At 71.8% G+C, this 57671-nt stretch carries 44 protein-coding genes (2 of these 44 cut by a window edge); 21 read left to right on the top strand and 23 right to left on the bottom strand.

Annotated features, from left to right (window positions below; genetic code table 11):
• A protein-coding gene (locus ABT170_RS01435) for a carboxymuconolactone decarboxylase family protein (protein WP_351863358.1) crosses the window boundary here: on the bottom strand, window positions 1-486 show its 5' portion. 12 nt of this gene lie to the left of the window's left edge; the window shows 486 of its 498 coding nt (coding positions 1-486); it begins with the start codon at window positions 484-486; the stop codon falls past the left edge of the window.
• 47 nt (window positions 487-533) lie between these two features.
• Here ABT170_RS01435 and pdxR point away from each other — a divergent pair, with 47 nt between their 5' ends.
• Complete coding sequence (pdxR, locus tag ABT170_RS01430; protein ID WP_351863357.1) at window positions 534-2078, top strand: MocR-like pyridoxine biosynthesis transcription factor PdxR; 1545 nt, start codon at window positions 534-536, stop codon at window positions 2076-2078.
• Between the two features lie 83 nt (window positions 2079-2161).
• On the opposite strand, the gene ABT170_RS01425 is transcribed toward pdxR, so the two are convergent.
• The gene (locus ABT170_RS01425; protein WP_351863355.1) at window positions 2162-3070 is read right to left on the bottom strand and encodes a Gfo/Idh/MocA family protein; all 909 of its coding nucleotides are present in this window, start codon (window positions 3068-3070) and stop codon (window positions 2162-2164) included.
• 199 nt (window positions 3071-3269) lie between these two features.
• Here ABT170_RS01425 and ABT170_RS01420 point away from each other — a divergent pair, with 199 nt between their 5' ends.
• The 5 genes from ABT170_RS01420 to ABT170_RS01400 all read left to right on the top strand — a co-directional run bounded on the left by ABT170_RS01420 (window position 3270) and on the right by ABT170_RS01400 (window position 9168).
• Window positions 3270-4835 (top strand): hypothetical protein, encoded by a 1566-nt coding sequence (locus ABT170_RS01420; protein ID WP_329943240.1) that lies wholly within the window; start codon window positions 3270-3272, stop codon window positions 4833-4835.
• Entirely contained in the window at window positions 4832-5950 is a 1119-nt protein-coding gene (locus ABT170_RS01415) for an ARPP-2 domain-containing protein (protein ID WP_329943241.1), read from the top strand. Before ABT170_RS01420 ends, ABT170_RS01415 begins: the two co-directional genes overlap by 4 nt.
• A gap of 127 nt (window positions 5951-6077) precedes the next feature.
• On the top strand, window positions 6078-7112 hold the full coding sequence (gene glnII / locus ABT170_RS01410) for a glutamine synthetase (protein ID WP_329943242.1): 1035 nt from the start codon (window positions 6078-6080) through the stop codon (window positions 7110-7112).
• A 137-nt stretch (window positions 7113-7249) separates the two neighbouring features.
• Entirely contained in the window at window positions 7250-8158 is a 909-nt protein-coding gene (locus ABT170_RS01405; protein ID WP_351863352.1) for a DUF6891 domain-containing protein, read from the top strand.
• A 350-nt stretch (window positions 8159-8508) separates the two neighbouring features.
• A complete protein-coding gene (locus ABT170_RS01400; protein WP_351863350.1) occupies window positions 8509-9168 on the top strand; it encodes a winged helix-turn-helix domain-containing protein in 660 nt (219 codons plus the stop codon).
• A gap of 140 nt (window positions 9169-9308) precedes the next feature.
• Here ABT170_RS01400 and ABT170_RS01395 read toward each other — a convergent pair whose 3' ends face one another.
• Entirely contained in the window at window positions 9309-11465 is a 2157-nt protein-coding gene (locus ABT170_RS01395; protein WP_351863348.1) for an MMPL family transporter, read from the bottom strand.
• 233 nt (window positions 11466-11698) lie between these two features.
• Between ABT170_RS01395 and ABT170_RS01390 the strand changes: the two genes are divergently transcribed.
• Window positions 11699-12967 carry a sensor histidine kinase gene (locus tag ABT170_RS01390; protein ID WP_329943246.1) on the top strand — a complete coding sequence of 423 codons (1269 nt, stop codon included), beginning with the start codon at window positions 11699-11701 and terminating at the stop codon, window positions 12965-12967.
• On the top strand, window positions 12952-13605 hold the full coding sequence (locus ABT170_RS01385; RefSeq protein WP_329943247.1) for a response regulator transcription factor: 654 nt from the start codon (window positions 12952-12954) through the stop codon (window positions 13603-13605). Before ABT170_RS01390 ends, ABT170_RS01385 begins: the two co-directional genes overlap by 16 nt.
• A gap of 30 nt (window positions 13606-13635) precedes the next feature.
• On the opposite strand, the gene ABT170_RS01380 is transcribed toward ABT170_RS01385, so the two are convergent.
• On the bottom strand, window positions 13636-14385 hold the full coding sequence (locus tag ABT170_RS01380; RefSeq protein ID WP_329943248.1) for a class I SAM-dependent methyltransferase: 750 nt from the start codon (window positions 14383-14385) through the stop codon (window positions 13636-13638).
• A 169-nt stretch (window positions 14386-14554) separates the two neighbouring features.
• Here ABT170_RS01380 and ABT170_RS01375 point away from each other — a divergent pair, with 169 nt between their 5' ends.
• The 3 genes from ABT170_RS01375 (at window position 14555) to ABT170_RS01365 (ending at window position 17345) form a co-directional block, all read left to right on the top strand.
• Entirely contained in the window at window positions 14555-15460 is a 906-nt protein-coding gene (locus ABT170_RS01375; protein WP_329943249.1) for a metal-dependent hydrolase, read from the top strand.
• 3 nt (window positions 15461-15463) lie between these two features.
• The gene (locus ABT170_RS01370) at window positions 15464-16540 is read left to right on the top strand and encodes a PDR/VanB family oxidoreductase (protein WP_329943250.1); all 1077 of its coding nucleotides are present in this window, start codon (window positions 15464-15466) and stop codon (window positions 16538-16540) included.
• Window positions 16541-16622: 82 nt separating this feature from the next.
• A complete protein-coding gene (locus tag ABT170_RS01365) occupies window positions 16623-17345 on the top strand; it encodes a TetR/AcrR family transcriptional regulator (protein WP_266930100.1) in 723 nt (240 codons plus the stop codon).
• A 42-nt stretch (window positions 17346-17387) separates the two neighbouring features.
• Here ABT170_RS01365 and ABT170_RS01360 read toward each other — a convergent pair whose 3' ends face one another.
• From ABT170_RS01360 to ABT170_RS01320, 9 genes are all read right to left on the bottom strand, one after another.
• Window positions 17388-17738: a 5-carboxymethyl-2-hydroxymuconate Delta-isomerase gene (locus tag ABT170_RS01360; protein ID WP_351863344.1), complete on the bottom strand. Its 351-nt coding sequence runs from the start codon at window positions 17736-17738 to the stop codon at window positions 17388-17390.
• Between the two features lie 132 nt (window positions 17739-17870).
• Window positions 17871-19901, bottom strand: coding sequence for an ATP-binding protein (locus ABT170_RS01355; RefSeq protein WP_329943252.1), 2031 nt, complete (start codon window positions 19899-19901; stop codon window positions 17871-17873).
• Between the two features lie 221 nt (window positions 19902-20122).
• On the bottom strand, window positions 20123-25438 hold the full coding sequence (gene pulA / locus ABT170_RS01350; RefSeq protein WP_351863341.1) for a pullulanase-type alpha-1,6-glucosidase: 5316 nt from the start codon (window positions 25436-25438) through the stop codon (window positions 20123-20125).
• Between the two features lie 207 nt (window positions 25439-25645).
• On the bottom strand, window positions 25646-27373 hold the full coding sequence (locus ABT170_RS01345; RefSeq protein ID WP_351863339.1) for a carbohydrate-binding module family 20 domain-containing protein: 1728 nt from the start codon (window positions 27371-27373) through the stop codon (window positions 25646-25648).
• Window positions 27374-27820: 447 nt separating this feature from the next.
• Window positions 27821-28882 (bottom strand): LacI family DNA-binding transcriptional regulator, encoded by a 1062-nt coding sequence (locus tag ABT170_RS01340; protein ID WP_329943255.1) that lies wholly within the window; start codon window positions 28880-28882, stop codon window positions 27821-27823.
• The gene (locus ABT170_RS01335; RefSeq protein ID WP_329943256.1) at window positions 28867-30543 is read right to left on the bottom strand and encodes a glycoside hydrolase family 13 protein; all 1677 of its coding nucleotides are present in this window, start codon (window positions 30541-30543) and stop codon (window positions 28867-28869) included. The genes ABT170_RS01340 and ABT170_RS01335 overlap by 16 nt, the downstream gene beginning before the upstream one ends.
• Window positions 30544-30649: 106 nt before the next feature.
• Window positions 30650-31528, bottom strand: a complete 879-nt coding sequence (locus tag ABT170_RS01330; RefSeq protein WP_329943257.1) for a sugar ABC transporter permease — start codon at window positions 31526-31528, stop codon at window positions 30650-30652.
• Complete coding sequence (locus ABT170_RS01325; RefSeq protein ID WP_329943258.1) at window positions 31525-32541, bottom strand: carbohydrate ABC transporter permease; 1017 nt, start codon at window positions 32539-32541, stop codon at window positions 31525-31527. Before ABT170_RS01325 ends, ABT170_RS01330 begins: the two co-directional genes overlap by 4 nt.
• A 19-nt stretch (window positions 32542-32560) precedes the next feature.
• On the bottom strand, window positions 32561-33832 hold the full coding sequence (locus ABT170_RS01320; protein ID WP_329943259.1) for an extracellular solute-binding protein: 1272 nt from the start codon (window positions 33830-33832) through the stop codon (window positions 32561-32563).
• Between the two features lie 370 nt (window positions 33833-34202).
• On the opposite strand from ABT170_RS01320, the gene ABT170_RS01315 reads away from it, so the two are divergent.
• Both ABT170_RS01315 and ABT170_RS01310 read left to right on the top strand, forming a co-directional pair.
• Entirely contained in the window at window positions 34203-35246 is a 1044-nt protein-coding gene (locus ABT170_RS01315) for a LacI family DNA-binding transcriptional regulator (protein WP_329943260.1), read from the top strand.
• A gap of 91 nt (window positions 35247-35337) precedes the next feature.
• Complete coding sequence (locus tag ABT170_RS01310; RefSeq protein WP_502970456.1) at window positions 35338-36252, top strand: phosphatase PAP2 family protein; 915 nt, start codon at window positions 35338-35340, stop codon at window positions 36250-36252.
• Window positions 36253-36301: 49 nt separating this feature from the next.
• Here the strand turns inward: ABT170_RS01310 and ABT170_RS01305 are convergent, their stop codons facing one another.
• Window positions 36302-39295, bottom strand: a complete 2994-nt coding sequence (locus ABT170_RS01305) for a bifunctional [glutamine synthetase] adenylyltransferase/[glutamine synthetase]-adenylyl-L-tyrosine phosphorylase (protein WP_329943262.1) — start codon at window positions 39293-39295, stop codon at window positions 36302-36304.
• Window positions 39296-39447: 152 nt separating this feature from the next.
• Between ABT170_RS01305 and ABT170_RS01300 the strand changes: the two genes are divergently transcribed.
• Window positions 39448-39963, top strand: coding sequence for a pyridoxamine 5'-phosphate oxidase family protein (locus tag ABT170_RS01300; RefSeq protein ID WP_329943263.1), 516 nt, complete (start codon window positions 39448-39450; stop codon window positions 39961-39963).
• Here the strand turns inward: ABT170_RS01300 and ABT170_RS01295 are convergent.
• Together ABT170_RS01295 and ABT170_RS01290 are read right to left on the bottom strand one after the other, a co-directional pair.
• Window positions 39935-40756 carry a putative protein N(5)-glutamine methyltransferase gene (locus ABT170_RS01295; protein ID WP_351863334.1) on the bottom strand — a complete coding sequence of 274 codons (822 nt, stop codon included), beginning with the start codon at window positions 40754-40756 and terminating at the stop codon, window positions 39935-39937. The genes ABT170_RS01300 and ABT170_RS01295 overlap by 29 nt on opposite strands.
• 280 nt (window positions 40757-41036) lie before the next feature.
• Window positions 41037-42536, bottom strand: coding sequence for an MDR family MFS transporter (locus ABT170_RS01290; RefSeq protein ID WP_266930980.1), 1500 nt, complete (start codon window positions 42534-42536; stop codon window positions 41037-41039).
• 148 nt (window positions 42537-42684) lie between these two features.
• Between ABT170_RS01290 and ABT170_RS01285 the strand changes: the two genes are divergently transcribed.
• The gene (locus ABT170_RS01285; protein WP_329943265.1) at window positions 42685-43275 is read left to right on the top strand and encodes an acyl-CoA-like ligand-binding transcription factor; all 591 of its coding nucleotides are present in this window, start codon (window positions 42685-42687) and stop codon (window positions 43273-43275) included.
• Between the two features lie 102 nt (window positions 43276-43377).
• Here the strand turns inward: ABT170_RS01285 and ABT170_RS01280 are convergent, their stop codons facing one another.
• From ABT170_RS01280 to glnA2, 3 genes are all read right to left on the bottom strand, one after another.
• Window positions 43378-44226, bottom strand: a complete 849-nt coding sequence (locus tag ABT170_RS01280; RefSeq protein WP_329943266.1) for a DUF5677 domain-containing protein — start codon at window positions 44224-44226, stop codon at window positions 43378-43380.
• A gap of 209 nt (window positions 44227-44435) precedes the next feature.
• Window positions 44436-45104: a histone deacetylase gene (locus ABT170_RS01275; protein ID WP_329943267.1), complete on the bottom strand. Its 669-nt coding sequence runs from the start codon at window positions 45102-45104 to the stop codon at window positions 44436-44438.
• Window positions 45105-45295: 191 nt separating this feature from the next.
• On the bottom strand, window positions 45296-46657 hold the full coding sequence (glnA2, locus tag ABT170_RS01270; protein ID WP_073725027.1) for a gamma-glutamylpolyamine synthetase GlnA2: 1362 nt from the start codon (window positions 46655-46657) through the stop codon (window positions 45296-45298).
• A 243-nt stretch (window positions 46658-46900) separates the two neighbouring features.
• Between glnA2 and ABT170_RS01265 the strand changes: the two genes are divergently transcribed.
• From ABT170_RS01265 to ABT170_RS01240, 6 genes are all read left to right on the top strand, one after another.
• Window positions 46901-47581 (top strand): thioredoxin-like domain-containing protein, encoded by a 681-nt coding sequence (locus ABT170_RS01265; RefSeq protein WP_351863330.1) that lies wholly within the window; start codon window positions 46901-46903, stop codon window positions 47579-47581.
• An 83-nt stretch (window positions 47582-47664) separates the two neighbouring features.
• Window positions 47665-48345 (top strand): DUF305 domain-containing protein, encoded by a 681-nt coding sequence (locus tag ABT170_RS01260; protein ID WP_329943464.1) that lies wholly within the window; start codon window positions 47665-47667, stop codon window positions 48343-48345.
• A 127-nt stretch (window positions 48346-48472) separates the two neighbouring features.
• The gene (locus tag ABT170_RS01255) at window positions 48473-48898 is read left to right on the top strand and encodes a CBS domain-containing protein (protein WP_329943269.1); all 426 of its coding nucleotides are present in this window, start codon (window positions 48473-48475) and stop codon (window positions 48896-48898) included.
• Between the two features lie 176 nt (window positions 48899-49074).
• A complete protein-coding gene (locus tag ABT170_RS01250; RefSeq protein ID WP_351863327.1) occupies window positions 49075-49563 on the top strand; it encodes a hypothetical protein in 489 nt (162 codons plus the stop codon).
• 65 nt (window positions 49564-49628) lie between these two features.
• On the top strand, window positions 49629-51227 hold the full coding sequence (locus ABT170_RS01245) for a multicopper oxidase family protein (RefSeq protein ID WP_351863325.1): 1599 nt from the start codon (window positions 49629-49631) through the stop codon (window positions 51225-51227).
• Between the two features lie 125 nt (window positions 51228-51352).
• Entirely contained in the window at window positions 51353-53107 is a 1755-nt protein-coding gene (locus ABT170_RS01240) for an NAD+ synthase (protein WP_329943272.1), read from the top strand.
• A 125-nt stretch (window positions 53108-53232) separates the two neighbouring features.
• On the opposite strand, the gene ABT170_RS01235 is transcribed toward ABT170_RS01240, so the two are convergent.
• The 4 genes from ABT170_RS01235 to ABT170_RS01220 form a co-directional block, all read right to left on the bottom strand.
• Window positions 53233-54453, bottom strand: a complete 1221-nt coding sequence (locus ABT170_RS01235; RefSeq protein WP_351863323.1) for an MFS transporter — start codon at window positions 54451-54453, stop codon at window positions 53233-53235.
• Window positions 54454-54587: 134 nt separating this feature from the next.
• The gene (locus ABT170_RS01230; protein ID WP_443034298.1) at window positions 54588-55505 is read right to left on the bottom strand and encodes an endonuclease/exonuclease/phosphatase family protein; all 918 of its coding nucleotides are present in this window, start codon (window positions 55503-55505) and stop codon (window positions 54588-54590) included.
• Window positions 55506-55803: 298 nt separating this feature from the next.
• The gene (locus ABT170_RS01225; RefSeq protein WP_443034299.1) at window positions 55804-56493 is read right to left on the bottom strand and encodes a TetR/AcrR family transcriptional regulator; all 690 of its coding nucleotides are present in this window, start codon (window positions 56491-56493) and stop codon (window positions 55804-55806) included.
• 218 nt (window positions 56494-56711) lie between these two features.
• A protein-coding gene (locus ABT170_RS01220; RefSeq protein ID WP_329943276.1) for an MFS transporter crosses the window boundary here: on the bottom strand, window positions 56712-57671 show its 3' portion. 678 nt of this gene lie beyond the right edge of the window; 960 of the gene's 1638 nt are visible here — the last part of the coding sequence; its start codon lies off the right edge, out of view; its stop codon occupies window positions 56712-56714.

Genomic DNA, 57671 nt, shown 5'->3' with positions numbered 1-57671 from the left:
CGTGCCGGCGCGCTTGGCCGTGGCCAGAGCGATCCGGTTCCAGGTGTTGATGGTGAGGATCAGGGCGAGCAACCGGGCCAGTTCCTGCTCGCCGAAGTGCGCCGCGGCCCGCTCGTAGACCTCGTCGGAGACCCCCGCGTCCGCGACCCGGGTGACCGCGTCGGTGAGGGCGAGGGCCGCCCGCTCCCTCTCCGTGAAGAAGTGTTCCGCCTCCCGCCACACCGCCACCATGTGCAGCCGCTCCTCGCTCTCCCCCGCCCCGCGGGCATCGGTGGTGTGCATATGGAGGCAGTACGCGCACCGGTTGAGGTGCGAGGAGCGGATCTGCACCAGCTCCACCAGCGCGGGGTCCAGTCCCTCACGGGCCGCCGCGTCCAGTCCGATCACGGCCCGGAAGGCCTTCGGCGCGGCCTTCGCGAAATTGAGCCGGACGGTGGTGGCGGGGGCGGCGGTGCGGTCGTTCGTCTTGATCTCCGTCGTTGTCATGGGTACGAATCTAGGAGGACGGGCGACCGGATACGGGGTGCATTCCGATGGTGGGTTCATGGGTCAATTCCGCTGAGATCCTCGGCAGCGATCTGCCGCTGGAGCTGTCCGGCACGGGCAACCGGCGGGCCGTCCTGATGCGGGCGCTGCGCGAGGCGATCCGCGCCGGGCGCCTCCCCCCGGGCACCCGGCTGCCGCCCTACCGTTCGCTCGCCGCCGACCTGGGGCTGGCCCGCAACACGGTCGCCGACGCCTACGCGGAGCTGGTCGCCGAGGGGTGGCTGGCCGCCCGGCAGGGCTCGGGCACCCGGGTCGCCGAGCGGGCCGTACCGCGCACTCCGGCACAGCGCCCGCGCACCCCCCGGCGCCCCGCCCGGCCGCTCCTGGATCTGGTCCAGGGCAAGCCGGACCCGTCGGTCTTCCCCCGCACCGCGTGGCTGGCCTCGGCGCGCCGCGCGCTCACCCGGGCACCGCACGACGCCTTCGGGCCCGGCGATCCGCAGGGGCGGCCCGAACTGCGGCAGGCGCTGGCCGGCTATCTGGCCAGGGTGCGCGGGGTCCGGGCCTCCCCCGGGCAGATCGTCCTCTGCTCGGGAGCCGCCCATGGGCTGCGTCTGCTGGCGGAAGTGCTCGGCGGACCGTGGGCGGTGGAGGAGTACGGCCTGCCGTTCCACCGCACACTCCTCGCCGCGCACGGCGTCGGCACCCGGCCGCTGACCGTCGACGAACACGGCGCCCGGGTGGCCGAGCTGGGACGGACGGACCGGGCCGTACTGCTCACCCCGGCACATCAGTTCCCGACCGGCGGGCCGCTGCGTCCCGAACGGCGTGCCGCCGTGGTCGACTGGGCGCGGACGACGGGCTCCCTGGTCGTGGAGGACGACTACGACGGCGAGTTCCGCTACGACCGGCAGCCGGTGGGCGCCGTTCAAGGACTGGACCCCGAGCACGTGGTGCTGGTGGGCTCGGTGAGCAAGAGCCTCTCCACCACCCTGCGGATCGGCTGGCTGGTGCTGCCCGAACGCCTGGTGGAGCCGGTACTCGCGGCCAAGGGTGAGCGCGAGCAGTGGTCCAGCGCCACGGAACAGCTCACGCTCGCGGACTTCATCGAGTCGGGGGCGTACGACCGGCAGGTGCGCCGGATGCGCCAGCGCCACCGGCGCCGCCGCGACCAGCTCGTGGCGGCGCTGGAGCTGCGGGCGCCACAGGTCCGGGTCACCGGGATCTCGGCCGGTCTGCACGCGGTGCTGGAACTGCCTCCCGGCACCGAGCACTCGGTGGTGCGGGCCGCCGCCTGGCAGGGGCTGGCCGTGGAGGGCCTCGGCGACTATCTGCACCCGGCCGCCGCGGCGCCCCGGGCCGGAGGCCGGGACGAGCGGGTCGGAGGGAACGGGCAGAACGGGCAGAACGGGCGGCTCAGGCGGGACGGGCTCGTCGTGGGATACGCGACACCGGCCGAACACGCCTATCCGGAGGCCCTGGAGGCACTGTGCCGCGCGCTGCCCCCCGCGCCAGGTCCCGGACCGGCGCACGCGCCCGCATCCGTACCCGCGGCTCCCCGCGAGCCCGGCCCGGCGCACGCGCCCGCGTGAAGCTCCCGGCGCCGCTCGCCCTGGCGGTAAGCGGTACCGACCGGCGTCCGCGCCCGCGCGAACTCCCGCCGTACGCCCCCTGCCTACGCCCCCAGTCCCGCCTCCGCCCGCGCGAGCACCTCGGTGAGCCGGAGCCCGAACCGTACGTCGCAGGGGTGCGGCACTCCCGTGCGTACGGCGCCGGCCAGCGCGTCCACCGCGGCCCGGAACGAGCCCACCGGGTCCTCCCACCTCGGCAGGGCGGCCGTCCCGCGCTCGCCCCTCAGCTCGATGTCGGTACCGACCGCGCCCCGCGGTGCGCCCAGTCCGAGCGTCACGGTGCTGGACGCGCCCGAGGTGTGCCGGAGCACCAGGTGGGTGGTGTCGGCGGGGCCGCGGGCCGAGGTCACCTCGGTCACCTCGCCCAGGACCGGGATCAGGACCGAGAGGACGTGCGGGCCGACGTCCCAGAGTCCGCCCTTCTCCCTGCGCCACGGGGACGCGGCGTACTCGCTGGTGGAGTCCGGGGCGTAGAGCGCGCCCAGCCACTGGGCGCGGGCGGTGAACCAGCCGTCGGCCGCCGCCTGTTCGGCGATCCAGGCGGAGGTGGCGGTGGCGAAGCGCAGGGTGCAGAAGACCACGGAGGCCACCCGGGCCTCCGCCGCCGCCTCCGCGACGGCGCGCGCCGCCTCCACGGTGGTCGCGACCGGTTTGTCCATCAGCAGGTGGCACCCGGCCGCCGCCGCCCGTGCGGCCAGCGGGGCCTGCACGTCCGGCGGCAGGGCGAAGGCGACGGCGTCACTCACGGCGAACAGCGCGTCGACGCCCGCGTCGTCCGTGTACGCCCGGGTCCCGTGGGCGGTCGCGAGCTCCTCCGCCGCTCCGGGACGGCGCCCCCAGACGCCGCTCAGCTCGACACCGGGATGGGTGGCGAGGGCGGGGGCCTGGGTGTCGCGGGCCCAGGGACCCGTACCGAGCAGGCCGATGCGCAGGGGGGCGGTGGATGTCGTCATACGGGCCAGTGTGCCCGGTCCGTGAATGAGGTGGCGGTGGGCGGCGGTCGGCGGATACGTTTCTCCGGCCGGCCGCGGGACTCCGGCCGCGACTTCCGGGACTTGCCTCTGAAGCACTGATTTCGCTGTTCGCGCCTCCATTCCCCGGCCGGCTCTTTCACGTTCCCGCGCGGCGGGAGGAAGCAGCACGGGGGGACCCATGCCCACAGCAGACGCCGTTCCCGGGCCCGGGGCGGACGCGGAGACCGGCGCCGGCACCGGGGCGGACACCGGCACCGCGGGCGGTCTCGTCGCCGCCGAGGACGTGCTGCTCTTCGTCAATGCGGCGATCACCGCGACCGGACAGCGCGAATTCCGCTCGGGGGCGTACCAGCAGCAGCTGTCGCTGGACTTCCTGCACGAGTATGTGCGGGTCAACTACCGCCGGGTGTACGCCGCTTCGCTCGCCCTGGACATCAACGACCACAATGCCGCGCTCATCGTGCGGGGTCTGCTGGAGAACGCCTCCGAGGCGAGTGCCGAGGAGCGGCGCACCGAGGGGCGGCTGATCGCGGCCCGGCTGGCGATGCTGCCGCCGCAGCGCGTCTACCGGCTGTTCGGCGCGCTGCGCCGGGCCAAGGTCAACAACCGGCGGACCCGGGCCATCATGCGCGACTGGCTGGCCGCCCGGCCGGACCTGGCCCATGACGCGGTGAAGTACCGCGCCGGGCTGAGGACGGCCGCCCGCCACATCCACCTGCGGTGCCCGAAGGAGCAGGGCTACGCGGACGAGGTGGGCGCGTTCCTGTTCCGGCCCGGCCGGCAGCCGCGCTACCGGCACGGGCTGCTGGACGCCTGGCGCCGGGCCCACTACGAGCAGGGCGCCGTCCATGAACTGCCGTTCAGCGTCGCCGAGGGGTTCGCCGCCCGGCACGGGATGGGGCGTGAGGCGTTCCTGGAGCGGATGGTGCCCCGGATGACGCGGCTGGAGCGGCTGCGCACCCAGGGCCAGCGGTCCACGGGCACGGTGCCGCGGCTGCCCCCGGACGTCGATCTGACCGTGATGCCGCTGACCCGGCTCGCCCTGTACGTGCTCTCGCTCGGCTTCGACGTCCGCGCGGCCCACCGCGCGGAGCTGACCGGTGCGCTGCGTGCCGCGGCGCGCCGGGCGGCGGGCCCGGACGCCGGGAGCTGGGGGCGGGTCGCCGCCGTGCTCGACGACAGCTACTCCTCGTCCGGGTCGGGCCAGAAGCGGCGCCGGCCGCTCGCGGTGGCGCTGGCCTGCCACTTCCTGCTGGAGACGCTGGCCGCGCCCGGGGCGTACCGCCCGCTGTGGACGTCGGGCGGCACCGATCCGCTGCTCGTACGCCCCTGGGGGCCCACCCCGCTCGGGCTGCGCGTCCTGGACGCGCTGGAGCCGGGCTCCGGGGGCGTTCCGGACCGGCTGGTCATCGTGTCGGACGGCTGGGACAACGCGCCGCCCGGTCTCGCGGGCGAGGTGCTGCGGGTGTGGCGGACCCGGCTGGATCCCGGGCGGCGGACGGCGGTCCTGCACATGAACCCCGTATACGACGCGGACGGCTTCGATGTCCGCAGGCTGGCGCCGAGCGTGCCGACGGCCGGTATCCGCGACGCGGAGGATCTGCCCGCGCTGGTGGAGATCGCGCAGTTCGCGGAGGGGCGTACCGGACCGGCCGAGCTGTACCGGTATCTGGACCGGCGGGTGGCGCGCTTCGTGGCCGGCGGAACGCGGCGGGACCACGACGGGGAAGAGGTGGCGCGGTGAACAGGCTGGAGCTGACCGGTCTCTCGGTGCGGCCCGCGCAGGTGTGGGGCGGCGTCCGGCTGGTACCCCTGGTGCGCGAGGAGCCGGTCGAGGGCCTGCGGCTGCACCGGGAGGTGTACGAGGGCTTCGGCGCGGGGCTCGTCGAGGCCGGCCCCCGTACGCACTACACCTCCTACATCCCGCACGGTTTCGTCGCCGACTGGTCGGGCGGCGGGGCGCGGTCGGCGGCGTACGGCACGCAGTTCGACGACGGCGGCCCGCCGCGCACGGTCCGGCTGCCCAAGCACCGCCACCACCGGATGGCCAAGCGGCAGCCCGGCGACCGGCTGCGCTTCCTGCCGCTGCACCTGGCGCTGGAGGGCTATCTCGCCCTGCACTTCGGCGGGCCGTCGGTCGCCTGGGAGGAGTGGTCGCGCCAGGCGCTGCGCGAGGGGCTGTCACCGCGTGCGGAGGACGCCTTCCTCGGCTGGTCGGTGCGCGGCCTCGGGGACGCGCTGCGGGTCTTCGAGATCCACCCCGGCCAGTGCGGGGTCATGGTGTACGTCTCCGACGCGCTCGCCGCCGCGTTCGTGGTGCCGCATCCGGCGGACTACCGGCTGCTGCACGCCACGCTGATGGAGGACCTGTACGGGGAACTGGTGCACCAGTACGCGATGTACGGGGCCCCGGTGGCGGAGTTCGGGGCGCGCATCCGGGACGGGGCCGAGCTGCGGACCCTGGACGGCCTGCGGGCGGCGGCGCTCGCCCAGGAGAGGGCCTGGGCCGAGGCGCACGACTCGCTGTTCGCGCGGGAGCTGCTGGACTCCTCGTACGGCTTCGAGCGGGTGTACCGGATGGGTTCCTTCACCCTGTGGCGGTTCCTGCCGCCGTTCGTGCGCGACGGGAGCGGCCAGCACATCGGGGAGACGATCACCGATCACAAGGGCCAGGTCGCCTATCTGAAGACGTTCCGGCTCTCCGACGCCCAGATCAGGCGGGGGCATCTGCTGCACACCCTGTCCGACGCCCAGTGGTCGCTGTCGTCGGCCGCCGTCGCACTGGGGACAAGCGAGCAGGAGCTGGCGCGGCGCGTGCGGGCCGCCGGGTTCGCCGCGCTGCTCAAGGGCCATGTGTAGCTCCCGGGGGCCGGGCGTCGCACGGGAAACCTCGGTAACACGGGGTTCACATCCGGGCAACGGACGGGAAATCGCGCCTTGCCAAGCTGCGTGGCAGAGACCGCAGCACCCGCAAAGGATGGCGACCGTGACGTTCAAGGCTGAGTACATCTGGATCGACGGCACCGAGCCGACCGCCAAGCTCCGTTCCAAGACGAAGATCATGGCCGGGTCCCCCTCGGCGGACGCCGCGGAGCTGCCCCTCTGGGGCTTCGACGGTTCGAGCACCAGCCAGGCCGAGGGCCACGCCTCCGACCGGGTGCTGAAGCCGGTCTTCACCTGTCCGGACCCGATCCGCGGCGGTGACGACATCCTCGTCCTGTGCGAGGTCTTCGACATCGACATGACGCCGCACGCGTCCAACACCCGTGCCGCGCTGCGCCCGTTCGCCGAGCGGTTCGCCGGCCAGGAGCCGATATTCGGCATCGAGCAGGAGTACACGTTCTTCGACGGCCACCGGCCGCTCGGCTTCCCCGAGGGCGGCTTCCCGGCCGCGCAGGGCGGCTACTACTGCGGGGTCGGCGCCGACGAGATCTTCGGCCGCGACATCGTCGAGAAGCACCTGGACAACTGTCTGAAGGCGGGGCTGGGCATCTCCGGTATCAACGCCGAGGTCATGCCCGGCCAGTGGGAGTTCCAGGTGGGCCCGCTGTCCCCGCTGGAGGTCTCCGACCAGCTGTGGATCGCCCGCTGGCTGCTGTACCGCACCGCCGAGGACTTCGACGTCTCCGCGACCCTGGACCCGAAGCCGGTCAAGGGCGACTGGAACGGCGCGGGCGCGCACACCAACTTCTCCACCAGGGCCATGCGCGAGGGATACGACGCGATCATCACCGCGTGCGAGTCGCTCGGCGAGGGCTCGAAGCCCCTGGACCACGTCAAGAACTACGGCGCGGGCATCGACGACCGGCTGACGGGTCTGCACGAGACCGCCCCGTGGAACGAGTACAGCTACGGCGTCTCCGACCGCGGCGCCTCGGTCCGTATCCCGTGGCAGGTCGAGCAGGAAGGCAAGGGCTACATCGAGGACCGCCGCCCGAACGCCAACGTCGACCCGTACGTCGTCACGCGGCTGATCGTCGAGACCTGCTGCTCCGCGCTGGAGAAGGCCGGCCAGGCCTGATCCCCGGCAGTCCCGCGTACGCGGAGGGGCCGCCCACCGGTTTTCCGGTGGGCGGCCCCTCCGCCGTGGTGGGCGGCCGGGCGCGGGTCCGTGGCCGGGGCGGGTCCGTTGTCAGTGGCGCGTGTCAGGGTGGGGGCATGCTCGATATCAAGGTGGAGACCGAGAACTCCGAGACCCACACGCGGATTTCTCCGGAGGCGCTGAGCGCTCTGGTGCACCGTGTCGGAGGTCGCAAGGACCGTTTCCTGGTGGTGCAGCGTGTTCCGGACCGCCCCGGATTCTTTGTGCAGGTCTGGCACGAGGAGGGCGGGGACTACCAGCTGGAGTACCGCGCGGGCGGCCCCGTCGACCACTTCCAGGCACGGCTCGGCTCCCCCGCGCGGGTGGCCGACGCCATGGTGCGGTGGGCGCGGCAGGAGCCCGCGTGGGATTCGGGCATCGACTGGGCGTCCGCCGGGATGCCCGCCGCCGAGCCGGTGCCGGAGCTCGCGCCGGAGATCCGGAAGCAGTTGACCGAGCGGATACGGCTGTGGCTGCTCGGCGGCTACGGCACGGTGACCTCGCTGACCGAGGCGGCCGAGGAGCACCTCGTCAAGGACGGAGTCCGTCCCGTCTCCCGTGCCCAGGCCTACGAGCTCGTGGAGCGGTTGTGGCTGGAGCGGGTCGAGGAGCAGTGCGCATGGACGGACGTCACCGACGCCGACCGGCTGGAGCGGGCCTTCGCCGCGCTGGAGGGGCGCGGAATCACGGCCCGTGAGCACTTCGCCTGCTGCCGCTCCTGCGGGCTGAGCGAGATCCACGCGGAGAACGAACAGGCGCGCGGCTTCGTCTTCTTCTCCTCGCAGGGCTCCGACAGCGTCGCCTCGGGGCACGGGCTCACGCTGTATTTCGGCGGGTTCGACGAGTCGGAGCGGACGACCGCGGACGTGGGTCACGAGGTCGTGGCGGCCCTGCGCGAGGAGGGGCTGACGGTGGCGTGGGACGGCTCGCCGGACCAGGCGGTCGAGATGGAGGGCCTCGACTGGCGCAAGCGGCTGATCGGCTGAGCGGCGGGGGACCGGTGGGTCACCGGCCGGGGCGGGACGGCCGCCGGGGGCGGGAGCGGCCCACGCGGTGAGGCAGGTAACACCAAGGGTCCGTATCGACGGGTGGGAGGACCCTCCTGCGGTGCCGAGTTGTCTGCTTCAATGGAGACATGGCCAGCTACCAGTACATCGCGTCGGGTCGCAGCGACCTTGAGCCGTTCTGGCCGTCCCGTCAGCATCATGATTTCGACCGGGTGTGTTGCCGCGCGTGGAACGCGCAGGCCCTCTAAAGCCGCTCACCCGGCCTTCGGTCCGCGCGCACGACGCAAGTCCGTCCCTGACGACTCCTCGCGCGAAAGAGCTGACCCTCCATGGCGAACACCCGTACCTTCTCCACCGCTTCGGCCGCCACCTCGGCGTCCGCCGCTGCCACCACCCCCGCCCGCCCCCTGTCCCCCAACCGGCACCGGCTGCGCGCCGTCGACCGTGACGAGGTCGTCCGGCTCTCCGATGTCGCCGACTTCCTGCCGCCGGGTGCCACCTGGCTGCCCGCGCCCCAGCACACCCTTCCGGCGCTGCCCGGTCAGCCGCCGATGATCGGCTATCTGGTGCTCGTACCGGCCGATCAGCAGCCGGTGATCGCCGGAGCGGTCGCCGCGTCCCAGCACCGGGCGGGCCACCCGCAGTTCGACCGGCCAGGACCGGCCGCCCAGCAGTTCGTCCCGGAGCCGGTCGACGAGAGCCTCGCGGCCGGGCCGGTCCGGATCGACTCCGTCCGGCGCACCGCCTCGGTGGACGGCAGCACGCTGGATCTGACGTATCTGGAGTTCGAACTGCTGGCCCATCTGGTGGCGCATCCGCACCGGGTGCACACCCGTGATCAGCTGGTGACGACGGTCTGGGGTTACGGGCACGTGGGCGACGGGCGCACCGTCGATGTCCATGTGGCCCGGCTGCGCCGCAAGCTGGGCGCCGAGCACCGCCGTTCGATCCAGACGGTCCGGCGGGTGGGCTACAAGTACGCCCCCTGACGGCCCCGGTCCGGGCGACGCACCCGAAGCGCCCCGACGCGGCCCCGGGCTCCGGGTGCGTACCGGAGCCCGGGGCCGCACCACCCGCACCGCGTCGCGGAACGGCGGTGCGGTGCGGTGGGGCGGTGCGGTGGGGGTGGTCAGCCGGGGGATCCCGCTCCCGCCGGGACGCCGGACGTCTCCGGGCCGCGGTCCGGGCCCCCGCCCGTTTCCGGGTCGCCGTGTTCCGGGGCGGGCAGCCGGGACAGTCCGCGCGGGGTGCGCCAGTTCCGCTCGCCGAGCAGCAGCATGACGGAGGGCAGCAGGACCATCCGTACGATCGTGGCGTCCAGCAGCACCGCGACGGCGAGGCCGACGCCCATCTGCTGCATGTCCTGCATGGACAGGGTGCCGAAGACCGCGAACACCGCCACCATGATCGCCGCGGCGCCGGTCACCGCACCGGCCGTGCGCCGGATGCCCGTGTCGATCGCGGACCGGTTGTCCAGGCCGCCGTTGCGGGCCTCACGGATCCGGGAGACCACGAACACGTGGTAGTCCATGGACAGTCCGAACAGGACCACCAGGACGAACAGCGGCATCCAGGACTCGATCGCGCCGACCCCCTCGGAACCGATCAGCGAGGCGCCCCAGCCGTGCTGGAAGACGGCGACCATCACCCCGTAGGCGGCGCCCACGGAGAGCAGGTTGAGCAGGATCGCGGTCACGGCGATGACGTACGAGCGGAAGCAGAACAGCATCAGCAGGAAGGTCACCACCGTGATGAACGCGAAGACCGGGACCATGCCGCGCTTCAGCTGATCGTTGAAGTCGACGGACCCGGCGACCTCCCCGGTCACATACACCTCGGCTCCCGTGCCGTCGAAGGCCCGCGGCAGCCGGTGCTCGCGCAGCTCGGCCAGATCCGCCGTGCCGTCCGGCAGCGGCACCTCGATCTCCGCGACGTTGCGCGCGGCATGGACGCTCACCCGGTCGAAGGAGCCGAGCGCCCTGCGGAGTTCCGGTGTGCCGATGTCGTCGGCCCGGACGACGACGAGGGCGGGATCGGGGCCGCCCGGGAAGCTCTCGGTGATGTGGCGGTGGGCGACGGAGAGCTCCGAGTCCGAGCCGAACTGCTTCTCCAGCCCGAGCGCCTCGGTCTTCATCCCGACGACGGGCGCGGCCAGGGCGAGCAGGACGGTGACGGCGCCGATGGCGAAGACCTTGGGCCGGGCCAGGACGGGCTTCAGCACCGTGCCCGCGATACCGCCGCCGGCGCTCGCGCCGCGCTTGCCGCGACGGTTGAGCAGCGGGACGCGGCCCGCGTCGATCCGGTCGCCGAGCCAGGACAGCAGGGCCGGCAGGACGGTCACGGAGCCCAGCATCGCGATGAACACGACGATGATCGTGGCGAGCGCGAAGCCCTTGAACAGCAGCAGTCCGGACAGGAACATGCCGCCCATGGCGACCATCACCGTCACTCCGGAGACGAGCACGGCGCGGCCACTGGTCGCCGCCGCGACGCGCAGCGCCGTCTCCGCGTCGTGCCCCGCGGCCCGCTCGTCCCGTTCGCGGCGCAGATAGAAGAGGCAGTAGTCGACGCCGACGGCGAAGCCCATCAGGAACATCACGGAGTACGTGGTCTGGAACAGGTGCAGCTGGTGGCTGGCGAGCGAGAGCAGACCGAAGGCGGCCATGCACGCGGTCAGCGCGAGCCCGACCGGGAGCAGGGCCGCCACCACGGCGCCGAAGGCCACGAGCAGGATGCCCAGCGCCAGGGGTACGGCGGTGAACTCGGCCTTCTTGAAGTCCTCGGCGAGCAGGTCACCGAGCCATTTGCCCGCGCTGGCCTCGCCGAACTGGTGGATCTCGACGTTCCCATGGGTCTCCCGGACCGAGGAGACGGCGTCCAGCACCGGCTGCACCCGCTCGGCGGAGGTCGCCGCTTCGCCCTTCATCTCGAAGGTGATCAGGGCCTCCCTGCCGTCCTCCGAGGGGACGGGAGCGGCGAGATTGCGCACCTCGCCGGTCCTGCGTACGGCCTCGGTGAGGTCGCGGGCCGCCTCCTTCCAGTCACCGGCCGCGCCGGCGGAGACCATGACCAGCTCGCCCGCGGGCTTGCCGAGTCCGGCGTCGGAGAGGATCCGCTCCGCACGGGCCGAGTCGCCCGCGCCGTTCTCCGCGTCGGACATCTCGACCATGCCGGATGCCCCGCCGATGCCCGTGGCGAGCACGACGAAGAGCAGCCAGCCGAGGATGGCCGTCTTTCGATGGTGTGCGCTCCACACACCGATGCGTGCCGCGAGGTTGCGCCTCATGCGGATGTCGCCCCCAGAGGTAGACGTCGTACAGGACGCTCCGAATCTAGGAACGGCGGGCCGTCCGCCCCAGCCGTCGAAGCCCCCGGTCACGGAGCCGTAGGGCGAGGCCGGAGGGTGGTGCCAGGTACACCCCGCACCGGGTGGCCCGACGGCTGACGCCCTGGGGGTCCCCGGGGTGAGACTGTCCTGTGACCGGGACCCGCTGGGGTCCGGCGAGGGGAGAGAACACCATGAAGGCGATGTGGCGACGGATACGGCCGCCGATGCTGGCGGCGGGACGCGGGCTCCTTCTCGCCGTCGCCGGTCCGGTGGGGTCGATCACCCTGTTCGTCCTGGCGGTGCTCTCCCTCGCCTTCATCGTGCTGGGCATCGGACTCGTCACCACCCCGCCGGTGCTCGAAGCGGTGCGCAGGCACGCCAACCAGCGCCGGCTGTGGGCGGTCAGCTGGTCGCAGGTGCGCGTTCCGGTGCCGTACCGGCCCTTCCCGCCGGACCTCCGCCCCGGATTCACCGGCCAGGTGGAGCGCACGACGCTGATGCTCAAGGACCCGGCGACCTGGCGGGACCTCCAGTGGCTGCTGATCGACATGACGGCCGGCACCGTCGTGGCCTCCCTGTCCGCGGGCCTGATGATCTACCCGTTGGAGTCGCTGGTCCTCGCGGCGGGCCTGTGGCGGGTGTTCCGGGACGACGCGTACTGGTACGGATTCGTTCCGGTGGACAGCCAGGCGTCCGCGCTCGCCGCCGTCGCGCTCGGTCTGGTGCTCTTCGGCGTCGGGCTGAAGGCGAGCGAACCGCTGCTGCGTCTGCACTTCGTGCTCGCCCGCTCGGTCCTCGCCCCCACCCATGACCAGGAGCTGGAGCGGCGTATCGAACGGCTCACCGAGACCCGGCACGAGGCGGTGGACACGGCCGCGTCCGAACTGCGGCGCATCGAGCGGGATCTGCACGACGGCGCCCAGGCCCGGCTGGTCGCCATGGGGATGAACCTGGGCACCGTCGAGGCCCTCATCGAGAAGGACCCGGTCCGGGCGAAGAAGATGCTGGCCATGGCCCGTGAGTCCTCCGCGGAGGCCCTCACCGAGCTGCGCGATCTCGTACGGGGCATCCATCCGCCGGTGCTGGCCGAGCGGGGGCTCGGCGACGCGGTGCGGGCGCTGGCCCTGCGGCTGCCGGTCGAGTCCGAGGTGAACGTGGAACTGGCGGGGCGCGCCGGGGCTCCGGTGGAGTCGGCGGCGTACTTCGCGGTCAGCGAGGCCCTGACGAACGCGGTGAAGCACTCGGGGGCCGACCGGCTCTGGGTGGACCTGGATCACGCCGGGGGGATGCTGCGCGTCTCCGTCACGGACAACGGCCGGGGCGGTGCGGCGATCGGTTCCGGCTCGGGGCTGAGCGGAATCGAACGGCGACTGAGTACATTCGACGGCGTACTGGCCGTCAGCAGCCCCGCGGGCGGTCCCACCATGGTGACCATGGAGATTCCTTGCGAGTTGTCCTAGCCGAAGATCTCTTCCTGCTGCGCGACGGTCTGGTGCGCATGCTGGAGGCCTATGACTTCGAGATCGCCGCGGCTGTGGAGACCGGGCCCGAACTGACCCGGGCCCTCGCCGAGTTGGAGCCGGATGTCGCCGTCGTCGACGTCCGGCTCCCGCCGTCCCACACGGACGAGGGTCTCCAGTGCGCGCTGGCCGCCCGGCGGGCGCGGCCCGGACTGCCGGTGCTGGTGCTCTCCCAGCATGTGGAGCAGCTGTACGCCCGCGAGCTGCTGGCGGACGGCGCGGGCGGTATCGGCTATCTGCTCAAGGACCGGGTGTTCGACGCGGACCAGTTCATCGACGCGGTCCGCCGGGTCGCGGCGGGCGGTACGGCGATGGATCCGCAGGTCATCTCGCAGTTGCTGTCCCGCCGTTCGCAGGACAGGCCGATCGGCGGCCTGACCCCGCGCGAGCGCGAGGTGATGGAACAGATGGCGCAGGGCCGTTCGAACGCGGCGATCGCCTCGCACATGGTGATCACGGAGCGGGCGGTGGCCAAGCACACCTCGAACATCTTCGGGAAGCTCGGCCTGCCGCCGTCGGAGGACGACAACCGCCGTGTTCTCGCGGTGCTCGCCCACCTCGACCGGGGCGGTTCCTGAAACGGTTCCCGAGAGGCGGGCCCGGGAGGTTCAGTGGCGGGCCACGGCCAGGCTGACCACGTAGGTCTCCTCCACCACACCGTCCGGGAAGATCTCCGACAGCAGCTCGCGCTCCCGGGCGAGAAAACCGGCGACCGCCTCCGGGTCCGCGACCAGGAAGTCGGAGTAGCTGCTGACGTTGCCCAGGTGCACATCGAGCGGCACGCGCCGGCTCCAGGGCAGCAGGCGCGTTTCGAAGGAGAGTCCGTCCGGCAGGGCCGCCCGGAACCGGGCCCGCGCGTCGTGGGGGGTCTCGGCGGCGCCGAAGAACTTCCGCATACGGGCGTCCTGTTCACCGATCCACGGCACCGCCGGGTCGGAGTCGTTCCACCACAGGGCGAGCGCCCCGCCGGGCCGCAGGACCCGGCGGGCCTCGGGGACCGAGCGGCCGGTGTCGGTCCAGTGCCAGGCCTGGGCGTAGGTGAGCAGGTCCATGGAGTGCGACCGCAGCGGCAGACGGTTGCCGTCGCCCCGGACGAGGGGCACCGCGGGCAGCCTCCGGCGGAACTCCTCGGCCATCCCGTCACCCGGCTCCACCGCCGTGACGCGGGCGCCGTGCGCGTGGAGCAGCGCGGTGCCGAGCCCGGTACCCGCGCCGATGTCCGCGACCCGGGCGCCGTGCAGTCCGAAGCCGGCCAACTCCTCGACGGCGCCCAGGAGCACGGGCGGGTACGAGGGCCTGTTCGCGCCGTACGCGGCGGCGGCGGCATCGAAGGAGCGCGCCTGCGAAGTTTTTGTCATACGACCATCATGGCCCGGCGCCCACGGGCCGGGCGAAGGCTCTCGGACCGGCGCGCGCCCCGGCGCCCACAGCCCTGCGGGAGTTCGCCGGAGGCCCCGGCGCGACCGCGTACGGGAAAATCCCCGCACGCCTCTGTTCCCCCCGCTTACCCGTCAGTACATTGACAACATGTCTAACACGCAGCCAGCGGCGGTCGCGTCGGAGCGGACGCCCCTCAAGGCCCGCCAGGTCTCCTTCGCCTGGGAGAAGACTCCCCTGCACTGGGTGCCGGGCGACCCGTTCACCACGCACACCATCAATGTGCTCCATCTGCTGCTCCCGGCCGGGGAACGCTGGTTCATCCATGTGTACCGGCAGATCCTTCCCTACATCCATGACGAGCGACTGCGCCAGGACGTCATCGGGTTCATCGGCCAGGAGGCCGTGCACTCGCAGGCCCACGACGATGTGCTGCCGCATCTGAAGACGCTGGGCCTCGACCCCACCCCGTACACCGCGCAGGTCGACTGGTTCTTCGAGAAGCTGCTCGGGGACCGGACACTGCCGCCCGGCCGGGCGGCCAAGTGGTGGCTGATGGAGCGGGTCGCGACCATCGCGGCGATCGAGCACTACACCGCGTTCCTCGGCGACTGGGTCCTCAACGCCGAGGCCCTGGACCGGCGGGGCGCCGACCCGACGATGCTGGACCTGCTGCGCTGGCACGGCGCCGAGGAGGTCGAGCACCGGTCCGTCGCCTTCGAGGTGTTCATGCATGTCGACGGCGGCTACCGGCGGCGGCTGCGGACCTGGGCGACGGCGTTCTCCGCGCTGATCTTCCTCTGGCAGCGCGGCGTCCGCTTCTTCATGGCGAACGACCCGAGCCTGCTCGACGGCAAGGCCTCGTTCAAGGCGTTCCACGAGAGCGGCAGGCGGGGCACACTGCCCAGCACCGGTGCCATCCTGCGGTCCGTCCCCAGCTATCTCAGCCGGTCCTACCACCCCTCCCAGGAGGGCAGCACGGCCCAGGCCGTCGACTATCTCGCCACATCGCCCGCGGCCCTGGCCGCCGAGGCCCGTACGACGGGAACCCGCTGAACCATGGCCCTGCCCCGTCCTCGTACCGTCGTCCTGGTCACCGGCGCCGCCCTGCTCGCCCGGCGGGCCCTGCGCCGGCGCATCGCGAAGTCCCCGCTGTGGCCCATGCCCGCCCTGGCCGAACCCACATCGGGCCGCTCCGGGCGGCACTCCACCACCACCCGGCGGCTGCTGATCACCGAACGCACAGCGGTCGCCGACGGGGTGCTCCAGCTCCGGCTGGAGGGTGCCGGGCTGCCGCCCTGGGAGCCCGGCGCCCATCTGGACCTGCTGCTGCCGTCCGGACTGGTACGGCAGTACTCCCTCTGCGGCGACCCCGCCGACCCCGGGGCGTACACCGTGGCGACCCGGCTGGCCGAGGACGGCCGGGGCGGGTCCCGCGAGGTGCACACCCGGCTCCACGAGGGCGAGGAGGTCGAGGTCCGGGGTCCCCGCAACCGTTTCCCGCTGGCCGACGCCCCCGCGTACGTGTTCGTCGCGGGCGGCATCGGGATCACCCCGATCCTGCCCATGCTGCGTGCCGTCGCCGCCTCCGGTGCCCCCTGGCGGCTGCTGTACGGGGGCCGTTCGCGGGCCTCGATGCCGTTCCTGGCCGAGATCGAACGGCTCGGCGCGGACGGCGGCCGGGTCAGCGTCGTCGCGCGGGACGAGGCGGGCCACCCGGACGCCGCCGCGTTCCTGGCGGACGCGGCACCCGGCACGGCGGTCCACTGCTGCGGCCCCGAACCCCTGATGGACGCGGTCGCCGCCGCGCTCCCGGACGGCTGCACCCTGCATCTGGAGCGCTTCGCCCCGGCGGCGTCCGGCGCGGCGGGCACCGGCTCCTTCGAGGTGGAGCTGCGCCGCTCGGCCCGTACGGTGAAGGTCGAGGCCGGACAGTCGGTGCTCGCCGCCGTGCGCGAGGAGCTGCCCCATGTCTCGTACTCCTGCGAGCAGGGCTTCTGCGGGACCTGTCGGCAGGGGGTCCTGGAGGGCGAGATCGACCACCGCGACGAGCTGCTCACGGACGGGGAGCGGGAGGACTCGATGCTGATCTGCGTCTCGCGCTGCCGCGGTGAACGGCTGGTGCTGGACCTGTAGACCGGGTTCCCGAAGTCCCTCCCGGCCAGGCCCGGGAGGGACCCCCGCGATCTCTGCGACCGGCCCCGGATAGGCTGTTGGCATGACGACCGGGGTACGGCGCAGGATGGGCGTCGAGGAGCGCAGACAGCAGTTGATCGGTGTCGCGCTGGAGCTGTTCAGCCACCGCTCCCCCGACAAGGTGTCGATCGACGAGATCGCCGCCGCCGCGGGCATCTCGCGACCGCTGGTGTACCACTACTTCCCCGGTAAGCAGAGCCTGTACGAGGCGGCGCTGCGACGGGCGGCGGACGAACTGTCGGCCCGCTTCCTGGAACCGCTCGAAGGCCCCCTGGGCGCACGGCTGTTGAGGGTCATGGGCCGGTTCTTCGACTTCGTCGACGAGCACGGGCCGGGCTTCTGGGCCCTGATGCGCGGCGGGCCCGCGGTCGGCTCCTCGACGGCGAACGCCATGATCGACGGGGTGCGGCAGGCGGCGTACGAGCAGATCATCACCCACCTCGGGGTGGAAGTGCCGCCCGCCCGACTGGAGTTGGTCGTCCGGTCCTGGGTGTCGCTGGCCGAGTCGACGGCGCTGATCTGGCTGGACGGCCGGCGGGTGCCGCGCGCGGAGCTGGAGCGGCAGCTGGTGCACGACTTCGCGGCGCTGGCCGCCGTCAGCGCCGCGTACGACCGGGAGATGGCGGGCATCGTGCTGCGGGTCTTCTCCCAGGAGCCGGCGGACAGCCCGTTCGCGGAGCTGCTGACGCGGCTCGCCGCCCTGGCGCCCGCCGTGCCGCCCGTCCCCCCGCAGCGACAGCCCTGAGGACCGTCCGACGGTCCCCGGGCTCCCCCGAAGTCCCCGGCGTCAGCCCTTGCGGTACGAGGGGTCCAGGTCACGTGTCTCCGCCGAGACATGCAGGTCCTGTCCCTCGGCGGGCTTCACATAGCCGTGCAGCAGGTCGAGCACGGACTCGGCCAGCCGGCCCTTGAGTTCCGGGCTGCGGCCCGCCAGCATCGCGATGGCGATGTGCACGATCACATCGCCGGTGGGGGCGTCGCCCACCACGGACTCCTCGACCCGGCGGAATCTGGTCTTGCAGTTGGGTACTTGCGTGCTGACCGTCTCCGCGATCAGCGGATGCAGGGCGAGGGCGAAGCCGCGCCGGTCGAAGGCGTCGTCCAGCCCGGCGGAGTAGTCGACGGTGATCTGCGGCATCAAGCGCTCCTGAGTGCGGTGTGGCGAGTGCGGTACGGGGCGTGCGACAGCCGGGTCCGTCCGGCGTACCGGCCCCGCCGCCCGGCTCCACCCTCGCGTGATCGCCGGGCCGGCACAAGTGGCGCCCGGCCGTCATTCGGGCCCGCTCCGCAGGGCCGCCGCGAGCCCCACCTCCGCGTTGTCCGCCTGCCCCCGTTCGAAGGCGCGCTGGTAGGCGGCGTCGCCGACGGCGGCCCGCGCCTGCTGTTCGCAGGCCTCGCGGACCGGGCCGAGCTCCGGGGTGCCGCGCTGCGGGTGGCCGACCATCCGCCAGTACGCCTGCCCGGTGCCGTACACCCTGGCCGCTCGGGCGCCCGCGCCCTGGGCGGCGATCGCGGCGGCGAGGATGTCCAGCCCCAGGGCGATGCCGAAGCTGTCGCGGAGCCGGTGCTTGCCCGCGAGCATCGACCGGGCGTGCGCGGCGGACTCCCGCGGACGGTCCTGGAACAGGGCGATCAGGGCGAGCTGGTAGTCGACATAGGACCGGGTCCAGTACTCGTCGCGCGCCACGCAGGCGGCCCGCAGGAACGCGGCGGCCTCCGAGGCCTCGTCGAGCCGGCCCGTCGCGGTCAGGGCGAACAGCGCGACGAGGTGGCAGCGCAGCCGGTAGGCCGATTCCACGGGGGACGCGGAGGTGTCCCGGAGCACCTCCGCGACCGCGTCGAGGGCCGCCACGGGCCGCCCGGTCATCAGGTGGGTGAGGCCGGACAGATATCCGGCGCTGAGGACACCCTCGTCGTCGCCCTCCGCCACGGCCACGGCGGCACAGAGGGCGCCGAGCCGCTCGGCGGTCACGAAGTCGCCCTGGAGCAGGGCCGCGACCCCGTGCACCCACTGGAGCCTCGTCCGGTCGGGTCCGCCCGCCGGAGCCGCCTCCAGTGCCCGCCGGGCGTAACCGCGGGCCTCGGACAGATGCCCGCAGCAGGTCCAGAAGAAGCCGACCCGGCCCGTCATCTCCTGGGCCGCGGGGACGTCGTGGGCCAGCAGGTGGTCGAGCGCGGCGCACAGGTCCATATGGGCGTCGGCGATCCTGTGGTACCAGGACACCTGCTCACGGCCGGTCCAGCCGGCGTGGGCGCTGCGGGTGAGCGCGAGGAAGCAGGCGGCGTGCCGGTCGGCGGCGGCCCGCTCCTCGCCGAGTTCGGCGAGCCACATCCGGCCGTACTCGCGCAGGGTGTCCAGCATCCGGTGCCGGTCCCCGTCCCGCTTCACGACGGACTTGGCGACCAGGCCCCGCAGCGCCTCGCCGACGCCGTCCGGGGTGAGCGGGCCCGCCGCGCAGACCTCGCGGGCGATGTCCTCGTCGAAGTCCGTGCGCAGGGGGGTCAGACGGGCCCACAGGAGGCGTTCCAGCGGGGTGCAGAGTTCATGGCTCCAGCCGATGGTGGTGCGCAGGGCACGGTGGCGGCGCGGCGAGAACGAGTCGTCGTTGAGGGTGTCCAGGCGGGAGCCGAGCCGCTGGGCGATCTGTTCGACGGAGTGCGCCCGCATGCCCGCGGCGGCCAGTTCGATGGCGAGCGGGATGCCTTCGAGCCGGCGGCAGATCTCGTCGGCCGCCGCCGCCTCGCCCGGCGCGTCCAGCCTGGCTCCGGGGTCGGCGGTGCGCGCCCGGTCCCGGAAGAGGCGTAACGCGTCGGGGGCTCCGTCGACCGGCAGCGGCGGGACCTCCAGCACGTGTTCGCCCCGGGTGCCCAGCGGCTGCCTGCTGGTGACGAGGACGGTGAGGCCGGGTGAGGTGGTGAGGATCTCCCCCAGCAGATGGCCGCACGAGGTGCGCAGGTGCTCGCAGGAGTCGAGGACGAGCAGCAGCCGCTTGTCCATGAGCCATTCGCACAGGGCGTCGACGGGCATCCGCAGGGTGTGGTCGGCGAACCCGACGGCGTCCGAGACGGTGGACAGCAGCGGCCCCGCGTCGTAGAGCGGGGAGAGATCGGCCCACCAGGCTCCGTCGGGGTAGCGCTCCGCCGCGAGCCGGGCGCCCCGGAGGGCGAGCCGGGTCTTGCCGACGCCGCCGGGGCCGATGAGTGTGGTCAGCCGCCCGGTGGCCAGTGCGCGTTCCAGCCGGGCCAGTTCGGCCTGCCGTCCGACGAAGCTGGTCGTCTCCTCGGGAAGGTTTCCCACCATGGTCGATCATCACCGTCCGGCGCGCTGGAGCAGGGGTCCGCCGGTGAGGCCGCGGACGCCCGGCGGCACCGCCCCGGAGCCCCGGCGGGCCCGGCCGCGGCGCCGTCTCCCCGGAGGGAGAGGAGTCGCGGCCGGGCCGTGGGACCGGGGCGGATGCGCACGGTGTCCAGCTGTTGTGCGGCGCTTCGCCGACGTCTGCCGTCACCGTAGCCCTGTGGGCGTCAGCGCGTGGAGAAGACGGCGACCGTGCGCCCTGGGACGGTGAAGCTGCCCGATTTCCCGTCGTACGAGGCCTTCTTGACGGTAGGGTCCGCACCCGTCGCCTGAACCGGATGCAGGGCGTAGGAAGCGCCGGCGAGGGCGGGAACGCGCTGGCTCGCGGTGTCGGGCGTGGCGTTGAGGACGACCACGAGGGAGCCGAGGCGCATCGTGATCACGCCGGGTGTCTCGTCCTTGCCCGAGAGCGGGAAGGACAGGGCCGCCTGCACCTGCCCGGTGGTGGTGAGACCGAACTCCTTCTCGGTGGACCGGATGGTCAGCAGGTCCCGGTACGCGGCCGCGGCGCCGTCGATCTGCGCGCAGCCCGGGGTGATCGCGGGCGAGGCCAGCAGGGGCTTCGCGTAGGACCACTTGTCCTTGTTGTCGGCGGCGGGCGGCAGGCCGCGCCCGAAGCCGTTGCCGTCGCGGCAGTCCCAGTGCAGGGCGTTGAACCAGTCGCCGCTGTCGTAGGAGTTGCGGTCCAGGGACTTGGAGCGCAGCCGGTCGGTGCCCGCCTGGGAGAGCGAGGGCCCCTGGGACAGGGTGGAGACCGCCATGGCCAGCACCTGCGACCTGGCCCGCTCGGCCGCCGGGGTGCCGGCCGGGAGCTTGAAGGCGAGGGTGTCGTAGAGCGTCTCGTTGTCGTGGGCGTCGGAGTAGGCGAGGGCCTCACCGGGTGCGGCGGCGTATCCGGCGGGGGCGCCGTTGTAGTCGACGGCCGAGCCCTTGACGGTGCGGCCGGTGGTGTCGGTGAAGGTGTAGTCGGCGAGGCTGCCGGTGAGGCCGACCTTGATCAGGTCCTGGTAGTGCAGGAGCCGGGCCCGCTGTTCGGCGGTGGTGCCGTTGGCCGGGGAGGTGTTGGGGTCGGTGTAGAGGCCGGTGGCGAAGCCCTGCACCCCGGGGTCCTCGTCGAAGGGGCTGCCGCCGCGCACGGCGTCGCGGGCCCGGTCGGAGAAGGTGGCGACCCCGGTACCGGCCATGTTCTTCTGGGTGGCCTGGACGAAGCGCGCGTCGTCCGCGATCTCGCCGAAGTTCCAGCCCTCCCCGTACAGGATGATCTTCTTGCCGTCGACGCCGTCCTTCGCCACCGTGAGGGCGTCCAGTGCCTCGCGGACGGCGACGATGTTGGCCCTGGGGTGGTGTCCCATCAGGTCGAAGCGGAAGCCGTCGACCTTGTACTCCCTGGCCCAGGTGACCACCGAGTCGACGACGAGCTTGCCCATCATGGTGTTCTCGGGGGCGGTGTTGGCGCAGCAGGTGGAGGTGGCGACGGTGCCGTCCTCCAGGAGCCGCTGGTAGTAGCCGGGCACGATCCGGTCGAGGACGGACTTGTCGTCCTGGCCGGCGGCGACGGTGTGGTTGTAGACCACGTCCATGACGGTGCGCAGTCCGGCGCCGTTGAGGCCCTGCACCATCCGGCGGAACTCGACGGTGCGCCGCGTACCCTCGGGGTCGGAGGCGTAGGAGCCCTCGGGGACGGTGTAGTGCAGCGGGTCGTAGCCCCAGTTGAAGGCGTCCTTCGCGGCGCTCCTCGCGACGCAGGCCTGCTGCTCCTCGGAGTCGGGGGCGTACACGGACAGGTCGCAGCCGGGCCGGCTCCGGTCGGACTCCTTCTCCGGGATCGTCCCGATGTCGAAGGCGGGCAGCAGGTGCACATAGCTGGTGCCCGCGTCGGCGAGCCGCCGCAGGTGCTTCATCCCGTCGGACCGGGTGTCGGTGAAGGCGAGGTACTGGCCGGGGTGGGACGAGGTGCGGTCCGAGACGGAGAAGTCCCGGATGTGCAGCTCCTGGATCTGGGCGTCGCGCAGCGGGGTGGCGGCGGGCTTCCGCAGGGCGGACCAGCCGCGCGGTGCCAGCTTCGGGTCGTCGAGGTCGACGACGAGGCTGCGGGCGGAGTCGGTGGTCAGGGCGGTGGAGTACGGGTCGGTGACCCTGTTGGTGACGGTCTTCTGCACGGTGGGCGCCCAGACCCGCACGGCGTACCGGTAGGGCTTGCCCTGCCAGCTCTTCCTGCCGGTCACCGACCAGACGCCGGTGCGGTCGTCGCGCCGCATCGGGACGGTGCGGCCGTCGAGTTCGAGGGAGACCGTACGGGCGGTGGGCGCCCATACCGAGAGCGTGGGCGTGCCGTGCCGGAAGACCGGTCCGAGGGCCGCGCCGCTCGCGTTCCTCCCGTACAGGTCGTCCAGGACTCCGGCGGTCTGCACCCCGGTGGCGGCGAGCAGGGCGCCGTTCGCGGCGCGCTGGGTGGCGATGAGCTGGCCGCGCAGGGACTCACGGACCCGGTCGCGGTCGCGGGCGTCGACGGTGAACGCCGGGAAGTCCTTGAGGTGCGGGTACTTCGCCTTCTGCGCGTCGGTGAGGGCGGTGGTACGCAGCCGCAGCCACCGGCCCTCGTCGGAGAGCGCGCCGTCGACGACGGAGATGCCGCCGTCCTTCGCGTACACCAGCTGCTGGCTGGTCGCCTCGGTGGCCTTCACCTTCCACACGACGGTGCCGGAGTCGATCCACTGGGCCTCGGCCCTGGTGAGGTCGGGCGCGGGGACGCCGCCGGCCTGCGGCAGCAGGTATCCGGGCTGTCCGCCGAGCATCCACACCTCGTGCCCGTGGGTGGCGAGGTCCAGCGACTGGTCGCTGGGGAGGTCCTTCTCGTCGCCCTTGTGCAGGATGTAGCTGAGCGAGGTGGCGCCGTCGGTGAGCGGGACCTCGAAGGTGACTCCGTAGGAGTCCTTCCTCACCGGCCGGAGCGGCTTGGCCCAGTCGGTGGGGTTCTTGGCCCCGGTCCAGGTGTGCAGCCCCCAGCCGTCGTAGTCGCCGTCGGCCCGGTGGTAGTTGAGGACGGCCTTGGTGGTGTCCTGGCCGGGTGCTTCGGGGGCCTCGGTGCTCTGGCCGTCCTTGCCCTGCTCGATCCAGACCTGTCCGGTCCGGGCGAGGTCGACGGTGCGCTGCGGGCCGTCCGCCGTACCGGCCCTCTCGACCGTGTACGGGAGCGAGGACGCGCCCTCGCCGAGCTTGATCCAGGCGAACGCGCCATGGGCGTCACGTCCCGTGAAGTCCGCGGTGGCGTCGCCGGACTTCAGCTGCCAGCCCTCGTAGTCGCCGTCCGCGCGCCGGTAGTGGACGACGGCGTAGTCGCGTTCGACGGCGACGGGCTTCTCCTCGGGAGGCGCCTGGCCCGCCGTGGTCGAGGCGAGGGCACCGGCCGTGCGCCCGGTGCGGTCGATGACGACGGCCTTGTACCGCAGCGGCGTCCCGGCCCGCACCGAGGCGTCCAGGTGCTGGGTGACCTTGTACGGGGCGTGGTCGGCGGAGCCGAGGGTGCGCCATGGGCCGTTGCCGGTCTGCGCGGCGAAGACGACCCGGTCGAGCTGTCCGCCCCCGGTGCCGGCGGTCAGTTCGACGGTGCCGGTGGCTCCGGCGGCGGGCGCCTTCAGAGTGATCGCCGGCCCGGCCTCCGGGGGGCCGAGCGGCTTGTCGGCGCGCAGCACGATGCTGGAGAGCGCGGGCACCGTGACGGTGGCCCTCTTGTCGCCATCACTGCGGACGGAGCCCGAACCGCCGTAGAGCGTCCGGAAGTTCATGTGGGCGGACGCGGTGGGCAGCTCGACGGTCCGCGGTGCGGTGCCGTTGTTGGAGGCGACGAGGTACTCGTAGGGCCGCTCGGTGGCCGTACGGGAGAAGGCGTACACGGAGCCCTCCGCGTAGCGCTCGGTCTGGACGCCGTCGCGCAGCGCGGGGTGCTCCTCGGTCAGCCCGGCGAGAGCGGCGATGGAGCGGTAGACCGGGTGCCCGGTGTCGTACGCGTCCGTGGCGTGCGTACGGTCGGTGCCGATCAGGTCGTCGTCGAGGTAGTCGGCGGCCTTCGAGGCGAAGAGGGGCTGGCGGGCGTCCTTGTCGCCGCCCGCGCCGGTGAAGCCCTGTTCGTCGCCGGAGTAGATGACGGGGTTGCCGCGCGAGAGGAACATCAGCTCGTTGGCGAGACGGGCCCGCTTGAGCAGTTCGGCGTCGTCGGCCTTCGGGTTGTCCTGCTTCAGGAAGGTGCCGATCCGGCCCATGTCGTGGTTGCCGAGGAAGGTCACCTGCTCGTAGGCGTTGGCCTTGTCGGTGGTGTACCGGTAGTCGTCGCGGTACACGGCGGCGAGCTTCGAGGCCGGGGCGCCCTGGGAGGCGTACCCCCTCGCGGCCTCCTGGAACGGGAAGTCGAGCGTCGCGTCCAGCCGCCCCCGGGTGACATAGGGCGAGGTGATCGCGGTGTCGGAGGAGTACACCTCGCCGAACATGAAGAAGTCGTCCCGGCCGCGCCGGGCGGCGTAGGTGTCCAGCGCGGTGGCCCACTGGGTCCAGAAGTCCAGGTCGACGTGTTTGACGGTGTCGATGCGGAACCCGTCGATATCGAAGTCACGGACCCACTTCTCGTAGATCTCCGCCATGCCGGTGACGACCTCGGGCCGCTCGGTCCACAGGTCGTCGAGCCCGGAGAAGTCGCCGTACTCGGCCGACTCACCGGCGAACGTCGAGTCGCCCCGGTTGTGGTACATCGTGGGGTCGTTCAGCCAGGACGGCTTCTTGGTGCCCGCGTTCACGGTGGTCTTCGGGGTGTACGGGAACGTGTCCCGGTCGACCTTCGCCATCTTCCGGCTGTCGTCGAACGGGCGGCCGTCCCTGTCCAGGTAGGGGTGGGCGCCCTTGGGCTTGTAGCCGTACTCCTTCTCGGCGTAGTCGACGGTGTCGGCGGTGTGGTTGGTGATGACGTCGAAGAAGACCTTCATGCCCTTGGCGTGGGCTTTGTCGATCAGCTTCTCCAGGTCCGCGTTGGTCCCGAAGTGCGGGTCGACCTGGGTGAAGTCGGTGATCCAGTAGCCGTGGTAGCCGGCCGAGGCGTCCTTGCCGGTGCCCTGCACGGGCCGGTTCCTGAAGATCGGGGCCAGCCAGATGGCGGTGGTGCCGAGGCCCTTGATGTAGTCGAGCTTCCCGGTCAGGCCCTTGAGGTCGCCGCCCTGGTAGAAGCCCTTGTCGGTGGGGTCGTACCCGGTCTCCAGGCGGGAACCGGTCAGCCCGCCCCGGTCGTTGGCCCGGTCGCCGTTGGCGAAGCGGTCGGGCAGTACGAAGTAGAACTGCTCACGGGTCAGGTCGTGCCGGGCCGGTTCCCGGGCCAGCGCGGCGTCCGAGGGCGGGGCCGGAGCCCTGGACGGAGCGGCCGCCGAGGCCGCCGGTACGACGGGCAGCAGCGCCGCGCAGAGTGCTGCGACGGCCCCCCGCCGGAGGGTGGTTCGGGACACGGGCGGGTACTCCTCGGATTCTCTGCGGTGGGAACGGGGTGGGCGCGTGGGGGGCCTGAGGGAGGTGGGCGCCGTGTGGGGGGGGTGCCTGCGGGGCGGCTCCCCGGTGGGGGCGGAGGGCCGGTGGCGGGGTGCCGGTGGGGGCGGGTTCTCCGGGCGGGCCGGGAGCGCACCGCCGTGCGCTCCCGGCCCGCCCGGAAGTCGTGGTCAGCCGCGCCAGACGTCGCCGGTCAGCGCCGACCTGCCGGAGGCCGGGACGGTGGCGGTGCGGTTGGCGCCGCTCTCCCAGGTGACGTTGCCGCTCGCGTCCTTGCGGAGGTACTTGTACGCGAAGGACGTACCGGCGCTCAGGTCCACGTCGAGCTTCCAGACGGGATACGTGGCCGGGTCGAGCTTCAGCGCCTTCGCGGGGTCCCAGGAGCCGAGGGCCTGCTGGTCACCGGTGACGTAGATGTTCTGGCCCGGCTGGGTGAGGGCGTTGACGCCGAAGGAGGCGCCGGACTGCCCCGTACCGGGTTCGGCCGGGCCCGTGCCGCCGCCGGAGCAGGTGCGGGCGCCCGCGTGGAGGGCGACGGCGGTGTTGGCTCCCAGGGTGGCGGTGAACTGGCCCGATCCGTTGACGGTGACGCCGTTGCCGGACTGGATGTCGCAGTAGTCACCGGCGGGCAGCGAGGTCTGGAACGTACGGGTCAGGGCGGAGCCCTCGTGGTTGATGGCGACGTACGCCTTCGGGCCCCGGCCGAACGCGATCTGGTCGCCGCCGTTGTCCCACCAGTTCGAGACGCCCTGGCCCCGTGCGGCGTTGCGGAAGCCGACCATGGAGGAGATCTCGCGCCAGGCGTGCTGGCACTTCCAGCCGTCGCTGTAACAGGCGTTCACCTGACCGCCGTTGGGCGGTCCGGCGTCCTTGTCGGACCACTCGTAGCCGGAGTGGACGTCCGGGGAGCCGTAGGGCCAGGCCAGCATGAACACGCTGGCGAGGGTGTAGTCGGCGCCGTTCTTGTAGTTCAGCGTCTCGCCGTTGCGCTCGGTGTCGTGGTTGTCGACGAAGACCGCCGACCTGCCCGACTCCATGAAGCCCCAGCCCTCGCCGTAGTTCTTGAGGTTGGCGAGGTTCTCGTTGAGGAACGTCTGCTTGAGCCCCCGGGCGTAGCGGAATTCCTGGACGTCGCCGGTGCCGAGGTACTCGGAGGGCGAGACGGCCTCGCCCGCTCCATGGATCGCCTCGTGCTTCCAGTAGACGCCGGGGTTGCTCAGCCGGGACTTGATGTCGGCGAGGTCACCGGCCGGCATGTGCTTGGCGGCGTCGATCCGGAAGCCGTCGACACCGAGGGAGAGCAGGTCGTTGAGGTAACCGGCGATCCTGCCGCGTACGTAGTCCTCGCCGGTGTCCAGGTCGGCCAGGCCGACCAGCTCGCAGTTCTGCACATTGCCGCGGTCGCCGTAATTGTTGATCTGCGACTGGCAGTCGTTCATGTCGTTGACCGAGTACAGGCCCGGGTAGTCGTACTTGGAGTACGGGGACCCGCCCGTACCGGTGCCGGAACCGGCCGACATGTGGTTGATGACCGAGTCGGCCACGACCTTGACGCCCGCGGCGTGACAGGTGCCGACCATGTCCGCGAAGGCGGCGCGGTCACCGAGCCGGCCGGCGATCCGGTAGCTGACGGGCTGGTACGAGGTCCACCACTGGCCGCCCTGGATGTGCTCCTGGGGCGGCGAGACCTGGACGAAGCCGTAGCCCGCCGGACCCAGGGAGTCCGTGCAGGCCTTGGCTATGGAGTCGAACTTCCACTCGAACATCACGGCGGTGACGTCCTTGTCGCCCGGCCCGGCGGCCTGCGCGGTGCCTGCGGCGCCGAGTTGGGCGGGTACGGCGAGGACGGCGGCGCCCGCCACGAGGGCGAGCGCCGCGGACAGCGGTCTGCGTGCCATGTCATTCCTCCTGCGGTGGGGGAAACGCGGGTGACGATGCAGCCTCACGTGACAACGCGCCGTGCCCTGAAGGCTTCTGAAGGTTCTTGCTGCAAGAATGCAAACCTTGCCGCGGAGCAGACCGTACGAGCCCGCCAGGCCCGGGTCAACCCTTTGGACATCTCCCGCTCACATCAAGGAAATCCGGCAGTTTTCTGCCTGCAAGGTCTTCCGCAAGATATTGCGCGAGTGTTACGTTCCTCCGGACTCCGGTCCGGTCGGCCGGGGGTCCCGGCCGCTTCGGCGCACCGGGCCCCACGCGCCCGGCCGGCCGGGCCGGTCACGGCGGGAGAGGCACCCGGGGCCGCTCACTCCCCGCAGGCCCGTTCGGGCCGGCTCCGGTGCCTCTCCTGTGCGTGGGGCTCCTCCCGCGACGGCCCGACCCCGAGGGGTCCGCCGCCGCCGGCCTCACCCGGCGCGTACCACCGCCGCGGTCGACCCCCGTACCACCAGCTCCGGCTGGAACACGTACTCCGTGCGCTGCACCGGGCTCCCGCCGATCTCCTCCAGCAGCGCGCCCACCGCCGCCGCCGCCATCGCCTGCACCGGCTGGCGCACGGTGGTCAGCGGCGGGTCGGTGAACGCGATCAGCTGCGAGTCGTCGAAGCCGACGACCGAGACGTCGCGCGGTACGTCGAGCCCCCTCCCCCGGGCCGCCCGCACCACCCCGAGCGCCATCAGGTCGCTGCCGCAGACGATGCCGGTGCAGCCCAGGTCGAGCAGGGCGCCCGCCGCGACCTGGCCGCCCTCCACGCTGAACAGCGTGGAGCACACCAGGAGTTCGGCCTCGGCGCGGGGCAGCCCCAGCACCGAGACCGACGCGTCGAGGAAGCCGTCGCGCTTGCGGCGCGAGGGCACATAGCGCTGCGGTCCGATGGCCAGGCCGATCCTGCGGTGCCCGAGGTCGGCCAGATGCCCGACGGCCATCCGCACGGCGGCGGAGTCGTCGGGCGAGACGAACGGGGCGCTGATCCGTTCGTTGTAGCCGTTGATCAGGACGAACGGCACACCGCGCTCGGTGAGCGCGGCGTACCGGGCCGGGTCCGCCGACAGATCGGCGTGCAGCCCGGAGAGGAACACGATGCCGCCGACGCCCCGTTCGACGAGCTGCTCGACGAGCTCGTCCTCGGTGGCGCCGCCCGGCAGCTGGGTGCAGAGCACCGGGGTGTAGCCGTGCCCGGCCAGGACCTGTTCGACGGACTGCGCGAACGCCGGGAAGATCGGGTTGGTGAGTTCGGGTGTCACCAGCCCGATCAGGCCCGCGCTGCGCTGCCGCAGCCGTACGGGCCGTTCGTAGCCGAGGATGTCGAGCGCCGCGAGCACCCGCTGACGCGTGGTGTCCGCGACGCCCGGCTTCCCGTTGAGCACCCGGCTCACGGTCGCCTCGCTGACCTCGGCCTGTCCGGCGATGTCGGAGAGCCGGGGGGCCGCACCGGTCCTGGGCGCGGGCAGGGTCACACCGTCCACCACACGGTGCTGTCCGCGGGCAGGACGGCCTCGGCGCCGTCGACGGTCACCGGGGCGCTGGACAGCAGCACACTGCCGCGGGCCGCCATCCGTACCGGGGTGCCGGTGGTGTTGACGGTGCAGACGAAGCCGGGCCGGCCGAAGACGAGGACGCCCTCGGGGGCGTCCAGCCACTCGACCGCGGTCCCCGCGCCGAGCCCCGGGTGTTCGCGGCGGGCGGCGATCGCGGAGCGGTACAGCTCCAGCGTGGAGCCCTCCACGCCGGTCTGCGCCTCGACGGAGAGCTCTCCCCAGCCGGCGGGCTGCGGCAGCCAGCTGCCGCCGTCGCCGAAGCCGTACGAGCTGCCCTCGCGGGTCCACGGGATCGGCACCCGGCACCCGTCGCGGAAGCCGTCCTGGCCCTGCGCGCGGAAGAACGAGGGGTCCTGGCGGACCTCGTCGGGCAGGTCCGTGACATCGGGCAGGCCGAGCTCCTCGCCCTGGTAGACGTAGGCGGAGCCGGGCAGGGCCAGCATCAGCAGCGTCGCCGCGCGGGCCCGGCGCAGGCCGAGCTCGCGGTCTCCCGCGGTTCGGATCTGGGTGCCGAGGCCGGGCGGGTTGGCGAAGCGGGTGGAGTGCCGGGTGACGTCGTGGTTGGAGAGCACCCAGGTGGTGGGGGCGCCGACCGGCCGCATCGCGTCCAGCGAGGTGTCGATGACCTTGCGGAGCGCGGCGGCGTCCCAGGCGGTGGACAGGTACTGGAAGTTGAAGGCCTGGTGCATCTCGTCGGGGCGCACGTAGTTGGCGGTGCGCTCGACGGTGGGGGTCCAGGCCTCGGCGACGGCGATCCGCTCGCCCGGGTACTCGTCCAGGATGGTGCGCCAGCTGCGGTAGATCTCGTGCACGCCGTCCTGGTCGAAGAACGGCATGACGTCGTTGCCGAGCAGCTTGAGCTGGTCGTGGCCGCCGAGGTCCGGCAGGCCCTCGGCCTTGACGAGACCGTGGGCGACATCGACGCGGAAGCCGTCGACGCCCATGTCGAGCCAGAAGCGCAGGATCGAGCGGAACTCGTCGGCGACGGCCGGGTGTTCCCAGTTGAAGTCGGGCTGCTCGGGAGCGAACAGGTGGAGGTACCAGTCGCCGGGGGTGCCGTCGGGGCCGGTGGTCCGGGTCCAGGCGGGGCCGCCGAAGATGGACTCCCAGTCGTTGGGCGGGAGTTCGCCGTTCTCGCCCTTGCCGGGCCGGAAGTGGTAGCGGTCGCGCAGGGCGGAGCCGGGGCCCTCGGCCAGGGCGCGCCTGAACCACTCGTGCCGGTCGGAGGAGTGGTTGGGCACCAGGTCCACGATGATGCGCAGGCCCAGGTCATGGGCGTCGCGGATCAGGGTGTCGGCGTCCAGGAGGCTGCCGAACATCGGGTCGATGGCCCGGTAGTCGGCGACGTCGTAGCCCGCGTCGGCCTGCGGCGACGCGTAGAAGGGGCTGAGCCAGACGGCGTCGACGCCGAGGTCCCTGAGGTACGGGAGCCGGGCGGTGACGCCTGCGAGATCGCCCATGCCGTCGCCGTTGCCGTCGGCGAAGCTGCGTGGATAGACCTGGTAGATCACCGCGTCCTGCCACCAGCCGATGCGGTGGCCCGGGGCGTCGTCGGACGTGCCGGTGGAGGGGGCAGCGAGGTGCTGGGTCATGTCGTCCCTGGGGTGTCTGGGTGGGGAGCGGCGCCGGGACCGGGTCGGGGATCCGGCGCCGCCGTGACGGGTGCGGTCGGTCGTGCGGGCTCTGCTGGTGTCCGTCTCAGCCCTTGACGGCTCCGGCGGACATTCCGGTGACCAGGTGCTTCTGCGCGAACAGGAAGACCAGGGCGGCCGGGATCGCGATGAGTACGGAGGCGGCGGTCATCGGGCCCCACTGGGCCCCGTACTGGTTGACGAACTTCTGCAGTCCGCCGGCGAGCGTGAGGTTCTCGTCGCCGACCATGAAGGCGGAGGCGTACGCGACCTCGCCCCAGGCGGTGATGAAGGAGTAGAACGCGGTGACGGCGAGGCCGGGCTTGGCGAGCGGCAGGATGAGCCGCCAGAACGTGCCGAACGGGGTGAGGCCGTCGACCTGGCCGGACTCGTCGATCTCGCGCGGGATGGTGTCGAAGAAGCCCTTCATCATCCAGGCGCAGAACGGCACCGAGATGGTGAGGTAGGTGATGACGAGACCGGCGGGCTGATTGAGCAGGCCGATGTTCGACATGATGTTGTAGATCGGCACGATGAGGACCGCGACCGGGAACATCTGGGTGATCAGCAGCGTCCACATCAGCCCGCGCTTGCCGGGGAAGCGGAAGCGGCTGACGGCGTAGCCGGTGGTGGCGGAGACGAACACCCCGATGACGGTGGAGAGTCCCGCGATGATCACGGAGTTGCCGAACCAGCTCAGGAACTCGGTGTCCCGGATCAGGTTCGTGTAGTTCACGAACGTGGTCTCGCGGAAGAAGTCCGTCGTCGTGGCGTACTTGGCGGGCTTGAGCGAGGTCAGCAGGACCCACAGCACCGGGAAGACCGCGATGACGGACGCGATGATCAGGGTGAGATGCAGGGCCACGGAGGCGACCGGCGAACGGTCGCCGCGCAGGCGCGGCCTGCGGGCGGGGTGCTGGGCGGGGTGCTGGGCTGCGGTGGTCACCAGTTGTCTCCCTGGGTGCGCAGGACTCGCCGGTAGACCACGGCGAAGAGCATCAGGAGTACGAGGATCAGCACGCCCCAGGTGGAGGACTGCGCGAAGTCGCGCGGGCTGATCTCGAAGGAGAACTTGTACGCCTGGGTGACGAGGATCTGGGTGGCCTCGCCGGGTCCGCCGCGGGTCAGCAGGAAGATCACCGGGAACATGTTGAAGGTCCAGATGGTGGAGAGCAGGACCACCGTGGTGGAGACCGGGCGCAGTCCGGGGAGCGTGATGTGGCGGAAGCGCTGCCAGGCGGTGGCGCCGTCCATCTCCGCGGCCTCGTACTGCTCCGAGGGTATGGACTGCAGTCCGCCGAGCAGGGCGACCATCATGAACGGGATGCCGAGCCAGACGTTGACCGCGATGACGGAGAACTTGGCCCAGGTGGGGTCGTTCAGCCACGGCACCCCGTCGATGCCCGCACCGCTCAGGAGCTTGTTGAGCAGCCCGCGGTCCTCGTTGTAGAGGAAGCGCCAGGCGAAGACGGAGACGAAGCCGGGGATGGCCCAGGGCAGGATGAGCGCCATGCGGTAGGCGGAGCGTCCGGCGATACGGCGGTTGAGGATATTGGCCAGCGCCATGCCGAGGCAGAAGGTGATGCCCACGCAGGAGACCGTCCACACCAGTGTCCAGCCGAGCGTGCCGAGGAACTGGGTACCCGTCAGCGCGTCGACGTAGTTGTCCGCACCCACGAACTTGTAGGTGGCGGGCATCTCGTTGACCCCGATGGACCGGGCGACGTTGCGCTCGTTGGCATCGGTCAGCGACAGATAGACACCGCGGACCAGCGGGTAGCCGATGATCACGCCGATGACGAGGACGACCGGGGCGACCATGACCCAGGCGTACCAGTGGGTCGACACGGCGCGCCGGAGCCGGCCCGGCGTCGGGTGGTTGCCAGTACCGCGGCTGGGGCCGCGGACGACGACGTCGTCCGCGGCCTTCGCCACCGACTGGCTGGTGTGGACAGCCATCAGTGGGCCAACCTTCCTGTTACTTCCAGCCCTTGAGGAGCTTGCGGTAGGAGTCGCCGGTCGCGGAGGCGGCCTTCTCCGGGGTGGTCTGGTCGGTGAGGACCTTGGTGTACTCGGTGACCAGCGGGGCGAAGAGGCTGCCGGTCTCGGGGATCCAGGGGCGCTCGACGGCGGTCTCGACGACCGGCTTGAAGAAGCCGACGATCTCGCTGTCCACGGCCTGCTGCTTGGCGTAGGCGGAGGTGCGGGTCGGCAGCAGGTTCAGCTCGCCGGCCGTCCGGGCCTGGCTCTGCACGGAGGTCATGTACTCGACGAAGGCGTAGGAGGCGTCGAGGTTCTTGGAGCCCGCGTAGACGGCGAGGTTGTGGCCGCCCTGCGGGGCGCCCTGGGCGACGGAGCCGGCCGGGACCGGGGCGATGCCCAGGTTCTCCTTGTCCTTGAACTCATTGCCCGCGAGGGTGTCGGCGACGGCCCACGGGCCGTTGATCATCATCGCGACCTTGCCGTCCTTGAACGACGACTGCATGTTCTCCCAGCCGTCGGTGGCGTCGGTCTTGGCGGCCCCGGACTCGACGAGGTCCTTGACGACCTTGAACGCCTTGACGCTCTCGGGCTTGTCGACGGTGACGGACTTGTTGCTCGCGTCGACCAGGTCGCCGCCCTCGCCGTACAGGAAGGACAGGAACCAGTAGGCGTCGTCGCCGCGGAGGTAGAGGCCGGTCTTGCCGGTCTTGTCCTTGATCTTCTCCGAGACGGTCTTCAGCTCGGCGATGGTCGTCGGTACCGCGACGCCGGCCTCCTTGAAGATCTTCTTGTTGTAGAAGACGCCCATGGAGTCGATGACCTGGGGAACGGCGTACGTCTTGCCGTTGTACTTGGTGGACGCGGCGGCCTGCTTGAGGAAGTCGCCCTCGTCCTTCAGCGCGGCGGTGCCGTCCAGCGGGGCCAGGTAGCCGAGGTCCGCGAACTCGGGGGTCCAGGCGACCTCGGAGCGGATCACGTCGGGGGCGCCGCCGCCGGACTGCGCGGCGTTCTTGAACTTGTTCTGCGCCTCGCCGAAGGGAACGTTGACGTACTTGACGTCGACCTTCGGGTGCTCCTTCTCGAAGCCCTCGGCCAGCTTCTTGAAGACCTTGTCCTCGCTGCCGACCGTCGAGGTGTCCCACCAGGTAACCGTGCCGGAGAGCTCGCCCGAGCTCTTGCCGCCGCCGGACTCGTCGTCGCTGCCGCAGGCGGTCGCCGCGAGCGCCAGGGCCGCGACCAGGGCGGTGGCCGTTATGCCACGTCGCATCTGAACTCCTTCAACTGCCGTACCGCTCCGTCGCGGCGCCGGGTCGACGTGAACGTAACAAGGATGAAAGACGACCGAAAGACCTTGCGGAAGATTTCTGCAAGGTCCGGCGATCGTTACATTCACGTGTCCTCAAGGTTGCCGCCAGAACCCTTGACGGAATCCCCTACCCCCTGCTGAAGCGGGCCACGCGCGGTGAATCCGTAGTGCGACGATCCGATCGCGGCCCGCAGGACGGGCCCGCAAGAGCTTGCAAGACATTGCCGCGGATCTGTGTGCGGGCCCCGTCGCCGACGGCCGGGAGCGAGCCTCGCGCCCGAATCCCGCTCACAGTGGGCAATCCGACACAGGCCCGGTACAGTCGCCTTCCATGACCGCACGGCTTGCCGATATCGCAACTCAGGCGGGGGTCAGCGAAGCGACGGTCAGCCGAGTCCTGAACGGCAAGCCCGGTGTCGCAGCGGCCACCCGCGAATCCGTCCTCGCGGCGCTCGACGTCCTGGGCTACGAACGCCCCGTACGGCTGCGCAGGCGCAGCGCGGGACTGGTCGGCCTGATCACGCCCGAGCTGGAGAACCCCATCTTCCCGGCGCTGGCGCAGGTCATCGGCCAGGCGCTGACCCGGCAGGGCTACACCCCGGTGCTGGCGACGCAGAGTCCCGGCGGCTCCACCGAGGACGAGCTGACGGAGATGCTCGTCGACCGCGGCGTCTCCGGCATCATCTTCGTCTCCGGACTGCACGCGGACACCTCCGCCGACATGCGGCGCTACGAACAACTGCGTGCCAAGGGCGTCCCCTTCGTCCTGGTCAACGGCTTCTCGCCCAAGGTGCAGGCCCCGTTCATCTCGCCTGACGACCGGGCGGCGATGCGGCTCGCGGTGACGCATCTGGTCGCGCTGGGACATCAGCGGATCGGCCTCGCGGTCGGCCCCAAGCGCTTCGTTCCCGTACTCCGCAAGATCGAGGGCTTCCACGCCACGATGCGCGAACAGCTCGGCCTCGCCCCGGAGCGGGTGGAGGAGTTGATCGAGCACTCTCTGTACACACTGGAGGGCGGTCAGGCCGCCGCCTCGGCGCTGCTGGAGCGCGGGTGCACGGCCGTGGTGTGCGCGAGCGACATGATGGCCCTGGGCGCGATCCGGGCGGCCAGGCGGCTGTCGCGACAGGTGCCGCGCGATCTGTCGGTGGTGGGTTACGACGATTCGCCGCTCATAGCGTTCACCGATCCGCCGCTGACCACGATCCGGCAGCCGGTGACGGCGATGGGCCAGGCCGCCGTCCGTACGCTCCTGGAGGAGATCGGCGGAACCCCGGCCCCGCACAGCGAGTTCGTCTTCATGCCCGAGCTGGTGGTTCGCGGTTCGACGGCGTCGGGACCCGGACCCTCCTCAGGGTCCCACTCTCGTCCTTGAGGTGCATATCGTGCGACCGGAACCCGACCGGAGGATGATCGGGCGGAGGGGGACGTATCTGGCAGACTCTGTGCCTATGGGTGAATCGCACGTGAAAACACAGGAAGGCCGAACGGCCGGCACCCCGTCACCCATCGTGGACGAGGCGGCCCCCGAGGCCAAGCGGAACGGAAGAACGGCGAAGCTCGGCGCACTGCGGGCCCCGCGCCGTCCACGGCTCTGGTTCGAAATCCTGCTGATCGCGGTCAGTTACTGGCTGTACTCACTGGTGCGCAACGCCGTTCCCGAGCAGAAGGCCGCGGCCCTCAGCAACGCCGACTGGATCTGGTCGGTGGAGAAGTCCCTGGGCCTCGCCTTCGAGCAGTCCGTCAACCATGCCGTGAACTCCGTGACATGGCTGATCGTGTCGATGAACTACTACTACGCGACGCTGCACTTCGTGGTCACCATCGCGGTGCTCGTCTGGCTGTTCCGCCGTCACCCCGGCCGCTACGCGGCGGCCCGGCTGGCGCTCTTCGCGACCACGGCGGTCGCCCTGCTCGGCTACTACCTGTACCCGCTGGCGCCGCCCCGTCTGATGACCGGCGGGCACTTCATCGACACGGTGCTGCTGCACGAGACCTGGGGTTCGATGGCCTCGGGCAACTTCAAGAACATGTCGAACCAGTACGCGGCGATGCCCTCGATGCACATCGGCTGGTCGCTCTGGTGCGGTCTGACGATCTTCGCGCTCGCGTCCGCCCCCTGGGCCCGGATCCTGGGGCTGCTCTACCCGATGGCCACCCTCGTCGTGATCGTGGCGACGGCCAACCACTTCTGGCTGGACGCGGTGGGCGGCATGGCCTGCCTGGCGTTCGGCTTCGCCCTCTCGTACGCCTGGTACGGATCGCTGCCCCACCGCCTGCCGAAACTGGTGCCGTCCGGCCGGGGACGTCTGTCGGCGGTGGCCCGGGGCGTCTCGCCACGGGCCCGGCGCCCGGTGGCGGAGTCCTCGGGCCGCCGCTGAGGCCCCGGGCCGCCGAGGAGCCGCAGAGCCCCTGCGCGGCCGTGGCGCCTCACTGCGCGCCGTAGAACCGCTCCTCCACCACCGCCCGCGCCCGCCGGGTGATCCGCCGGTAGTCGTCCAGCATGTCGCCGACATGTCCGGGCTCGTACCCCAGGTAGCGCCCCACCGCCGTCATCTCCCGCGCGTCGGAGGGGAACATGTCGCCGGGCCGCCCCCGTACCAGCATCACCGCGTTGCGCACCCGTGTCGCCAGCACCCACGCGTCGTCCAGGACGCGGGCGTCCTCGGCCGGGATCAGCTCCGCCGCGCACGCCGCCGCCAGCGCCTCACGGGTGCGGGTCGTACGGAGTCCGGGCTCCGCCCAGCCGTGCCGCATCTGCAGCAGCTGTACGGTCCACTCGACATCGCTCAGCCCGCCGCGCCCCAGCTTGGTGTGGAGCGTCGGGTCGGCGCCGCGCGGCATCCGCTCGGACTCCATCCGGGCCTTGAGCCGGCGGATCTCGCGGACCGCGTCCTCCCCCAGCCCCTCCATCGGGTACCGCAGCGGATCGATCAGCTCGGTGAAACCGCGCCCCAGCGCCTCGTCGCCCGCCATCGGCTCGGCCCGCAGCAGGGCCTGGCTCTCCCAGACCAGCGACCAGCGCCGGTAGTACGCCTCGTACGACTTCAGGGTGCGCACCAGCGGCCCGCTCTTGCCCTCGGGCCGCAGATCGGCGTCGATCAGGAGGGGCGGGTCGGCGGTGGGCAGCTGGAGCAGTCTGCGCATCTCGGTGACCACCGTGTTGGCGGCCCGGCTCGCCTCCTCGTCACTGACGCCCTCGCGCGGCGCGTGGACGAACAGGACGTCGGCGTCGGAGCCGTATCCCAGCTCATGACCGCCGAAGCGGCCCATCCCGATGACGGCGAACCGGGTCGGCAGGGTGTCGCCCCACCGCTCGCGGACGGCGGCGCGCAGCGCCCCGGAGAGCGTGGCTGCGTTGAGGTCGGTGACCGCGGAGCCGACCCGGTCCACGAGGGCGCCGTGGTCGGGCTCGGCAGGGGTCTCCTCGGTGCCGTAGGAGCCGATGATGTCCGCCGCCGTCGTACGGAACAGCTCCCGCCGCCGTACGCCGCGGACGACGGCGACCGCCGATTCGGCGCCGTCCGCCCGCCCGACCGCGGCCAGCACCTCCTGCTCCAGGTGGTCCCGGGTGCGCGGTCTCAGCCCCTCCGGATCGCCCAGGATCGCGACGGCCTCGGGGGCCCGCAGCAGCAGATCGGGGGCGAGGCGGCCGGCCGACAGGACCCGGGCGAGGTTCTCCGCCGCCGCGCCCTCGTCCCGCAGGAGCCGCAGGTACCAGGGCGTCTTGCCGAGCGCGTCGGACACCTTGCGGAAGCCCAGGAGGCCCGCGTCCGGGTCGGCGGAGTCCGCGAACCAGCCGAGCAGCACCGGCAGCAGCGTGCGCTGGATGGCGGCCTTGCGGGACACCCCGGACGACAGGGCCTCCAGATGCCGCAGCGCGGCGGCCGGGTCCGCGTATCCGAGGGCTTCGAGCCGGGTTCCGGCCGCTTTCGCGCTGAGCCGGGTCTCCCCGGGCGCCAGCTGGGCGACCGCGTCCAGCAGCGGCCGGTAGAAGAGCTTCTCGTGCAGCCGCCGTACGACGGAGGCGTGCCGCTTCCACGCCTTGTTCAGCTCGTTGACCGGGTCCGTGCGCATCCCCAGGGAGCGGCCCAGGCGCCGCAGGTCGGCAGGGTCCTCGGGGACCAGATGGGTACGGCGCAGCCGGTGGAGCTGGATGCGGTGCTCCATGGAGCGCAGGAAGCGGTACGCCTCGTCGAGCTGTGCCGCGTCCGCGCGGCCCACGTAACCGCCCTCGGCGAGCGCCCGCAGCGCCTCCAGCGTCGTTCCGCTGTGCAGGGTGGAGTCGCTGCGCCCGTGCACCAGCTGGAGCAGCTGGACGGCGAACTCCACGTCCCGCAGTCCGCCGGGACCGAGCTTGAGCTCCCGGTCCACCCGGTCGGCGGGAATGTTGTCGATGACGCGGCGGCGCATCTTCTGCACATCGGGGACGAAGTTGTCCCGGTCGGCGGCCTGCCAGACGAGCGGGGAGACGGCCTCCACGTACTCCGCGCCCAGCTCCGGGTCACCGGCGACCGGCCGGGCCTTCAGCAGGGCCTGGAACTCCCAGGTCTTGGCCCAGCGCTGGTAGTACGCGAGGTGCGAGGTCAGGGTGCGTACGAGCGGCCCGTTGCGGCCCTCGGGGCGCAGGTTGGCGTCGACCGGCCAGATGGTGCCCTCGACGGTGGTGTCGGAGCAGATCCGCATCATGTGCGCGGCGAGGCGGGTGGCGGCCTGGATGGCGGCGCTCTCCTCGGTCCCCTCGATCGGCTCCGCCACGAAGATCACGTCGACGTCGGAGACGTAGTTCAGCTCATGGCCGCCGCACTTGCCCATCGCGATGACGGCGAGCCGGCACCGGGCGGCGTCGGCGGGCACGGACGTACGGGCGATGGCGAGCGCCGCCCGCAGGGTGGCGGTGGCCAGGTCGGCCAGCTCGGCGGCGGTCTCGGCGAGGTCCGTCGTCCCGCACACGTCACGGGCCGCGATGGCGAGCAGGCACCGGCGGTAGGAGACGCGCAGCGAGTCCGGGTCGACGGCGTCGGCGAGCCCCTGCTCGAACTCGGCGATCCCGGGGTGCAGGTCGGCGGCCTCGTAGGTGACGAGGGCGTGCCAGTCGCGCGGATGCCGGGCCAGATGGTCCCCGAGCGCCTCCGAGGCGCCGAGTACGCCCAGCAGCCGGTCCCGCAGGGGTTTGGCGGTCACCAGGGTGTCGAGCAGGACCTGCCGTTCGTCCTCGCCCTGTGCCTCGACGAGCCGGACGAGGCCGCGCAGCGCGAGATCGGGGTCTGCGGTCGCGCCGAGCGCTTCCAGGAGGACGGGATCGGCCCGTACGGAGATCAGGGCATCGAGGTCGAGCAGCCGCTCGGCGGCGGACGGGTCGGTGAAACCGTGCCGCAGCAGTCGGGTGAAGGTACTGCTCCTGCGCCCCGGCACCGTTGTCATCCCGCGCTCTCCTGCCCGCCGACCGATTCTCGTTCACAGCGGATTCGAGCCTATCCCCGCGCCGGTGAACACGGAGCCGGGGTGCGGTCCGCACACTGGGGGTGAACCCGGGAGGCGGTCCGCACCCCGGGAGTGACCCCGGGAGGAACGGCATGTCCTCAGCAGTTCCCGTGACCGAGCTGGATGCCCGGTACAGCAGTGCGGGCGCCACCGCCCGCCCGTGGCGGGAGGGGGCGGCCGTGCTGGACGCCGCCCGCCTGTACTGGCTGTCCACGGTCCGTCCGGACGGCCGCCCGCATGTGACACCGCTGATCGGGGTCTGGCGGGACGGTGCGCTGCATTTCTGCACGGGCCCCGCCGAGCGCAAGGCGCGCAATCTGGCCACCAATCCCGAAGTGGTCCTGACGACCGGGGCCAACACCCTGGACTCGGGTTTCGACGTGGTCGTCGAGGGCCGCGCGGACCGGGTGACGGACACCGGGGCGCTGACCCGGCTGGCCGCGGCGTGGGAGGCGAAGTACGGCGGGGACTGGCACTTCGAGGTGAGCGACGGCGCGTTCGTCAACGGGGAGGCCGGCCGTGCGGAGGTCTTCGCGGTGACCCCGCGCACGGCCTTCGGCTTCGCCAAGGGCGAGCCGTTCAGCCAGACGCGGTGGCGGTTCGGCTGAGGGGTGCCCCGCCGGGCCGGATCCCGATGACCACGGTGGCGTACAGCTCCTGGGAGGTGACCACGCGCGGGACGAGCCCGCCGTCGCCCATGGTCCGGGCCGCCCGTGCCGCCTGGCGCTCGCTCGTCTCGACCAGCAGACCGCCGCCGGGGGCGAGCCAGCGCGGTGCCTGGGCCACCACCCGTCGCATCACGTCGAGTCCGTCCCCGCCGCCGTCCAGCGCGACCCGGGGCTCATGGACGCGTGCCTCGGCGGGCAGCAGTTCGACGTCCTTGGTCGGTACGTAGGGGACGTTGGCGAGCAGGATGTCGACGCGGCCGCGCAGTGCGGCGGGCAGCGGGGCGAAGAGGTCGCCCTCGTAGACGCGGCCGGGCTCGCCGACATTGCGGCGGGCGCAGCGCACGGCCGCGGGTTCGACGTCGGCGGCGTGCAGTTCGACCCGGTCCAGGCAGGCGGCCAGGGCCGCTCCGAGCGCGCCCGTTCCGCAGCAGAGGTCGACGACGACCGGGTCCGCGGGGGCGAGGGCGGCGGCCTGCCGGACCAGGAATTCGGAACGGCGGCGGGGCACGAAGACCCCGGGGTCGACGGCGATCCGCCGGCCGCAGAACTCGGCCCAGCCCAGGACGTGTTCGAGCGGCAGTCCGGCGGCCCGGCGCTCGACCATGGCGGCCAGCGCGGCCGGGGATCCGGCGGTGGAGAGGAGGAGTCCGGCCTCGTCCTCGGCGAAGACACAGCCGGCGGCGCGGAGCGTGCTGACGATCGAGGAGCGGGCGGACGGGGGGAAGACCGACATGAAGCGGAGCCTTTCGGAAAGCCGATGAGCGCTCCGCGACCGCTTACGCCCGGTGGACGACGCGATCGTGCGAGATGAGCACCCAGCCTGATACAGCGGTAATGGGTCTCACCTCCTCGGTCGGTCCCCGTATGGGGTCTGTTCCCCGTGTGCCGGGGTTCGGTCCCCGTGCGGGGAGGGGTCACTTTACCGCAGTCGAGCGGGTGTTCTCGCGCCCGGAATGGGTGTGCCCCGTGCCGTGACGGCACGGGGCACACCCGCGGGACCGGGAACCGCGGCGCTACAGGTCCACGCTGTCGCGCAGCTTCGTGGAGGTCAGGAACAGGGAAGCGACCACGCCGATCACCGCGATGCCCGCCGAGATCAGGAAGATGTGGCCCGTCGCGTCGCCGTAGGCGGCACGTACGACCTCCTGGATCTGCGGCGGCATCGCCGCGATGTTCAGGGTCGAGCCGCCCGACGAGGAGGCGGCCGGGTCGATGCCCAGCTCGGTCAGCCCGTGGGTGATCTTCGTGGCGACCTGGTTGGCGAGCACGGCGCCGAGCACCGAGACGCCCATCGTGCCGCCGAGTGAGCGGAAGAAGGTGATCGCGCCGCTGGCCGCGCCGAGTTCGCTGAGCGGGACGGTGTTCTGGAGCACCAGGACGAGGTTCTGCATCGACATACCGACGCCGATGCCGACGGCGAGCATCCCGAGCGACACGAGGACCAGGGAGGTCTCGTGGTCGATCGTGGACAGCCCCAGGAAGCCGAGGGTGAGCACGACGACTCCGGCGATGATGTACGGCTTGACCTTGCCGGTCCGGGAGACCATGCGGCCGGCGACGGTCGAGGAGACGAGCACCCCGGCCATCAGCGGAATGGTGAGCAGCCCGGCCTCGGTCGGTGAGTAGCCGCGGCCGATCTGGAAGTACTGGCCGAGGAAGACCGCGCCGCCGAACATCGCCATGCCGACCGCGAGGCTCGCGATGATCGCGAGGGCGGGGTCCCGGCGGCGTACGACATGGAGCGGGACGACCGGCTCCTTGACCCGGGCCTCGACCAGTACGGCGGCGCCCAGGATCACCACGCTCGCGCCGACCATGGCCGCGGTCTGCCAGGAGATCCAGTCGAAGTCGTTGCCGACGAAGGTGACCCAGAGCAGCAGGAGGCTGACGCCCGCGGCGATGAGAGTGGCGCCGAGGTAGTCGACCTTGGTCTCGGGGCGGCGCACCTCGGCGAGGTGCAGGGTGCGGCCGAGCATCACGGAGGCGAGGAGCGTGAAGGGCACCGCGACGAAGAAGCACCAGCGCCAGCCCAGCCAGGACGCGTCGGTGATGAAGCCGCCCAGCAGCGGACCGCCGACGGTGGCGACGGCCATGACGCCGCCGAGGTAACCGTTGTAGCGACCGCGCTCCTTGGGGCTGATCATCGCGGCGATGATCACCTGGACGAGCACCTGGAGGGCGCCCATGCCCAGGCCCTGGAGGGCGCGGAAGGCGATCAGCTGCTCGGTGGACTGGGCGAACCCGCAGGCGATCGACGAGACGACGAAGATGCCGATGGATATCTGGAGCAGCAGTTTCTTGCTGAACAGGTCGGCGAGCTTGCCCCAGATCGGGGTGGAGGCCGTGGACGCGAGCAGGGTCGCGGTGACGACCCAGGTGTACTGCGACTGCGTGCCGTTGAGCGAGCCGATGATCTGCGGCAGCGCGACCGAGACCACCGTGCTGCTGATCATCGCCACGAACAGCACGATGAGCAGTCCGCTGAGGGCTCTCAGCACATGACGGTGGTCCATCGGCGCGACGTCGGTCGGCGCGGCCGTTTGTGCGCTCACGCGCAACCTCCGGAGGGTTCGGGCAGGAGAGGGAAGGCTTCACCATACATGCACACTGGGCAATTTTGCTCACTGCGCAATAATGTTGGCCGGGATGGATAATGCCCCCATGGAGAGCTCTGTGGGACTGCGGGAACGCAAGAAGGAAGCCACCCGGCAGGCCGTGCACGAGGCGACGCTGCGCCTGACCGTCGAGCACGGCTTCGACCATGTGACGGTGGAGGCCGTCGCGGACGCGGCCGGGATCTCCCGCAGAACGTTCTCCAACTACTTCACGAACAAGGAGGACGCCCTCCTGTACGGGGAGGAGCAGCAGATAAGAGCACTCGTGCGGACCGTGCGCGAGCGCCCCGCGGAGGAGCCCGCCTGGACCGCGCTGCGGGCGGCGATGACGGAGTTCGCGGACCGGGTCAACCCACCGGAGCGCGCCTGGGCGGTACGCACCCGCCTGGCCATGCGCCACCCCTCCCTCCTCGCCCGCCAGCTGGCCAACCACGCCGCGATGGAACGCGACCTGGCCGAAGCGGTGGCCACCCGTCCGGGCCCCGCCGAGGGACCGGTACGGCCGACGGTCCTCGCCGCGGCGTTCCTGTCCTCGATGCGGATCGCGATGCGCATGTGGATCGAGGAGGACCTGACGCGCGACCCGGCGGAGGTCATCGACGAGATCCTGGACGAGATCGCCCGCGGCTTCGGGTGAGCCGCCGGGAGCCGCCCCGGAGCCCTCGGATGCTCCCCCGGGGCGTCAGCGACTCGCCGGCGCGTTCCGCGGTGTGCTCGCCCGACCGGGCATGAGCCGGTCTCAGCTCGTCGGCGCTATCGCCCGTACCAGGGCTTCGAAGTCACGTGCGAGCGACGTCTCCATGGAATCCCAGTCGCACGTCCTCGGCGATTCCCCCAGCCGGTCCAGGAGTATCGCTCCCGCGTTGCGCAGGCTCAGCCAGCACAGCCGGAGAGGGAGGATCCAGTCCGCGGTGCTGGAGAACTCGCCGAACTCGGCGTGTATCCCGAAGTTCTTGCGGTAGCCCGCCGTACCCCACACCGATCCGTGAACGTACTGCGATCCCTCCCGGTAGTAGCGGTACATGGCGGAACCGTCCATGGTGCGGAGCATCGCCTCGAACGAAGGCGGCTTCTCGGGCTCGTATCCCTGGGGAAGCCTCGCGATGACACCCTCACGGAATTCACGCAGCACTCCCTCCAGTTCCTGGTGGAAGGTGCCGCCCGCCAGCCCCGGGTCCTTCTCCACCGCCTCACCCACGAGGCGGTGGAAACGCTCGACGTCCGCCAGGAACCCCAGCCACCGGCATTCGCTCGTGAAGCGGTCCGGGGGATCCAGCAGCCAGATGATGCGCACGGCATGCTCGAACACACACCTCGCGTTCGCCCAGGCGGCGCTGACCATGACCTCATCGGTGCGCGCCATGAGCAGGACCGCCTCCATGTTGCGCACCATGAGGTTGCTGAGCGCCCAGCCCTCGCGGGGCGCCTCCCACCCGTGGGTGCCGAGCAATCCGGTGCGGGCTGCGAAGAATTCGCCGATGCACGCGTCCAACGTCTCGACCAGCCGCACCATTTCGGGACGGGGCGGGCGAAGGACTGCGGTCGAGCGGGGCGGGTTCGCGGGGCGCTGAGCCGTCTCGTCTGTCACACCCGGGATTGTCGTCGCGCCGCCCGGGGGCGGGCCACAGTTTTGGCCGAAGCCGTCAGGACTTCCGGGCACCTGGCACTCCGGACGGGACCGCCCCGTAGACCCGGGGTGCACGGCGACGGCACCTCACGGCACCGCGGGAACGCCCGGATCCCTCCGGCGCGGACTCCGGCCGCCTCCGGCGCGATCCGGGGACCTTCCTCCGCTCCTCACCCGCCTTCGTTCAGGAGATCGACGATGGACCGGTACGACCAGGTGTCGGCGGCGCCGGGGCGGGCGGCGACATAGGCCGCGACCTCTTCCGTGTCCCACGCTCCGGCGGACCGAAGGCCCAGAGCCAGGAGCCGCACGTACGCGGCCGAGGGCGGAACCCAGGGAACGTCGTGCATCCTCCAGGGAGCCGTAAAGGTCAGAAGGGGCATCGCGTCGATCTGGCCGGCACACACCAGGGTTTCGTACCGGCCCTCACCCAGTACGGCGCGTCCGCGGGTCAGCACTTCTTCCAGGCACAGATCCGCCCCCGGCTCCCTGTGCATCTCCTGGGCCGCGATGTCGGAGAACTGATCGGCGGTCACGAGATGCGCTCTGGCCCATACACGCCCGTCCGCCCGGGGGTCGTAGAAGGCCAGTCCCCCTCGCCAGACGGGCGAGCGGGTGGCGAAGTACATGGCCCCGGCCAGTTCCACCGGGACGGAGCGGACGGGCATCGCCGGGTTCCGGCACCCCGGGTTCTCCCTCGCCGCACCGGACGCGCGCCCGCCCCTGATGTAGGCCGCGAGCCGGTCGAGGTGCGTGTTGGAGCCGTACGACGTGTACCAGACCCTCTCGGGGCTCCGGTCGGGCGGCGGCGTCGGGTCAACGGGTCGTAGGGCTTTCACGCTCACTCGTTTCTGAGGGACGCGCTCTGAGCGACGTGCTCCGGGGGACGCGCTCGGGCTGCTGATGCTGATGCGTCGTACCTATGACACAACGGTAGACGGCCCGGCGTCGCCCCGGAGAGCGACAGGGGCCCACAGCCGCGAGCCGTGGACCCCTGCCGACACACCGATATCGCTGCGCCCGCCCTCTCCTACAGCACCGGCAGCAGGTTCTTCAGTTCGAAGGCCGTGACCTCGCTGCGGTACTCCTCCCACTCCTGCTTCTTGTTGCGGAGGAAGAAGTCGAAGACGTGCTCCCCGAGGGTCTCGGCGACCAGTTCGCTCTTCTCCATCAGCGAGATGGCCTCGCCCAGGTTCTGCGGGAGGGGCTCGATGCCCATCGCGCGGCGTTCCGCGTCGGAGAGCGCCCAGACGTCGTCGTCGGCGCCCGCCGGGAGTTCGTAGCCCTCCTCGATGCCCTTGAGGCCCGCGGCCAGGAGCACCGCGTAGGTCAGGTAGGGGTTGGCTCCGGAGTCGATGGAGCGGACCTCGACGCGGGCCGAGCCGGTCTTGCCCGGCTTGTACATCGGGACCCGGATCAGCGCGGAGCGGTTGTTGTGGCCCCAGCAGATGTACGAGGGGGCCTCGCCGCCCGCGCCCGCGCTGCGGGCCGAGCCGCCCCAGATGCGCTTGTAGGAGTTGACCCACTGGTTCGTCACGGCGGAGATCTCCGCCGCGTGCTTGAGCAGCCCCGCGATGAAGGAACGGCCGACCTTGGAGAGCTGGTACTCGGCGCCCGACTCGTAGAACGCGTTGCGGTCGCCCTCGAAGAGGGAGAGGTGGGTGTGCATGCCCGAGCCCGGGTACTCCGAGAACGGCTTCGGCATGAAGGTGGCCTGTACGCCCTGTTCCAGCGCGACCTGCTTCATGACGAGGCGGAAGGTCATGATGTTGTCGGCGGTGGAGAGCGCGTCCGCGTACCGCAGGTCGATCTCCTGCTGGCCGGGGGCGCCCTCGTGGTGGCTGAACTCGACCGAGATGCCCATGGATTCGAGCATCGTGATCGCCTGGCGGCGGAAGTCCATGCCGACGTTCTGCGGGGTGTGGTCGAAGTAGCCGGAGCTGTCGGCGGGGGTCGGGCGGGTGCCGTTGACCGGCTTGTCCTTCAGCAGGAAGAACTCGATCTCCGGGTGGGTGTAGAAGGTGAAGCCCAGGTCGGAGGTCTTGGCGAGGATGCGCTTGAGCACATAGCGCGGGTCCGCGAAGGACGGCGAACCGTCGGGCATCAGGATGTCGCAGAACATCCGCGCGGTGCCGGGGGCCTCCGCGCGCCACGGCAGGATCTGGAACGTCCCCGGGTCCGGCTTGGCGATCATGTCGGACTCGTACACCCGGGCGAAGCCCTCGATGGCCGACCCGTCGAAACCGATGCCTTCGTCGAACGCCTGCTCCAGCTCGGCCGGGGCCACGGCAACGGACTTCAGGAACCCGAGGACGTCGGTGAACCACAGCCGCACGAAGCGGATGTCGCGCTCCTCAAGGGTCCTGAGGACGAATTCCTGCTGCTTGTCCATAGCCACATCCTTGCAGTTCAGACGGTCCGTGCACCACCACCCGGGGTAGGGGAGGAACTCCAGTATCACGACCCGGGATTTCCCCCAGATTACGCACTCGGTGTGAGAGAGAGCACTCGGCCACCCACTACGATCGGCGCCCATGGTGTGCACGGGACACGGCGGCCTCCGGGCCGGCCTGTGCGCACCGGTCCCCGGACCGGTTCTGTCCCTCCCAGCCCCTTCGCAGAAGGACTCGACGACATGAGCTTCGACCACAGGTCCCGCACCGAGCAGACGCGCGACGACGCCAGCGCGCGCGACCGCCGCACCCGTGTCATCGCCATAAGCCTCAGCGCCGTCGTCGTGGCCGGTCTGGTCGGCTTCGGCTCCTACATGCTGCTGGAGAAGTCCGAGGCGAAGGAGAAGCGGGAGGAGGGCGTGGCGCAGGACGCCAAGCAGACCGAGAAGGACCTGAAGGAACCGGCGGCCGAGCCGGTCGAGGACGAGAAGACCTGGGACGCCAAGAAGCTGACCCGCAACCATGTGGCCGGGGACGTGGCCTACCCCATGAAGCCCCCGGTCGGCGGCGACCACAACCAGGCGTGGATGAACTGCGACGGCGACGTCTACGAGAAGGCCGTCCCCGATGTGAACGCCGTCCACTCCCTGGAGCACGGTTCGGTCTGGGTGACGTACAACGACAAGGCCCCCGAGGCCGATGTGAGGAAGCTCGCCGAGCGCGTCGGGGCCACGCCCTACTCGCTGATGAGCCCGTACGAGGGCCAGGCCGGGGCGATCATGCTCAGTGCCTGGGGCAAGCAGGTCACGGTGGACGGCGCGGACGACCGGCGGGTGGACCAGTTCTTCGCGAAGTACGTCCAGGGGCCGCAGACGCCGGAGCCGGGCGCGCCCTGCACCGGCGGGCTGGCGGCGCCCCGGTGACCCCGGAGCCCGACAGCGGTACGGAGGCCGGCGGCGGTACGCGGCCCGGGGCCGGTACGCGGCCCGGCAGGCGTACGTGGTGGGTGGCGGGCTCCGCCGTGGCGCTCGCGGTCCTGTTCGCGGGGGTGGCGACGATCGCCTCCGCGCGGGACGACGGGCCGGACCGGGCCCCCGGCGGGAGCGGCGCGGAAGGGCTGCGGGTGCCGTCGGCCACCTCCGCCGACGCGGGTTTCGCCCGTGACATGGCGGTCCACCACCAGCAGGCCGTGGAGATGTCCTTCATCGTGCGCGACCGCACGAAGGACGAGGACGTGCGCCGGCTCGCGTACGACATCGCCAACACCCAGGCCAACCAGCGGGGCATGCTGCTCGGCTGGCTGGATCTGTGGGAGCTGCCGAAGATCGCCCCGGACGGACGGCCGCCCATGGCGTGGATGGCCCCGGGCGGCGGTGGGCACCAGGGGCACGGCACGGCGGGGATGACCGGGCCGGCCGGCAAGGACGGCGCCCTCATGCCCGGCATGGCCACCAGGGCCGAGCTGGAGAGGCTGCGCACGCTCGACGGCGAGCGGGCCGAGGTCTTCTACCTCCAGCTGATGACCGACCACCACAAGGGCGGCGTCGCCATGGCCGAGGGGTGCGCCGAGCTGTGCGCCGTACCGGCGGAACGGCGGCTCGCCCGGGGCATGGCAGAGGCCCAGCAGTCCGAGCTGGACCTGATGGCGGACATGCTGGCGGCGCGCGGGGCGAAGCCACGCTCCTGAGGCGTCGCGTCACCTCCTGTACACACCCGAACGGGTGATAGCGGTCGCGTGCTCCGGGCGGGCCCACGACGATGGGTTCGCTCGGGGCCGTACGGCAGTGCCCACCGGCACGCAGGAGGAATCCCCCATGACGACCGCCAGAGACATCATGCATTCCGGAGCCCAGTGGATCCCGGCCCACGAGACGCTCGACCGTGCCGCGCAGCTGATGCGCGAGCACAACGTGGGCGCGCTGCCCATCTCCGCCAACGGTGACCGGGACCGGATGGTCGGCATCCTCACGGACCGGGACATCGTCGTCGGCTGCGTGGCGAAGGGCCACGATCCGTCGAAGGTGACCGCGGGCGAGCTCGCCCAGGGCACGCCGCGCTGGATCGACGCCGGAGCGGGCGTGGACGCGGTGCTGGAGGAGATGCAGACCCATCGGATCCGCCGGCTTCCGGTGGTCGAGGACAAGATGCTGATCGGCATGATCAGCGAGGCCGACCTCGCGCAGCATCTCTCCGAGGAACAGATCGCCGGCTGGGCGGAGAAGGTCTACGCACGCGGCTGAGCCCCGGAGCGAGCGAGCCGCTGAGCCGTTGAGCCGCTGAACCCCCGGGCCACGGGGCCGCTGCGCCGTGAACCCCTGGGCCGCCGCCCCCAGAGCCCTCGGCCCGGTGCCCCTTCGCCGGAAGGAGTACCGGGCCACCCTCCCGCCCCTATACCCGGTAGGGGTAGGGTGCGGGCATGGCCGGTCAGGGGAAGAGGCGTGCGACGTACGGGCGGCTGCTGCTGCTCGCCGCGCTGCTCTTCGGGATCGTCACCATGCATACGGTCGGTCATCCCGCCGAGCACGGCGCTCCGGCCCCCGGGATGACCGCGGCACACGAGGTGCCCGCGGGTGACCCGGTGGCGCACCTGTCCGCAGCCGCACCCGCCGCGGGACTCGACGCACCTGCCGCGGGACCCGTCGCACCCGTCGCCGCGGCTCTCGGCGCGGCACTCGCCGCGCACTCCCCCGACGGTGCGCCGATGGGCGGTATGGACCCCCTCTCGGTCTGTCTCGCCGTCCTCGGCGCCTGGGGCCTCGCTCTGCTCGGTTCGTGGCTGCTGGGGCTCCGCGCCTTCGGCCGGCCGCTCGGCGCGGCGGCGGGCGAGCGGTGGCTGCGGGCCCTGTGGCCGAACCCGCCACCCCGCACGTCCGTGCTGGCCCAGGTGTCGGTGCTGCGTATTTAGGAGTGGGCGCTCTCCTCCGCCTCCCCCTACCCAGCACACGATTTCGCCTTGAGGTGCACTCAGTCATGCCCACCAAGCCCACCCGGCGCGCCGTGCTCGGCGCCGCCCTCGCCGTCGCCGGCAGCGGAGTTCTGGCCGCCTGTTCCGATGACGCGCCGACCGGTCCGTCCTCCGGCGCGAAGGCCGACGACCTCTTCGTGTCGCCCGACGGCAAGGAGGTCGCCGCCGCCGAGGCCGAGCGGGGCTCCGGTCCCGTACGGAAGGTCTCGCTGACCGCCACCCCCGCCCGCCTCGATCTGGGCGGCGGGCGCACCGTCAGCTCCTGGGCGTACGGGGACCGGCTGCCCGGCCGCGAGGTCCGGGTCACCGCCGGGGACACCCTGGCGCTCACCCTCGCCAACCATCTGCCGCAGCCGACCTCGCTGCACTGGCACGGTCTGGCCCTGCGCAACGACATGGACGGGGTCCCCGGGCTGACACAGCGGGACATCGCGCCGGGCGCGGACTTCACCTACCGGTTCGCGGTGCCGCACCCGGGGACGTACTGGTTCCATCCGCACTCGGGCGTCCAGCAGGACCGCGGGCTGTACGCCCCCCTGATCGTCGAGGATCCGAAGGAGCCGCTCGCGTACGACAAGGAGTGGGTCGTCGTCCTCGACGACTGGGTCGACGGGGTCGACGGCTCCACCCCGGACGCGGTCCTGACCGAGCTGCGCCGGGGCATGGGCGGCGACGGCGGCTCCGGGGACGGCGGTACGGAGCACGGCGGCATGGACCACGGCGGCGGGCACGACATGTCGAAGACGCCCTCCGACGGCAAGGACGGCGGGCCCTCGCGGATGATGATGGGCGCCACCAGCCCGCTGCTCGGCGGTGACGCGGGCGACGTCGCCTATCCGCACTACCTGGTCAACGGGCGCACCGCGCGGGACCCGTCCGCCTTCTCCGCGCGGCCCGGCGACCGGATCCGGCTGCGGATCATCAACGCCGGCGGCGACACCGCGTTCCGTGTCGCGCTCGGCGGCCACCGGATGACGGTGACGCACACCGACGGCTTCCCGGTGCGGCACACCACCACCGACGCGCTGCTGCTCGGGATGGGTGAGCGGTACGACGTGCTGGTCACCGCCGGGGACGGGGTGTTCCCGCTGACCGCGCTCGCCGAGGGCAAGAAGGCGTCGGCGATGGCGTTGCTGCGGACCGGCGGGGGTGCCGCGCCCGCCGCCTCCGTACGGCCCCGGGAGCTGGACGGGAAGCTGGTGCAGGCGGGCCGGCTGGTGCCTGACGAGTCGGTGGCACTGCCCGCCCGCGCGCCGGACCGGACCCTGCGCATCCGGCTCACCGGCGGCATGGCCGCGTACGACTGGGCCTTCGACGCGAAGCCGTACACCACGGATCAGCGGCGTCCGGTCGAGGCCGGGGAACGGATCCGGCTGGTGTTCGACAACGCGACGGCGATGTGGCATCCGCTGCATCTGCACGGCCACACCTTCGCGATGGCCGGCAACGCCGCCGGGGCCCGCAAGGACACCGCGATCGTTCTGCCGCACCGCTCCCTGACCGTGGACTTCGACGCCGACAACCCGGGGCTGTGGATGCTGCACTGCCACAACGTCTACCACGCGGAGGCGGGCATGATGACGGTCCTCGGCTACCGCCGCTGAGCCCTTCCCCGGTGGGGACCGACGCCCGTTCCTGATGGGCGCCGACGCCCGTTCCTGGTGGGCCCCGACGTTTTCCCGCGGGCCCGCCAGGACATCGCGTCAGAAAGACGATTACACTGGGCGGCGTGCCTCAACTACGCCTCGCACTGAATCAGATCGACTCGACCGTCGGTGACCTCACCGGCAACGCCGAGGCGATCGTCCACTGGACCCGGCACGCCGCCGAGCAGGGCGCCCATCTGGTGGCCTTCCCCGAGATGGTGCTGACCGGATACCCCGTCGAGGACCTGGCCCTGCGGTCGTCCTTCGTCGAGGCCTCGCGGGACGCGCTGCGCGCGCTCGCCGTGCGTCTCGACGCGGAGGGCTTCGGCGAACTGCCGGTCGTCGTCGGATACCTCGACCGCTCGGAGTCGGCCGCGCCGCGCTTCGGCCAGCCCTCCGGCTCGCCGCGCAACGCCGCCGCGGTGCTGCACCGCGGGCGGATCGCGCTGAACTTCGCCAAGCACCACCTGCCCAACTACGGGGTCTTCGACGAGTTCCGGTACTTCGTGCGGGGCGACTCGATGCCCGTCGTACGGGTGCGTGGCATCGATGTGGCCCTCGCGATCTGCGAGGACCTCTGGCAGGACGGGGGCCGGGTCCCGGCCGCCCGGTCCGCCGGGGCCGGACTGCTGCTGTCGATCAACGCCTCGCCGTACGAGCGCGACAAGGACGACACCCGCCTCGAACTGGTCCGCAAGCGGGCCCAGGAGGCCGGCTGCACCACCGCCTATCTGGCGATGATCGGCGGGCAGGACGAGCTGGTCTTCGACGGTGACTCGATCGTCGTCGACAAGCAGGGCGAGGTCATCGCCCGCGCCCCGCAGTTCGCCGAGGGCAGTGTGATCCTCGATCTGGAGCTGCCGGCCGCGGCGGCCGAGGCACCGTCCGGCGTGGTGGACGACGGGCTGCGGATCGACCATGTCGTGCTCTCCGAGGACCCCCTCGCCCCCTACGAGCCGGAGCTGGCCGGCGGCTACGCCGAGCGGCTCGACGCCGACGAGGAGATCTACTCGGCGCTGGTCGTCGGGCTGCGGGCGTACGCCGCGAAGAACGGGTTCAGCAGCGTGCTGATCGGGCTGTCCGGCGGCATCGACTCGGCGCTGGTCGCGGCCATCGCGTGCGACGCGCTCGGAGCTTCGCACGTGTACGGGGTCTCGATGCCGTCGAAGTACTCCTCGGACCACTCCAAGGGCGACGCGGCCGAGCTGGCCCGCCGCACCGGGCTGAACTTCCGCACCGTACCGATCGAGCCCATGTTCGACGCGTACATGGGCTCGCTGGAGCTGACCGGTCTGGCCGAGGAGAACCTCCAGGCACGGCTGCGCGGCACGATGCTGATGGCGATCTCCAACCAGGAGGGCCAGATCGTGCTCGCGCCGGGCAACAAGTCCGAGCTGGCGGTCGGCTACTCGACGCTGTACGGCGACGCCGTCGGCGCGTACGGACCGATCAAGGACGTGTACAAGTCCTCCGTCTTCCGGCTCGCCAAGTGGCGCAACCGGGCCGCCGAGGAGCGCGGGCAGACCCCGCCGATCCCGGAGGCGTCGATCACCAAGCCGCCCAGCGCCGAGCTGCGGCCCGGCCAGGTCGACTCGGACTCGCTGCCCGACTACGACGTACTGGACCGGATCCTGGAGCTGTACGTCGACCGGGACCAGGGCCTGGAGGCGATCGTGGCGGCCGGGTTCGACGCGGCGCTGGTCGCGAGGACGCTGCGGATGGTGGACACCGCGGAGTACAAGCGGCGGCAGTACCCGCCGGGCACGAAGATCTCGCCCAAGGGCTTCGGCAAGGACCGGCGGCTGCCGATCACGAACCGGTGGCGCGAGTCGGAGTGACGCGGGGATGACGGCCGGAGCGGACGCCGGAGGGCTCGTACCTCCGGCGTCCGCTCCGTTCTGCGTCGCCGCGCTCGGCCCCCCGTCGCCGCGCTCGGTTCTCCGGCGCCGCAGACTCTCCGTTCTCAGTCGCCGGACGTGCGTGAGGCGACCGGTGCGGGCCGGGTGGCGGCGTGGGCGCTCGCGATCACGCGCGAGGGCGACGGGGCCCGGTCCAGCAGGCCCGCCGTGACCGCCACCGCCAGGCCGATCACGGCCAGCACGGCGCCCACCGGGGCCGGGGACGTCCAGCCCCAGCCCGCCGCGATGGCCGTACCGCCGAGCCACGCGCCGCCCGCGTTGGCGAGGTTGAAGGCGGAGTGGTTGGAGGCGGAGGCGAGGGTGGGGGCGTCCTTGGCCTTGTTCATCACGAGCATCTGGAGCGGCGTGGTCGTCATGAACCCCACTCCACCCAGCAGCACCACCAGCACCAGCGCCGCCCAGCGCACCTGGACGGCGACCGGGAACACGGCCAGGACCACGGCGAGCGCGCCCAGCGATCCGTACAGCGTGGGCCGCAGCGCCCGGTCCGTCAGCGGTCCGGCCGCCAGTGCGCCCAGGGTCATGCCGATGCCGAACAGGGCGAGGACGAGGGTCACCGAGGACTCGCCGAAGCCCATCGCCTTCGTCGTCATGGCCGAGAGGTAGGAGTAGACGGCGAAGACTCCCGCGAAGCCGAAGACCGCGGTGAGCAGCCCGAGCAGCACCTGACGGTTGCCGAGGGCGCGCAGTTCGTGGCGGATGTTCTGGTGCGCCTCGACCGGAATCCGCGGGACGAGCCGGGCCAGGGCGGCCATCGCGCAGAGCCCGATCACCGTGACGACCAGGAACGTCGCCCGCCAGCCGAGGTGCTGGCCGAGCAGGGTGGCCGCCGGGACGCCGACGATGTTGGCGACCGTGAGGCCGAGGAACATCGTCGCGACGGCCCGCGCCCGGCGTCCTTCGGGGACCAGCCGGGCGGCGACGACCGCGCCGACGCCGAAGAACGCCCCGTGCGGCAGCCCGGCGAGGAACCGGCCGGCCAGCAGCAGGCCGAAGTCGGGGGCCAGCGCCGAGGCCAGGTTGCCGACGGTGAACAGGGCCATCAGCAGCAGGAGCATCCGTTTGCGCGGGATCCGGGAGCCGAGGCCGGTGAGCAGCGGGGCACCCAGGACGACACCGATCGCGTACGCCGATACGAGGTGGCCGGCGGTGGGCACGGACGTTCCCAGGTCGTCCGCCACATTGGGCAGCAGGCCCATCATGACGAACTCGGTCGTGCCTATGCCGAAGGCGCTCACGGCCAGGGCGAGCAGGGCCAGGGGCATGGGGGAGGAACCTTTCGCACGGTGCCGGGCAACGGCTCGGCACCGCGGGCGCGACCGCGCCGCCCGGCCTTGTGCAAGCAGCCGGAACAAATTCTCGCAGATGTGGTGTGCCGCGAGGTGAACGGACCGTTGCGTCAGAGTTCGACGCGGGCGGCGATCGGGAGATGGTCGCTGTCGGTCGCCGAGAGCGTCCACGAGGACATGGGCTCGACGCCCTTCACCATGATCTGGTCGATCCGCGCCATCGGGAACGAGGCGGGCCAGCTGAACCCGAAGCCGTCGCCCGCCGCCCCCTGGGTGGAGCGCAACTGCGAGGTGACCCCGTTCAGCGAACGGTCGTTCATCGTGCCGTTGAGATCGCCGAGCAGCACCACCCGTTCGAGCGGCTCGTCGGCGATCACCTCGCCGAGGGCGTCGGCGCTGTCGTCGCGCTGGTTGGCGGTGAACCCGGCGTGCAGCTTGACCCGCACGGACGGCAGGTGGGCCACGTACACCGCGACCTTCCCGCTCGGCGAGGTGACGGTGGAGCGCATCGCCCGGGTCCAGCCCATCTTGATGTCCACGGGGCGGGTCTCGCTCAGCGGGTACTTGCTCCACAGCCCGACGGTGCCCTGGACCGAGTGGTACGGATAGCGGTCGGCGAGCGACTTCTCGTACGTCGCCACCTGCCTGCCCGGCAGTTCCTGGAGGGCCACCACGTCAGCCCCGGAACCGGCGACCTGCTGGGCGGTGCCCGCGGGGTCGGGGTTGTCCGCGTTGACGTTGTGGGTGGCGACGGTGAGGTCGCCGCCGGTGCCCGACTTGTCGGTGAGCAGCCCGCCGAACAGGTTGAGCCAGACCACGACCGGGAGGATGAGGGCGATCAGCGCGGTCGCCGAGCGCCGCACCAGCCCCAGAACCAGCAGCACGGGGACCAGGAGCATGACACAGGGCAGGAACGTCTCGGTGAGGCTGCCGAGGTTGCCGACCGAGTTGGGGATCTGCGCGTGGAAGACGATCACCAGGGTGATGAAGACCGAGCAGGCCGCCAGCACGATGCCGCGCCGCCACATTCCGCGGCCGGCGGTCCATCGCTCCCGCAGGCCCCGGAAGCGGGATCCGGTGTGCTGCGATTCCGCGCTGCCGTTCCCGGTGTCCGCTCCGTACGCCTGCACCATTGCGCTGTCCTCACTGCCTCGTGCCATGCCCGTCGCCGCGTTCTCGACCCTAGGTGATGAGCGGCTTCTTTCCCGCCGCCGACTGCGGCCGTTCGGAGATCAGGACGAACGGGCCGGGACCGCGGGTTCCGGCCGGAGCCGGGCCGCGGGCTCTTGTGACAGAACGCGCATACTCGGGCGAAGGCCCGGCGTGTCAGCTCCGGCCTGCGGCTTCCGGGGCAAGCCCCTGGAGCAGCACCCGGATGATGCGGTCGGCCAGGTCCTCCGGCAGCGCGGCGTCGGGACGGTGGACGGTGCGTACGAGCATCGGGCCGAGGAACAGATCGTCGATCAGTTCCACATCGATGTCGTCCCGGAGCTCGCCCGCGTCCACCGCCCGCCGCACCGCCGCCCGCATGGCGACCCGGCGCGGTGCGATCACCGTGCCCTGGTATTCGGACCACAGCTTGGGGTGGCTCTTCATCTGGGCGAAGACGTTGTGCAGGAGGACCGAGGACCGCTGCGCGAGGCCGCGGGTCCGCAGGGTCTCCAGGAGCACCCGCAGATCGTCGAGTCCGGCGGTGCCGGAGACGACGGCGTCGGCGGGCTCCATGTCGCGCAGGACGTCGACGAAGAGTTCCTCCTTGCCGCTCCAGCGCCGGTAGATGGTGGCCTTGCCGACCCCCGCGGTGCGGGCGATGCGCTCGATGGACAGGCCGGCCAGGGGCTCCCCGGCCTCCAGGAGCCCGATGACGGCGTCCAGGATGGCCCGTTCGGCCGCGGCGCTGCGGGGGCGGCCACGACGGGGTTCCGGATCCTGCGCACGGCCGGCGCCGCCGCGGGCCGGAGCCCGGCCGGCGTCGTGGCGGTCCTGACCGTGATCCGTGTGCTCCTCGGGGTCCACGGGACCCGTGCGGCCCTCGTGCCCCTCGTGGTCCACGGGGTCCGCGCGGTCCGTGCGACCCGCCCGCTCCTGTTCCGGCACCTGGAAATCCGCCTCTCGCCGCGCTGTCCTGCCGTGGTCACGATTCTCGCCGACCCGGCGCGTGCGGGACGACCGACGGCCGGAGAGTCACCCCGTGGGGGCGGCTTCCGGGCGTCGGTCCCGGCCCGCTGCCGGGCTCACCGGCCGGCCGCCCTGCCTTCCAGCACCGGCTCCTGGTCGGGACCGGGGCCGGCGGCGGCCGGTCCCGCCGGGCCGTCCCCCCGGACCGGGGGCCTGCCCGGCAGGAACAGTCCGACCACCAGCGCGCCGATCAGCGCGACCGCCGCCGATCCGAGGGCGGTCACATGCATGGCGCCGATGAACGCGTCGTTGGCCGCGGCGACCAGCGGCCTGCCGGCCGGGCCGAGCTCGGCGGCGACGCCCAGCGTGGCCTCGATCGACTCGCCCGCGACGTCCCTGACCCCGGCCGGGACCCCGGCGAGATGCCCTTCGATGTCACCCCGGTAGACGGTGGACAGCACCGAGCCGAGCACCGCGACGCCGAGCGCCCCGCCGACCTGACGGAAGGTGTTGTTGATCGCCGAGCCGGAACCGGCCTTCTCCCGGGGCAGCGCCTGCATCACGGCGACGGTGACCGGCGGCATGATGTGCGCCATACCGGTGCCCTGCACGAAGAAGACCAGGCACATCACCCAGACCGGCGTACCGGCGTCGAACAGGGCGAAGGCGGCGAGCCCGCCCGCGACCAGCAGCATGCCCACCGTGCAGACGGCGCGGGCGCCGAACCGCTCGACGACCAGCCGGGCACGCGGTGCGAAGACCATCTGCGCGGCGGCGAGCGGCACGATCAGCAGCCCCGACTCCAGCGCGCTGTACCCGCGCACGCTCTGGAGATAGAAGGCGGAGAAGAAGGTCACCCCCATCAGCGCGAAGAAGACCAGGGCGATGGCGGCCACGGCGGCGGAGAAGGCGGGCTTCCTGAAGTACGCGATGTCGATGGCCGGGTGGCTGCTGCGCTTCTCGTGCCAGACGAACCCGGCCAGCACGACGAGGCCGCCGATGGTGGAGACCAGCACCGTGGTGTCGGTGAAGTCGGCGAGTTCGCCGCCGCGGATGATGCCGTAGACCAGCAGGAC

It is taken from the genome of Streptomyces sp. NPDC001787, from assembly GCF_040297465.1.
Classification (GTDB): Bacteria; Actinomycetota; Actinomycetes; order Streptomycetales; family Streptomycetaceae; genus Streptomyces.
The sequence above is the reverse complement of the archived record's forward strand: the minus strand, read 5'-3'. Positions and strand labels throughout refer to the sequence as shown.

Bases quoted from the DNA above. Each gene is read 5' to 3' on its own strand.
- ABT170_RS01360 (WP_351863344.1), bottom strand. From the start codon at position 17,738: ATGCCGCAGATCACCGTCGACTACTCCGCCGGGCTGGACGACGCCTTC.
- ABT170_RS01395 (WP_351863348.1), bottom strand. From the start codon at position 11,465: ATGAGGCGCAACCTCGCGGCACGCATCGGTGTGTGGAGCGCACACCAT.
- ABT170_RS01355 (WP_329943252.1), bottom strand. From the start codon at position 19,901: ATGGTGGGAAACCTTCCCGAGGAGACGACCAGCTTCGTCGGACGGCAG.
- ABT170_RS01325 (WP_329943258.1), bottom strand. From the start codon at position 32,541: ATGGCTGTCCACACCAGCCAGTCGGTGGCGAAGGCCGCGGACGACGTC.
- ABT170_RS01370 (WP_329943250.1), top strand. From the start codon at position 15,464: ATGGCCCTGCCCCGTCCTCGTACCGTCGTCCTGGTCACCGGCGCCGCC.
- ABT170_RS01305 (WP_329943262.1), bottom strand. From the start codon at position 39,295: ATGACAACGGTGCCGGGGCGCAGGAGCAGTACCTTCACCCGACTGCTG.
- ABT170_RS01365 (WP_266930100.1), top strand. From the start codon at position 16,623: ATGACGACCGGGGTACGGCGCAGGATGGGCGTCGAGGAGCGCAGACAG.
- glnA2 (WP_073725027.1), bottom strand. From the start codon at position 46,657: ATGGACAAGCAGCAGGAATTCGTCCTCAGGACCCTTGAGGAGCGCGAC.
- ABT170_RS01390 (WP_329943246.1), top strand. From the start codon at position 11,699: ATGAAGGCGATGTGGCGACGGATACGGCCGCCGATGCTGGCGGCGGGA.
- ABT170_RS01335 (WP_329943256.1), bottom strand. From the start codon at position 30,543: ATGACCCAGCACCTCGCTGCCCCCTCCACCGGCACGTCCGACGACGCC.
- ABT170_RS01290 (WP_266930980.1), bottom strand. From the start codon at position 42,536: ATGGACCACCGTCATGTGCTGAGAGCCCTCAGCGGACTGCTCATCGTG.
- ABT170_RS01300 (WP_329943263.1), top strand. From the start codon at position 39,448: ATGTCCTCAGCAGTTCCCGTGACCGAGCTGGATGCCCGGTACAGCAGT.
- ABT170_RS01230 (WP_443034298.1), bottom strand. From the start codon at position 55,505: ATGTGGCGGCGCGGCATCGTGCTGGCGGCCTGCTCGGTCTTCATCACC.
- ABT170_RS01250 (WP_351863327.1), top strand. From the start codon at position 49,075: ATGGCCGGTCAGGGGAAGAGGCGTGCGACGTACGGGCGGCTGCTGCTG.
- ABT170_RS01315 (WP_329943260.1), top strand. From the start codon at position 34,203: ATGACCGCACGGCTTGCCGATATCGCAACTCAGGCGGGGGTCAGCGAA.
- ABT170_RS01345 (WP_351863339.1), bottom strand. From the start codon at position 27,373: ATGGCACGCAGACCGCTGTCCGCGGCGCTCGCCCTCGTGGCGGGCGCC.
- ABT170_RS01265 (WP_351863330.1), top strand. From the start codon at position 46,901: ATGAGCTTCGACCACAGGTCCCGCACCGAGCAGACGCGCGACGACGCC.
- ABT170_RS01405 (WP_351863352.1), top strand. From the start codon at position 7,250: ATGCTCGATATCAAGGTGGAGACCGAGAACTCCGAGACCCACACGCGG.
- ABT170_RS01400 (WP_351863350.1), top strand. From the start codon at position 8,509: ATGGCGAACACCCGTACCTTCTCCACCGCTTCGGCCGCCACCTCGGCG.
- ABT170_RS01245 (WP_351863325.1), top strand. From the start codon at position 49,629: ATGCCCACCAAGCCCACCCGGCGCGCCGTGCTCGGCGCCGCCCTCGCC.
- ABT170_RS01255 (WP_329943269.1), top strand. From the start codon at position 48,473: ATGACGACCGCCAGAGACATCATGCATTCCGGAGCCCAGTGGATCCCG.
- ABT170_RS01420 (WP_329943240.1), top strand. From the start codon at position 3,270: ATGCCCACAGCAGACGCCGTTCCCGGGCCCGGGGCGGACGCGGAGACC.
- ABT170_RS01425 (WP_351863355.1), bottom strand. From the start codon at position 3,070: ATGACGACATCCACCGCCCCCCTGCGCATCGGCCTGCTCGGTACGGGT.
- ABT170_RS01285 (WP_329943265.1), top strand. From the start codon at position 42,685: ATGGAGAGCTCTGTGGGACTGCGGGAACGCAAGAAGGAAGCCACCCGG.
- ABT170_RS01375 (WP_329943249.1), top strand. From the start codon at position 14,555: ATGTCTAACACGCAGCCAGCGGCGGTCGCGTCGGAGCGGACGCCCCTC.
- ABT170_RS01295 (WP_351863334.1), bottom strand. From the start codon at position 40,756: ATGTCGGTCTTCCCCCCGTCCGCCCGCTCCTCGATCGTCAGCACGCTC.
- pdxR (WP_351863357.1), top strand. From the start codon at position 534: ATGGTGGGTTCATGGGTCAATTCCGCTGAGATCCTCGGCAGCGATCTG.
- ABT170_RS01380 (WP_329943248.1), bottom strand. From the start codon at position 14,385: ATGACAAAAACTTCGCAGGCGCGCTCCTTCGATGCCGCCGCCGCCGCG.
- ABT170_RS01235 (WP_351863323.1), bottom strand. From the start codon at position 54,453: ATGCCCCTGGCCCTGCTCGCCCTGGCCGTGAGCGCCTTCGGCATAGGC.
- ABT170_RS01320 (WP_329943259.1), bottom strand. From the start codon at position 33,832: ATGCGACGTGGCATAACGGCCACCGCCCTGGTCGCGGCCCTGGCGCTC.